Genomic DNA, 57,671 nt, shown 5'->3' on the forward strand with positions numbered 1-57,671 from the left:
AGGCGTGCCCAAGACCTTGATTTACCGCATTTTACGCAAAGGTGAAGTGCGCGTGAACAAAGGCCGAATCAAAGCGGAGTACAAGCTCAAAGCCGGGGATGTGGTGCGTATCCCGCCAGTGCGTCTGCCGGACGCCAAAATCTTGCCTGACGCCAGTGAACAGCTGAAAACCCTGCTGGCTGAATCCATCCTGTTTGAAAACAATGGCCTGATAATCCTTAACAAGCCTTCCGGGCTGGCCGTGCACGGTGGCAGCGGTATTAATTTGGGGTTGATTGAGGTGCTGCGCCAAATGCGTCCGGAAGATCGCCACCTGGAGCTGGTGCATCGATTGGATCGAGATACGTCTGGCTGCATCATGATCGCCAAAAAGCGCAGCATGTTGCGTTATCTGCACCAACAGCTGCGTGATGGCCACATCCAGAAGTATTATCACGCGCTGGTCGAGGGCCGTTGGCCCAATCGTTGCAAGGAAGTAAGCGCCCCGTTGAGAAAAAATGAAATCAGCAGTGGCGAGCGTATCGTGAAGGTGGATCCAGAAGGGAAAGCGTCGCTAACCCATTTTAAAGTGTTACGGCGCTATGTCGGCGCCACACTGGTTGAGGCAAAGCCCATCACCGGGCGTACCCATCAGATACGGGTACATGCCCAATATCAAGGGCATGGGTTGGTGGGCGATCCCAAGTACGGAAACGATGACTTTAATAAAGCGATGAAAGCCAAAGGCTTTAATCGGTTGTTTTTGCACGCGGCGGCCCTGTCTCTTTTGCTGCCCGATGAAACCAGAAAAATACGGGTTGAGGCGCCACTGGATGAACGTTTGGCTAAACCTCTGGCCCAGCTGACCCCCGCAGACCAGGCGGGTGAGTAAACCATCAAGGCAGGGGTTAAGGGCAGGGGTGGGTATGTTTTTTATCTTTGATTGGGACGGTACGCTCTGTGATTCCACGGCCAACATAGTCCGCTGCATGCACCGGGCGGCCAGCACTCACAATTTGCCGGCCCTGGACGATGCACAGGTGCAGAACATCATTGGTTTGGGCTTGCCGGAGGCTATACAGGCGTTGTACCCGGAACTGGAACCGCAGGGAGTTGAAAGTATGCGAGCTGCATATGCGGAACATTTTGTGTCAGCGGACAGTCAGCCTTCGACAATGTTCAGCAATGCAGAGCTCACGTTGGAGCGCTTGTTGAACAATGGCCACCAGATTGCCGTGGCGACCGGAAAAAGTCGTGCGGGGCTGGATCGAGTGCTGGCGTCGGTTGGCATGCTGGATGTTTTTCATGCCACTCGCTGTTCCGATGAAACGGCGTCCAAGCCCCATCCGCTGATGTTGCATGAACTCTTGGCTGAAATGAAGGTGCCGACGGAAGAGGCCATCATGATTGGGGATACTGAGTTTGATATGGAAATGGCTCGGCGCGCCGACATGCCGCGTATTGCCGTTGACTATGGTGCCCATCATATCTCACGCCTAAAACCTTACGAGCCCATCCTCTGTGCCTCGGACATTAGCGACATACTTGCGTTGGCGTGAGGTGCGAGGCAATACTTGGTCCTTTTGGTAATGTGTGAGGCAATACGACCCCCTTTTGCTGTGAACACTTCCCAATTACAGGGAAAGCGGGCGCAGTTCGACGATCTCTTCCGCGTGTCGCAGCCATAACGTATTAAATTCCTCCAGCAGCGATTTTGCTTCGGGGGCCGCGTCGGTATTGCAAAACCCTTGAAATTCCCCCTCCTGATGCTGAAGCAGTAGCTGGCGTTGATCCACAATCACATAACCCTGATGCTCACTGTGTGGCGGGGTCGTGAGGCGGCGTATGTTGACCTTGCTGGTGAGCCTTTTTTGCAGCGCGAGCAGCGGATGGTGCCGGCCAAACAAGGGCTTGGGATCTTTGATCAGGATGCGGACTTCCGCCTGACGGTGGGCTCGTGCGAGGCCGCTAAGTGCAGCACACACATCGGCATTGGCGAACAGCAACGGGTCCAGCTGTTGCGTCAGAATCTCCACATGACGGCGGCCCTGGGTCAACATCTGTTGCAGATGTTTGGCGAAGGCCTCAGGGCCCTGCAGCAGGGTGAGGGTTTCGCAGTTTTCTGAGGGTATTTCCCTGGACGATGATTGGCGGGTGTGGGGGGTGGTGTTTTCCGGTTTCATCGGGACTCCGCTGCGGTCAAATTCGAGGTCAAGAATCGATAGGTAGAAGCATGCCACGGTTGCCGCAACAGGTCACTCTGAAGGCAGAAAAAGCCTGAGGAGATTAACGCTCTGCCCAGGCGCTAAGCATTCAAGCTTCGCCGACAAACACCTGTTGATTGGCGAGCAGCAAATCCACAATCTGCTGATCACTGTTGGTTTGAATGGCGCCTGACAAGGCGGCTCCCGTGAACACGCTGCAATCGCTCAGCAGGTGCGCCAGCGCGGGGCTGGTTTGGTAGCTGTCGCCATCAACAAACAGAGTCGCTTGCTCATCCGCGGAGTGGGTGAAGGCAAAGCGCGATGCGGGGTCGCGGATCAGGGTGTCTTCATCGCTCCATTCGGGGATGTCGTCTGCAAACAGCTCGTCCGGCAGCAATCTGTCCTCGGTGTCATACTTGGGTGTCGTCATGTGACGTCCGAACCAGGCTTCTATGTTGGCGGGGGTAATGGCCTGTTGCCAAAGTTGCTGAATCTGTTGCAGCGCAGCTTGAGAGATTTCTCCGGTATGGGCTTGTGGGGAAAAAGCCGGGTCCTGAAAGCGGTCGTCTTCCGTCAAGTTGGACAGGTGCTCTTGCAGCAGTTCTTCCAGAATTTCTGCCTGGCTGGGCGCGCGGAACCCGATTGAGTAGGTGATGCAGTCATCGCCGACAGCTTTGCCCCAGTGAGCGACTTGTGGAGGCAAATACAGCATGTCCCCCGGCTCCAGCAGAAAGGAAGCCCGCTCCTCAAATTCAGTGAGTATGTGCAGGTCGGTGTCGTCCCGCTTGGGGGACTGGCTGTTGCAAAGTTGACCAACTTGCCAGTGGCGCTGCCCTCCAGCCTGGAGCAAAAAGACGTCATATTGATCGTAATGAGGGCCCACGCTGCCGCCGTTGGTGGCGTAGCTGATCATAATGTCATCGAGTCGCCAGCTGGGAATAAACCGAAATTGATCCAGCAGATCGGCAACTTCGGGAACAAAGTGGTCGGCCGCCTGTATCAGCAGGGTCCACTTGTCCTTGGGGAGTGTCGAAAACTCATCCTCATGGAAGGGGCCTTGGCGCAATTCCCACGGCGATGTGCCGTTCTCCAGGATGATGCGAGACTCGATCTCTTCTTCCAGCGCCAGGCCGGCCAGTTCGTCAGGGCTGATCGGGCTTTGGTAGTTGGGCAGTGCCTGCTTGATCAGAAGGGGTTTTTGTTGCCAATAATCACGAATAAAGTCTTCGGTACTGATGTTACCCAATTGGGTGAGTGGCGACTTCATGGGCACCCCTGAGTGTGAATGCGAGAGCGGGAGGGAAAGAAGGCACCAGTCCCGCCAAGGTGGCGGGGCCGGTGTTTGGCCCTGCGTTTTGAGGGCCTGAGGCTTAAATGTCCTTCGCTTGTGCGATGGCGTTGCCAATATAGTTGGCAGGGGTCAGGTCGCGCATCACCTGTTTGGCTTCTTCCGGGATTTCCAGTGTTTCCACGAATGCGGCCAGCACTTCGCGGTTGATGGTCTGGCCGCGGGTCAGCGCTTTCAGTTTTTCGTAAGGCTCTGGCACATCGTAACGCCGCATGATGGTCTGAATCGGCTCGGCGAGAACTTCCCAGCTGTTGTCCAGATCCTGAGCCAGGCGCTCGCGATTGATCTCCAGCTTGCCGATGCCTTTCAGGACTGAGGCGTAGGCGATGCCGCAGTAACCAAAACCAACGCCCATGTTGCGCAGCACGGTGGAGTCGGTCAGGTCGCGCTGCCAGCGAGAGATCGGCAGTTTGGTGGCCAGATGGCCAAAGACGGCGTTGGCGATGCCCAGATTACCTTCGGAGTTTTCGAAGTCGATGGGGTTAACCTTGTGCGGCATGGTGGATGAGCCCACTTCCCCGGCAACGGTTTTTTGCTTGAAGTACCCCAGGGATATGTAGCCCCAGACATCGCGGTTAAAATCAATCAGGATTGTGTTGAAGCGCGCAATGGCGTCAAACAGCTCAGCGATGTAGTCGTGTGGCTCAATCTGGGTGGTGTATGGGTTCCAGCTCAGACCGAGACTTTCCACAAAGGATTCAGCGTTGGCTTGCCAGTCGATCGCGGGGTAGGCAGACAGGTGGGCGTTGTAGTTGCCAACGGCGCCGTTGATTTTACCCAGCAGCTCCACCTTTTCAATTTGTGCCAGCTGGCGGCGCAAGCGGGCAACCACGTTCGCCATTTCTTTGCCGACAGTGGTCGGCGAGGCGGTTTGGCCGTGGGTGCGAGACAGCATGGGGTCGGCCGCATAATCTGTGGCCATGGCGGCAATCGCGTCAATGATTTTTTGAGCCTGTGGCAGTAGCACGCTGTTACGACCATCGCGCAGCATGAGGGCATGCGACAGGTTGTTAATGTCTTCCGAGGTGCAGGCAAAGTGGACAAATTCGGTGACTTTTTCCAGCTCAGCGTTACCGGCGAATTGCTCTTTGATAAAGTATTCCACGGCTTTCACGTCGTGGTTGGTGGTGCTTTCAATAGTTTTGATGCGGGTGGCGTGCTCTTCGTTAAAATTGGACACGATACCGTCGAGAATGGCATTGGCTTCGTCGCTGAACGGCGGTACTTCACTGATGCCGTCGTGCCTGGCCAGCTGCTGTAGCCAGCGGATTTCAACTTCAACTCGGCAGCGAATCAAGCCGAATTCACTGAAAATGTTACGGTAGTCGGCAGTTTTGCTGCCATAACGGCCGTCGATAGGGGATACAGCGGTCAGTGCGGAGAGGTCCATAGTCATCAAAACCATTTGTCTGTCAGATGGGGGAAGGGGTTTACGTACTCAGAAAATGTACACCCTAAAGATTGTGCTAGGTTTCCGGGTGCAAAGTTTCAACGTACAAGGTTTCAGGGGCGGCATCATACCGGAAAATGCCGCGCTCGGCTTTATTATCTGGGGCTTATTGTGCTGCTTATTAGATTCAACTTATAAGCTCACTGCCACTTATAGGCAGGAGCTTAATGGCGCGGCGGCATGACAGGGGGTCAGTTGAGTTGTTTCAACAGCTGATCGGCACACTGGGACAGCTTTTTGCGCTGTAATACCACTTGAAAGCGGGTGCCGCCGACCTGGCGCCACAAGGTGGCTGAACGGATGCCAGCCAGCAATAAGGCCCGCACCTGATTGGCGACCCGGGTTTGTTGGAGATAGCTGAAATCCCCCATAACCTGTATGCGGAACTTGAACGTGCTGATGGTATCGCCATAGAGGCCGCCGAGCCCCGACAGTACGTTCTCATGGGTGATGTCAAAATGTTCCGCTTGCCGCTGGCTCTGTTCCAGGCGTTTACCGATTACTTCGAGCATATCCTTGCGCCCCATCATCTTTTTTTGCAGGTGCAGTATGCCCAGTACATACCGCAGGGTATCCGGATAGTCGCGATTCTGATGATGGTGCAGCAGATCACTCATGATTTTGAGGCCCAGTTCCACGTGGTTGATGTGTCCGCCATAGACATCGAGTGTAGATTGGGGGTTTTGCACAAACAGCGTTTGTAGCGAGGCCCTTTGTGCATCGGCCGGGACGTAGCCGGTTTTTGCCAGTTGTTCTACCAGGCCTGCCGCTTGAAACACACCGGCCATGGCGAGAGTGATGTCATTCCAGTTTTTGCTCAAAGGTAAATCCCTGTTAAATCTTCGGTTGAATATGGTGTTGGGGGCTGGATCGCTGTCGTCAAGAGGGGCGCGTGTCAGTGTGCTCGCTCAATGACGGCACCGCCCAGACAGACGTCACCCTGGTAAAACACCACGGATTGTCCCGGCGTGACGGCTCGCTGCGGTTCGTCAAAGGTGACGCTCAGGCGACCACCATCTTTCAATGTGACCTCGCAAGCCTGGTCTGGCTGTCGATATCGGGTTTTGGCCATACAGCGGAAAGACTGACCGCCAGGTGCGCCATTGATCCAGTGGCTTTGCCCGGCATCGAGAGCGGGGCTGAACAGCATGGGGTGGTTTGTCCCCTGAACGGCAATCAATTGATTGGTCTCCAGGTTTTTGCCTGCCACGTACCAGGGGGCATCGCTGGCGTTTTTCAGACCGCCAATACCCAACCCCTGGCGCTGGCCAATGGTGTGGTACATCAAGCCACTGTGCCTGCCGATCACCCTGCCTTTGTCATCGACAATGTCGCCCGGCTGAGCCGGCAAGTATTGCTGCAGGAAGTCTTTAAAGCGCCTTTCGCCGATAAAGCAGATGCCGGTGCTGTCTTTTTTGTTGTGGGTAATCAGGTCGTGCTCTTCAGCCAGCTGGCGAACCACCGTCTTATCCAGCTCCCCCACTGGGAAAAGAGATTTGGAAAACTCTTCTTCACCGACTGCGTGAAGAAAGTAGCTTTGGTCTTTGTTGTTATCCAGGCCTTTTAGGAGTTGGGTATGACGCGCGCCGGAACTGTCGTCAGTGTCGCCTCTGCGCACATAGTGGCCCGTCGCGATCAGGTCCGCGCCGAGGACCTCGGCGTATTCCAGAAAAACCTTAAATTTGATTTCCCGATTGCAGAGAATGTCGGGGTTGGGGGTGCGGCCAGCCTGATATTCTTCAAGAAAGTGCTCAAAGACGTTATCCCAGTATTCGGCTGCAAAGTTGGCGGTGTGAAGTTTGATGCCGAGCTTGATGCAGACGGCTTCGGCATCGGCCAAATCGTCTTTGGCCGAGCAGTATTCAGTGCCGTCGTCCTCATCCCAGTTCTTCATGAACAGGCCTTCTACCTGATAACCCTGCTCCAGTAGCAGCAGGGCCGAAACGGAAGAGTCAACGCCGCCAGACATGCCGACGATAACTTTTGTCCCGGAATGGTTGTTTGGGGGCGGTGCTGTCTGTGAATTGTGCTGCTGGGTAGTCAAAGAAAATTCCTAAATCGGGCTTGTGGTCATGTTTTATAGTGTGGCCATCGTGACACGGGGTCGAGCCGTCGCTCTAGCGATCTGAGTTGCTCGACCGGGGCCGGGGGCTATCCGGCCGGTGCCACCGTTTCAGTACACATGACCGGGGTTGAATTCTGTAAAAGATCAATTACGCGCCACTGAGTTCGACTTTGCAGACCAGTGGCGAGTGGTCAGAACTGGAGATGGTATCAATAATTTCCATTTCAAGCAGGTTTAAACGACGAATGTAGATGTGGTCGAGATAGCGTTTGGTTCTCGGGGCGTGCCGGGGCAGGCACCGGCTAAAGCCTTTGTCGCCCAAAATATCATCCAAAAGCTTCAGTTGAGTCAGGGTGAAGGTATTAAAGTCGCCACAAAAGACGGCCGGAAGCTCATCATAGGGCGCACAATACGTCAGAATGTGTTCCAGTTCCCCTCGAAATTGCGTCCGGCGTTTAAAGAGCAGCATATGCAAATTGATCAGCAGCAGCGTTTGGCCGCAGGCCATGGGCATAAAGCTGATCAGTGTGGTTTTGGGGGTGTTGGTGACAGGCTCTCGGCTCAGGCTGTGCATGGCTTGGGAGTGGCGGTCAAACAGGTAGTGACTGGCCGTGAGTACGCCTTCGGTGAAGCCGTCTGGGCGATGGTAGCTGATGCCGTAATTGTGGTTCAGGCTGTGCATTTCTTTGGGTAAATAGAGTTCTTCTTCGGATAAAACTTCCTGCAGGCAGGCGATGTCGGATCTTTGTGAAAGGTCGCAGAGGTCGCGATCAAAGATCTCCCCCCCGTGGCGTTTAAAAATGTTCCAGACCACCAGGGTGAATGTTGAGGGCAATAATTCGCCTTCATCCTTGTGCTTTTGCACCAGCCGGGATTCCGGAACGGTGGCTTTTCGGACCTGTAAAAAGCTTTTTACGTGCCGCTTCATGATGGCGTGTTGATACCTCTGTTTTCGGAGAGTGACCCTTTTTCCGAGGTTGGCTCGTCTTTCATGTTAATTATGGCTACGCCGACCCCCTCAGCGGATCGGGCTCTGCTCATAAAGAATGTCCAGAGGGTAGGATATCCCCATGCGATAGTCATCAATGACCTTTTTGACAATGGGGCTGCGCAGCTGATCTTCGATCATGAGAATCTCTTCATAGTCTAGCCATACTGCTTCCAGAATGCCTTCATCCAGTGGGGCATCGGCCACCTGGGAGAGGGGTTCGGCAATCAGGGTCGAGCGCAGATAACTGATGCCGTTGGGCGCGTGGTAGGTTGAAAGCCCGGCAAAGCGGGTTGGCAATATGTTCCAGCCGGTTTCTTCCAGGGTTTCCCGGATGGCCGCCTGGACAACAGACTCCCCGTTTTCAATGTGGCCTGCAGGCTGGTTATAGACGATCTTGCCGTCTCGTTGTTCCCGAACCAGCAGGTATTTCTGGTTGCGCTCGACGATGGTGGCAACCGTGGCGTGGGGTCGATTTTGATCCATTGTGGAATTGTTCATGGCATCGCTTGTCGGTTGTGGTGGGCAGGGTGGTTTTGTAGTTTTACAACAAAACGCCGTGGTTATCTGGTTCTTCTGTCGGGCCGGCTGTTGCCGGGTTTGCGTTTCTGGCGGGCGGCCCTTGCTTTGGGCGGCTGCTGTTTCTGGGCTGTGGGTGGCTTGCCCTTGTCGGTCGCGGGGGCGGTGACGGTTTCAGTGCGATACTCTCCCGGCTTGAGATTGCCCAGTTTCCAGCTTCCTATCGCGGCCCGGATGAGTCGCAGGGTGGGGTGTCCAATGGCTGCGGTCATTCGCCTGACCTGGCGATTTCGGCCTTCGGTAATGGTGATTTCCAGCCACTGAGTGGGGATGCTTTGGCGCTCCCGAATGGGGGGGGTCCGCGCCCACAGATTTGGGGGTGTCTCTATGGCTTTGACCTTGGCAGGGCGGGTGAGCCCATCTTTAAGGGTGACGCCTTGAGCCAGTTCTTGCAGGGATCCTGCGGTGGGAATACCTTCTACCTGGGCCCAGTAAGTCTTCGGCTGCTTGTGCTTCGGATCGCTGATGCGGTGCTGCAGCAAACCGTTATCGGTGAGTAGCATGAGCCCTTCGGAGTCGTAGTCAAGACGGCCTGCGGGGTAAAAGCCGGTGTGCTCTGGAAGGTAGTGCTTGAGCGTGGTTCGGCCATCGCTGTCGCTGAATTGACTGAGGACCTGAAAGGGTTTGTTTAGCAGAATAATGCGGCTCATAAGGGTGATTGATTCTTATCTGTGATGTAATTTTACTACCTAAATACACGGGTATTTGATATGATGCGCTCCGAAAAATGAGGAGCCGAGCAGATCACAAGTCATTCGGTTATGGCTCATTGGAAGCGATACAATCAGTTGTACAGACGTAATGGGAGATACAATGTCTAAAGATACACCCAAGATTATCTACACTCTGACCGATGAGGCTCCAGCACTGGCGACCTACTCACTGTTGCCCATCGTACAGGCTTTTGCCAACAAGGCCGATATTAAAGTCGAAACCCGGGACATTTCCCTGGCGGCCCGGATCCTGGCAAATCTTTCAGACTTTCTTCCAGACGACAAAAAAGTAAGCGATGACCTTGCTGAACTGGGTGATCTGGCTGAAACCCCGGCTGCCAACATTGTTAAGCTCCCAAATATCAGTGCTTCTGTTCCTCAGCTGAATGCAGCGATCAAAGAATTACAGAGTCAAGGCTATTCTCTTCCTGATTATCCGGATGAGCCTGCCAATGACAAAGAAGTCAAAATCAAGGCGCTTTACGACCAGGTCAAAGGCAGTGCCGTGAACCCGGTTCTGCGTGAGGGCAACTCGGATCGCCGTGCGGCAGCGTCCGTGAAGGCTTACGCCAAAAAGAACAGCCATCGTATGGGCGTCTGGTCTCCAGACTCAAAATCTCATGTTGCGCACATGACCTATGGCGATTTCTACGGCAGCGAGACCTCTACCGTCGTTGAAAAGAAAGGCAATGTTGTCATCAAATACATTGGCGATGATGGAAAAATTACCATCCTGCGCAAGAAGACCCCGGTTTTGGCGGGGGAGGTGATTGACTCTGCCGTGATGAACGTTCGCGCCTTGAATAATTTCTATGAGCGTGAAATCGAAGACGCGAAGCAGCAGGAAGTGCTGTTCTCACTGCACCTGAAAGCCACCATGATGAAAGTGTCTGATCCCATCATGTTTGGTCATGCGGTTCGTCAATTCTACAAGCCAGTCTTTGAAAAGCACGGCAAAATCTTCGATAACCTCGGTGTCGATGTCAGCAACGGTATTGGTGATGTTTACGCCAAAATCGGTGAGTTGCGCGAAAGCAAGCAAGAAGAAATTAAGGCGGACATCGCGGCCTGTTATAAGAAGCGTCCTGAAATGGCGATGGTTAATTCCGACAAAGGGATTACCAACCTGCACGTGCCCAGTGACATCATTGTCGATGCCTCTATGCCGGCTATGATTCGCGATTCCGGTATGATGTGGGGGCCAGATGGCCAGCTGCACGATACCAAAGCCGTGATCCCGGATCGCTGTTACGCCGGTATTTATCAGGCTGTGATCGAAGATTGTAAGCTTAACGGTGCTTACGATCCCAAAACGATGGGCAGTGTGTCCAACGTAGGTTTGATGGCTAAGAAAGCTGAAGAGTACGGTTCACACAACAAAACCTTCCTCTCTCCGGGGCTGGGTCGAATTCAGGTGATTGACGAAGACAATCAGGTTCTGCTGGAGCAGGATGTGGAGCCGGGTGATATCTTCCGCATGTGCAAAGTGAAGGATGCACCGATTCGCGATTGGGTTAAACTGGCTGTTAACCGTGCACGCACAAGCAAGACCCCGGCCGTTTTCTGGCTGGACAGAAACCGTGCTCACGACCGCGAATTGATTAAGAAAGTCGAAGTGTACCTGCAGGAGCACGACACTCAGGACTTGCAGATCTATATCATGTCACCGGTCGAGGCGACCAAGTTCTCCATTGAGCGCATCCGCCGCGGTGAGGACACGATCTCCGTAACCGGTAACGTTCTGCGGGATTACCTGACGGATTTGTACCCCATCCTTGAGTTGGGCACCAGTGCCAAAATGCTGTCGATCGTCCCGCTGATGAATGGCGGCGGCCTGTTCGAAACGGGTGCGGGTGGTTCTGCGCCGAAGCATGTTCAGCAGTTTGTGTCCGAGGGGCATTTGCGCTGGGACTCTCTGGGAGAATTCCTTGCACTGTCTGAGTCTCTGACTCATTTGGCTCAAACCTTTGATATGCCAAAAGCCAAGGTCCTGGCCGATACTCTGGACAAGGCCAATGGACTTTTCCTGGACAATAACAAGTCACCTTCACGTAAAGTGAGAGAGCTGGATAACCGCGGCAGTCACTTCTATCTGGCCATGTACTGGGCTCAGGCTTTGGCTGAGCAAAATGATGACCTGGAATTGAAGGCGTTGTTCGGACCTTTGGCCCAGGAACTGACCGCCAATGAAATGACCATCGTGGATGAGTTGAATCAGGCCCAGGGAAGTGAGGTTGATCTGGGGGGGTATTACCGCTTTGATGGTGATAAGGCGTCTCACGCCATGCGCCCCAGCGAAACGTTCAATAATGCCCTTAAGCTGGTTCTGTCCTAAAGCGATGGTATCCAGTCTGCCTGAATAATCGTTCAGGCGACCGCCCGGGCCAGTATTCCTCTGACCGGTGCCTTTAAAAGCCCCAGCATATTTGCTGGGGCTTTTTTGTGTGTCTCTTCTCTGTCTCGATGCTCTGAAGCCAAATAGTTGTTGGTGGATTCTGCGCTGCCCCGGCTTGTTATTGGTCGCAGACGACTATAATCAGGGTATGCAAAGTACCGGCTGCAATCAGGGGCAATGGCCCACAGTGTCAGCTGTCCACTCAGAACTAACATCCCCCCATGGAGCAGAGCTATGGCGTATCAGCATATTCAGATCCCCACATCCGGTGAAAAGATCAAGGTAAACCAGGATATGTCGCTGGATGTCCCCGATCACCCCATCATTCCGTTTATTGAGGGGGATGGGATCGGTGTGGACATCACGCCAGTGATGAAAGATGTGACAGATGCCGCGGTGGCAAAAGCCTACGGGGGCCGTAAAAAAATTGCCTGGATGGAGGTGTATTGCGGTGAAAAAGCGGCTGATAAATATGAGGGGGACTGGTTTCCGGCGGAAACCCTCGAGGCCATCAAGGAATACATTGTGGGCATTAAGGGGCCGTTAACCACGCCGGTGGGTGGTGGTTTTCGATCACTGAATGTGGCTTTGCGACAGGAGATGGATCTCTATGTGTGTCAGCGCCCGGTACGTTGGTTTACCGGAGTGCCTTCGCCGGTGAAGGAACCGGACAAAACCAATATGGTGATTTTTCGCGAAAACTCGGAAGATATTTACGCGGGCATTGAGTATAAGGCCGGGACACCCGAGGCCAGCAAGGTGATCGATTTTCTGACCGGAGAAATGGGGGTCACTAAAATTCGGTTTCCCGAAAATTGTGGTATCGGCATCAAGCCCGTATCCGAGGAGGGGACTAAACGGTTGGTTCGCAAAGCTATTCAATACACGATTGATCAGGATTTGCCCTCTCTGACCCTTGTCCACAAGGGCAATATCATGAAATTTACTGAGGGAGCCTTTTGCGATTGGGGCTATGAGTTGGCGCGTGAGGAGTTTGGGGCTCAGCCCATTGACGGCGGTCCCTGGTGTTCGATGAAAAACCCCAACACCGGCAAAGAAATCATCGTTAAAGACGTAATTGCTGACGCCATGCTGCAGCAGGTATTGCTCCGACCCGCTGAATACAGCGTTATTGCGACCTTAAACCTCAATGGCGATTACCTGTCAGATGCATTAGCAGCACAAGTCGGAGGCATTGGCATCGCCCCGGGGGCCAACTTGTCGGATGAGGTGGCTCTGTTCGAAGCAACGCATGGGACGGCCCCCAAATACGCCGGCCAGGATAAGGTAAACCCGGGGTCCTTGATCTTGTCCGCTGAAATGATGCTGCGCCACCTGGGGTGGGGTGAAGCTGCTGACCTTATTGTCAAAGCGATGGAGGGCGCGATCGGCGCCAAGACGGTAACCTATGACTTTGAGCGCCTGATGGATGACGCGGAGCTGAAATCGTGTTCCGAATTTGGGGCAGAAATGATCAAGCATATGGGGTGATGGCTTCAGGCCGGCACACTAAGAGCTCAACGGGCATAAGGGGGCTGAGTCAGCCGCGGGCGCCTTTTGGGGGAGCCTGTGATATTGTCTGTTTGAGCGGATTGAGAGTGCGCCCTGTGAATTTGGGGCGAGAGAAGCCTTGGCGCGATTGTGCGGTCACGCCTATGATGCCTATACAGCTCGCCAAATTGCGCCCTCTGTACTTGTATAGGTCTACGGACTGTATGAAGGCTACGCCGGATGGTAAAGGTGGCTAGTTTATCGCTTCGGCTTTAGGGGTGTCGGCCACATTGGTTGGTGGCGGGCCAATCGCATCACCGGATGAGCCTTTGCTGGCATTCAGTTTGTTGGGGAGTTGTATGTTGCGAGCGTGAAGACCTTTGGCGCCCTGAGTGATCTCAAATGACACCGACTGACCGGCCTTGAGGGTTTTATAGCCTTCCATTTCAATCGCTGAGTAATGAGCAAAGAGGTCCTCTCCCCCCTCATCAGGCAAAATGAAGCCATATCCTTTCGCGTTATTGAACCACTTAACCGTACCTGTTGGCATAGTAGATCCCTTGATTTATACCCATGGTGGCAGTTGCGTCGACAAGTATTATTATTTTAAACAGCGGTGGTTTACGCCATTACTGTGCCTCGATAAAGGCACCTGAGCGCATGTTACTACCCGACTGATAACGGTATACTTTGAACTTCCTTGACACGTTCTCAACCCTTATATCGGACAAGTTTTTTTAAGTCAAGTGAAAAAATCAATCAAAACGCTGGCAAAGCGGCCAGCTTGTTGCATATTTGAGCGCCTAGGGCGAGGCTTTTAATGGGTAATCTTGAGAAACATAAACTAAGATTAAATAAGGATGACCACGACGACGAATACGCCGATGATATGGGGGTAGCGGTTCAGGAGTCCGAACCCCAGTTGAAGCGGCCTTCGATGTACAAAGTGGTGCTTCTCAACGATGACTATACTCCAATGGAGTTTGTTGTTGAGACACTGGAAGTGTTTTTTAGTATGAACAGGGAGCAGGCCACGAATGTGATGCTTACGGTCCATACCCAAGGGAAAGCGGTGTGCGGAGTCTTTACTCGTGATATCGCTGAAACTAAAGCGGCACAAGTGAATCAATATGCCAAAGAAAACGAGCATCCGCTGTTGTGTGAAATTGAAGCGGTTGAAGACGATGAATAGACCCTGTCTGTTCTGGAATTGTTGCTTTAGAGGTGATAGCCAATGCTGAGCAAAGATTTAGAAGTGACCTTAAATCTTGCCTTTAAGGGCGCGCGTTCAAAGCGCCATGAGTTTATGACGGTCGAGCACCTGTTGCTGGCCCTCATTGATAACGACTCGGCTGCGAGTGTGTTAAGGGCCTGTGGTGCTGATTTAAACATTCTGCGCAAAGATTTAATTGAGTTTGTGGATTCAACAACGCCACTCATTCCTGAGAACGACACCGAGCGAGAGACCCAGCCGACACTGGGCTTTCAGCGGGTGCTTCAGAGAGCGGTGTTTCATGTTCAGTCATCGGGTAAAAAGGAAGTCACCGGTGCGAATGTTCTGGTGGCGATCTTCAGTGAGCAGGAGAGCCAGGCGGTCTATTATCTGAAGCAGCAGAGCGTGGCTCGCATCGATGTGGTCAACTTTATCACTCACGGGATCTCCAAGGTGTCCGGTCACGACGACCATCATGAAGACCCGTCTCAGGATATCAGTGATGAAACCAGCATTGGCGGTGACTCTCCATCCCAAAGTCCGCTGGAATCCTACTCGACCAATCTCAACGAAGAGGCCATGTTAGGGCGCATTGATCCACTGATTGGGCGTCAGGATGAAGTTGAGCGGGTCAGCCAGATTTTGACTCGCCGACGCAAGAATAACCCCTTGCTGGTGGGGGAGTCGGGTGTCGGTAAAACGGCTATCGCTGAAGGTTTGGCCAAGCGTATCGTGGATGGCGAAGTGCCAGAGATTTTGCAGGACAGCGTTGTGTATTCCCTGGATCTGGGCTCCTTGCTCGCTGGTACCAAGTATCGCGGTGACTTTGAGAAGCGCTTTAAGGGCTTGTTGGCGGAACTGAAAAAGCAGGATCATGCCATTTTGTTCATTGATGAGATTCACACCATCATCGGTGCCGGGGCAGCGTCTGGAGGCGTAATGGACGCGTCGAACCTGTTGAAGCCGCTGTTGACGTCAGGTGATATCCGCTGCGTGGGGTCCACTACTTTTCAGGAATATCGCGGTATTTTTGAAAAGGATCGTGCACTTTCCCGCCGTTTTCAAAAAGTGGATGTCAGTGAGCCCAATGCCGAGGATACCTATTTAATTCTCAAGGGGTTGAAGAGCCGTTTTGAGGAGCATCACAATTTACGTTATACCGATACAGCCTTAAAAGCGGCGGCGGATTTGTCCGAGCGTTACATCCCTGATCGGTTTATGCCGGATAAAGCCATCGATGTCATTGATGAGGCGGGTGCCTATCAGCAATTACTGCCGCCGTCGAAGCGCAAGAAGGTGATTGGGGTGCAGGACATTGAGGCGGTTGTGGCCAAGATTGCGAGAATTCCGCCAAAGAGCGTTTCCTCATCGGACCGCGATCAGCTGCGGCATCTGGATGAAAATCTGAAGATGACCGTGTTTGGCCAGGATGAAGCCATTGATGCGCTTTCGACTTCGATCAAGCTGTCCCGAGCTGGCCTGAATGTGGCGGACAAGCCTATTGGTTCCTTCCTTTTTGCGGGGCCAACCGGTGTGGGTAAAACCGAGCTGTGCAAACAGCTGGCGACCACCATGGGTGTGGAATTGATCCGTTTTGATATGTCCGAATACATGGAGCGCCACACCGTATCCCGTTTGATCGGTGCGCCACCCGGATATGTTGGGTTTGACCAGGGCGGGCTGTTAACCGACTCTGTCACCAAGCACCCGCACAGCGTGGTGTTGCTTGACGAAATCGAGAAAGCCCATCCGGAGGTCTTTAACTTATTGTTGCAGGTGATGGATCATGGCACCTTGACGGACAATAATGGCCGCAAGGCGGATTTTCGTAACGTCATTCTGATTATGACCACGAACGCCGGTGCTGAGGAAATGAGTCGTGCATCCATCGGTTTCAAGCGCCAGGATCACACCTCAGACGGCATGGAGATCATCAAGAAAATGTTCACTCCAGAGTTTAGAAACCGGTTGGACTCCATTATCCAGTTTGGTTCATTGAGTCTGGATGTGATCAAAACCGTGGTCGACAAGTTCCTGGTTCAACTGCAGTCCCAGCTGGATGACAAGCGTGTGACTTTGGAGGTCAGTGACGAGGCTAGAGAGTGGTTGGCGATTCATGGGTATGACGAAAAAATGGGCGCGCGTCCCATGGCTCGATTGATCCAGGAAAAGCTCAAAAAACCTTTGGCTGAAGAGGTGCTGTTTGGTGATCTGTCCACCAACGGGGGTGTTGTTGAGGTTGTTGTCGAAGACGATGACCTGGCCTTGAAGGTGGAGGTTACAGCGACGGCTTGAGGTGATGATACCTTGAGGCTTAATCCCGGAAATTCGGTGGTTGAGCCTCAGGGGCAGGACGCCGACACTGAAATGTCGGCGGTCACTGCGTGTGACATCGTGGCATCGAATATTTTTGCTGGGCTCCCACTTTTAAGCGACAGGCAGGAAAACCCTCAGGCACACAAAAGGTTGCGTGTCGAAGAGGGTAACTGGGAGTGTCTGGATGTGGATAGCAGATGCCTGTCAGCATCCGGGTACAAGCAGAAACTTATCGGGCGCGGTAAGTGATGCGGCCTTTGCTGAGATCGTAAGGTGTTAATTCCACCTTAACTTTATCGCCAGTCAGAATGCGGATGTAGTTCTTACGCATTTTACCTGAGATGTGGGCGATCACGACGTGGCCGTTTTCCAGCTTTACTTTAAACGTGGTGTTTGGCAGGGTGTCTACGACTTCCCCTTCCATTTCAAAATTATCTTCTTTTGCCATTCGGCAATGTCCTCAATTACGATGAAATCTGGTGCCCGGATTTGAGCAGGCGTGAATTGTGCCTGAAAACACTTCCATAGCCAAGGGCTGGGGCGATATAAAGCTTCAGGGACGAATTAATTTAACCGCACCCAGCGCTTATCAACCAGCAGTTCCAGTGGTCGGTACTGGGTTTTGTAGTTCATTTTGTCACATTTTTTAATCCAGTAGCCCAAGTACAGGCTGTCCAGGTTGAGGCTTTTCGCAAGCTCAATTTGCCAGAGGATGGCGAAGGCCCCGAGGCTGCGGCGCTCTTCCTGAGGGTCAAAAAAGGTATAAACGGCGGAGTAGCCGTTGTCCATCCGGTCACAGACGGCCACCGCCAACAATCTACCCTGATGCCTGAATTCCAGGTACTCGGTTACGCCCCATTCGCGGGTCAAAAAACCGGTGTATTGTTCCCTGGAGGGTGGGTACATATCGCCGTCGGAATGACGTTGCTCAATATAGTTGGCATAGAGGGCGTAATGCTCGGGGGTGTCTATGTCCAAACTGCTGGAGACCAGTAAATCGGCGTTGCGGTTCCAGCAGCGCCTTTGCTTGCGGTCTTTGATGAATTCTTTGACCGGAACCCGGGCCGCCAGACAGGCGTTACAGTGTTGGCAGTGAGGCCGATAAAGGTGTTTGCCGCTGCGTCTGAAGCCGTTCTCGGAAAGAGCACTGTAGAGGCTGGCGTCCACTTTGAAGTTGGGGTCCACAAATACGGTGGTGGCTTCTTCGTCCGGTAGGTAGCTGCAGCCGTGTGGGTGGGTTGCAAACAAGCGAATATTAGCTAAATCGGTCATGCCAGAGCCTTCGTGGGCAAGGAGATTAAGCGAAAGAGGTGCCCAATGCGGTGGGCCACTGAGCCCTCAGTGCAGTGTTACTAACGTTGTCACAAATGGAGCTGATGTTGTCACTAGTATGATTACTAATATAGTGTAACAGGTAATTTTCGAATGTTTCGCGGTCTATTTCTTTTGCCCCCAAACTGGCAAGGTGGCCAGTGTGAACCTGGCAGTCGATCAACCGAAAATCCAGTTTTTCCAGCGCTTTAATCAACGTAATAAAACCGTATTTGGAGGCGTTGCTGGTGCGGCTGAACATCGATTCACCAAAAAACACTTTTCCCAGGGCAACCCCGTAGAGACCGCCAACCAAAGTTTGACCCTCCCAAACTTCTACCGAGTGAGCGTACCCCAGCTGATGAAGTTGGCAGTAGGCATTCACAATGTCTTCAGTGATCCAGGTTCCGTCCTGTTGCTCTCGCGGTTGTGCGCAGGCGTTAACCACCTGTGCGAAGGCGGTATCTGTGGTGACTCGAAAAGCCGATTTGCGCAGTAATTTGGCCATGCTTTTGGAGACATGGAGCTCTGCGGGTATCAGGATAAGGCGTGGCGAAGGGCTCCACCAAAGTATGGGTTGTGTTTCGTCATACCAAGGGAAGATGCCGCGCTGATAGGCTGTTATCAGTCGCTCGGGGCTCAGGTCTCCTCCGGCCGCCAAAAGTCCGTTAGGGTCTTTTAGTGCGTGACTGGTGGGGGGGAAGTCGATGGTACTGCTGGATAACCAGGGTAGATGGCTCATACGCGGGCTAATGGATTCATCCTGAAAGTGAACAAGCTGAAGATGCCCGGTACCGGTGAGTGGCGGGGCTGATTGTACGTGTGCTCACGGCTGGACAAGGAGGGCATCATGTTAGTAAGGGGTTCTGTTTGGACTCCACAAACAGTTAAGCAGCTGGACAACCGAATTTCACGGTTGGGCAGCTGCCGAACTCTTACCGTGTGGTGTTACTGATTGTCCAGAAACTTCTCGGCATCCAGTGCCGCCATACAGCCGGCGCCTGCGGAGGTAATGGCCTGGCGGTAAACATGATCGCCCACATCACCGGCAGCAAAGACGCCCGGTACGCTGGTGGCGGTGGCATCACCGTTCAGACCACTTTTGATGGTGATGTAACCGTCTTTCATGTCGAGCTGGCCAGCAAAGATATCGGTGTTTGGCTTGTGACCAATGGCAATAAATACGCCGGCGACATCAATCTCTTGAATGCTGTCATCTTTCATGCTGCGCAGGCGCAAACCCGTGACGCCCGATTCATCGCCTGTGACCTCGTCCAGGGTGTGATCCCAGATGATGTTGACGTTGCCGTTTTTGGCTTTTTCGAGAATTTTATCTTGTAAAATCTTCTCGGAACGGAGTGTGTCGCGACGGTGAATCAAGGTGACTTCGGCAGCAATATTGGACAGGTAGAGCGCTTCTTCCACGGCAGTGTTGCCGCCGCCGACAACGGCTACCTTTTGATTGCGGTAGAAAAAGCCGTCACAGGTTGCACAAGCGCTTACGCCTTTGCCCATATAGGCCTCTTCCGAGGGGAGTCCCAAGTACTGAGCCGACGCACCGGTGGCAATCACCAGGGCGTCACAGGTGTAGGTATTACTGCCTTTCAGGGTGAAAGGTCGCTGCGACAGGTCGGCTTCATGGATGTGGTCGAAAATGATTTCGGTGTCGAAACGCTCAGCATGTTGCTGCATCTGTACCATCAGGTCAGGGCCCTGAAGATCGGCCGGGCCACCGGGCCAGTTTTCTACTTCTGTGGTGGTGGTCAGCTGACCACCTTGTTGCATACCCGTGATAACAACAGGTTTCAGGTTGGCTCGGGCCGCGTAAACAGCGGCTGTGTAGCCCGCCGGGCCTGAACCCAGAATGATGATCTGATGATGCTGAGCGTCACTCATGGTGGTTTCCTAATAAATAGTCAAATCAAAAAGTGGGCTAATGATAGGGAAATCTTGACAGGAGAACTAGTAGCCATGGGCAATTAAGTCCATTGGCTGCGTCTATGTCCGGCCTAAGCGACAGGGTTTTCCGCAGGTTGTCGTCATAGCGCTCCAAACGGATGAATTTTGCTCCACTGAGGGGTGGGGTTGCCCGGTGATAGACAGCGAAAAAGCCGCAGCCGACTCATGCTTCGAAGAATTTGGGGCTGATCAGGGGGGCAGTGTCGACCACCAGACAAATAAGGAATAAAAAGCCGGTCAACAAGGGACAAATTCGGCAGGAATGATAGAATGATCGCAATATTAATAACTTAGCGTCAATATTAACAAATTGTTGGAGGTTGTCGGGCGTTCAGGTGCCCGTGATCCGCGTGACTGGTTGGGCCAAAGTCAGGCCGATAATCTGAAGCCGCTAAGCAAATGTCAGGTTACAAGCTGAACACAAACGTCTCCTACAAAACAAGTGTCAACACTGGGTGAATCATTGAAATCCTCTAACAACACAGCAGTCCAGAAGAACGATTCCACACGGGCCGTGCCTTTACGCATTGTGAAAGAAGGCGCGCTGATCGGCTTGGTGGCACTGTGCCTCTACATTTTGATGGCGCTGGTGACTTACTCGCCAACCGATCCCGGTTGGTCCCGAACCGCCACCGGTGACAGTTTACAAAATGCCGGTGGGGTCTTTGGGGCCTGGCTGGGTGATGTGTTTTATTCCTTGTTTGGTTACATGGCGTTTTTGTTTCCGGTGTTAATTGCCTATCGAGCATGGCTGGTCTTCCGGGATCGAACGCACCCGGTGCCCTTTGATCTGGTGGTCGCGGGGTTACGTTTCGTGGGGTTCATCCTAGTGATGTTGTCTGCCACGGCACTGGCTTCGATGTACTATGGCACGGGTTCATCCGAATTGCCTTTTTCCAATGGCGGCATTCTTGGTTCCAGTGTCGCGGCCGGGGTTGAGGCGGCATTCAGTTATACCGGTGGCACCTTACTGCTGCTGGCGGTATTCCTGTTTGGGATGACGGTTTTTACGGATTTGTCCTGGCTGGGATTGATGGACAATATAGGCCGGTTGACGCTATCGGGTTTGGAAAACCTGGGGGCTCGCTGGCGTAAGTCCAGACAAGAGCGAGCTGAGAAACAGAAAGTGGCAAAAGTGCAAACGGAGCGTCGTATTGCCGTTGAGCGCCAGGTCGAAAAACAGAAGGTGCGGATTCCTCCGACGATTACGGAGCCGGTTAAAAAAGCCAAGCCAAGCCCACGACTGGAAAAGGAAAAACAGACTTCACTGTTCGATACGCAGGTGGTGGGTGAGCTGCCGCCGATCAGTTTGTTGGACCCTGCGGATAAAGCCAGCGGCAAGGGGTATTCCAAAGAATCCCTGGAGGCAATGTCACGGCTGCTGGAATTAAAGTTGAAAGATTTTAATGTGGAGGCCGAGGTCGTTTCCGTTTTGCCCGGACCGGTGGTTACCCGCTTTGAGTTGCAGCCTGCAGCGGGGGTCAAGGCGAGTCGTATTACTAACTTGGCCAAAGATCTGGCACGTTCGCTGGCGGTTATCAGTGTGCGAGTGGTTGAGGTTATCCCGGGCAAATCGGTGGTAGGGATTGAGATTCCCAACGAGCACAGGGAAATGGTCCGACTCAGTGAGGTCCTGTCATCGGAGGTTTATGACAGTTCCAGGTCGGTGCTGACCATGGCTCTGGGGCATGACATTGAAGGGCAGCCAATTGTGGCTGACCTGGCTAAAATGCCCCACTTGCTGGTCGCCGGGACTACAGGTTCCGGTAAGTCGGTGGGCGTGAACGTGATGCTGTTGAGTTTACTGTACAAGTCCACGCCGAAGGAGGTCCGACTGATTCTGGTTGACCCCAAAATGTTGGAGCTGTCTATTTATGAGGGCATTCCCCATCTGTTGACACCCGTCATTACCGACATGAAAGACGCCGCCAACGGCTTGCGTTGGAGTGTTGGCGAAATGGAGCGTCGCTATAAATTGATGGCGGCGATGGGGGTTCGAAACCTTGCCGGTTTTAACCGCAAAGTCGAAGAAGCGAACAAAAAAGGTGAGCCGATTCCCGATCCATTGTGGGTGCCTGAAGATCACTTTGAAGCGGGCTCAGTAGAAGCTACCGCGCCGAATTTGGAAACCCTGCCCGCGATTGTCATTGTGATCGACGAATTTGCTGACATGATGATGATTGTCGGCAAAAAGGTGGAACAACTGATTGCGCGCATCGCTCAAAAAGCCCGTGCGGCGGGGATCCACTTAATACTGGCAACACAGCGCCCTTCAGTGGATGTAATCACCGGCTTGATTAAAGCCAACGTACCGACACGTATTGCCTTTCAGGTGTCCTCCAAAATTGATTCGCGTACTATTCTTGATCAGGGGGGGGCAGAACAGCTACTGGGGCATGGCGACATGCTGTACCTGCCTCCAGGTACCAGTGTCCCATTGCGAGTACACGGTGCCTTTGTGGATGATCACGAAGTCCACAAAGTGGTAGAAGACTGGAAGCGTCGCGGGGAACCCGATTATCTGGAGGGCGTCATCGATGAAAGCACCAACAGCATTCCGGTCCCTGGTCTGGCCTCTGAGGGGGGAGAAGAGGGCGGCAATGACGAGTCTGACCCGTTATACGATGAAGCGGTGGCGTTTGTCTGCAAAACCCGCAAGGCATCTATCTCCTCTGTACAGCGAAAATTGCGGGTGGGTTATAACCGCGCGGCCCGGTTGATCGAAACTATGGAGGCGGCAGGTGTTGTCAGCGAAATGGGGACCAATGGCAATCGCGAGGTTTTGGCCCCCCCGGGTCCAGAGCATTAATGGTTTGTTCATGAGCAGGGCCTTATGCTTGTGACCTGATCGAAAATCACAGAGATTTATGGATCAGGATGAGTTTAGGAGTGTTCATTTGGCGCTCCTTACAGTTTTCAATGCTATTTTTCGCATTTCCTTCAGGGTTTGATTGTATGAAAAATATAAGGATGTTGGCTCTTACCGTATTGACCGTTTGGTGGGGGGCATGTGCGTCGAATGCTTTTGCCGCGTCTGCGGCAGAGAAGCTAACCGAACAGCTTGCGCCATTGACCGCGATTACTGGCCGCTTTACGCAAATTCAGAAAGATGCTGAAGGCGACGTGTTCTCACGTTCCAGTGGCACGTTTACCATGCAGCGCCCAGGTATGCTGCGCTGGGAGACGCTGGAACCTTTCCCTCAATTACTGGTGACCGACGGCAATAAAATCTGGCTCTACGATGAAGATCTGGAGCAGGTCACCATCAGCTCAGTGGATGAGCAATTGAATCAGACGCCTGCGATTATTTTTTCCGGTGAACTGAAGCAGATCAAACAGCAATTTGATGTTTACACTAAGGACGGAGCCCGTTTTAGCCTGAAACCCAAAGGGTCGGGAGAAGTGTATCAGCGATTGGATATTGAGTTTGAAAACAACCTGATTAAGCGCATGATGATTCTCGATGGGTTTGGCCAAACGACTGAATTTGCCTTGACGGATGTGACTGCTACAGCCGTAAAACCACTCAGTCACTTTCAATTTCAAGCGCCGCAAGGCACTGACGTTCTGGTACACGAGTGATTCCGCAAACTATTTTTGAGCATGATTGACGGCAGGCATGAACGATTTATTTGCAAAAGAATTGTATCAGCCGCTGGCCGCTCGCATGCGACCGAGGCACCCTGACGAATACATCGGCCAGGATCACTTGTTCTCGCCGGGTAAGCCTCTGCGGGAATCCATTGTGCGCAAGCAATTGCACTCTATGGTGTTGTGGGGGCCACCGGGGGTGGGCAAAACCTCGATGGCAAAGATGATCGCTGAAATCAGTGATGCCCATTTTGAAAGTATTTCTGCGGTGTTGGCCGGTGTTAAGGATATCCGCACTGCTGTTGCCACTGCGCAGCAATTGCAACAGCAGTCGGGTCAAAAAACCATCTTGTTCGTGGATGAGGTACATCGCTTCAATAAAGCCCAGCAGGATGCGTTTTTACCTTATGTTGAAGATGGCACGGTTATTTTCATAGGCGCCACCACGGAAAACCCCTCGTTTTCGTTGAATAATGCTTTGCTGTCGCGCTCGCGTGTCTATGTTTTACGGGCGCTGGAACATCCGCATTTGATGCAGATGTTGCGTCAGGCATTGACTGATTCTGACCGGGGATTAGGGGCAGAGCCTTTTTCCATTGAGGATGATTTGCTCAGTACCCTGGCACACGCCGCTGACGGTGATGGTCGCAAAGCACTCAATTTGCTGGAAGTGGCCAGCGACTTGGTGGATGAGATTGACGGGGCTAAAGTCATTACCGAGTCGGTGGTGCAAGAGATCCTTGCCAACGACGTGCGGCGCTTTGATAAAGGCGGTGATGTCTTTTATGAGCAGATTTCGGCACTGCACAAATCCGTGCGTGGCTCCTCTGCCGATGGGGCTCTCTACTGGTTTGCCAGAATGATCGATGGTGGCTGTGATCCCCTCTACATTGCTCGACGCGTGGTGCGTATGGCGAGTGAAGAGGTGGGCAATGCCGATCCCCGCGCCTTGCAGATATGCTTGAATGCCTGGGAAACCCAAGAGCGGCTTGGCAGCCCAGAAGGGGAGTTGGCCATCGCACAGGCGTTAGTCTATCTGGCGGCAGCCCCCAAAAGTAATGCGGTATATAAGGCTTTCAACGAGGCTATGGCAGATGTAAAATCCCAGCCCAGCCACGAAGTTCCGATTCATCTACGGAATGCGCCGACTAAATTGATGAAATCACTGGATTATGGCGCTGAGTATCGCTATGCCCACGATGAACCTGGTGCCTATGCGGCCGGCGAGTGCTATTTTCCACAGGAGCTGGAACCGCGCAATTACTATCGCCCCGTGGATCGAGGGTTGGAGCAGAAAATTGGCGAGAAGCTGCGTTATTTGGAAGAGTGTGATAAAGCGAGTCGCTGGAAGCGTTACCACGAGTAAATCGGCTCAACAAGCCTGAAGGGATGACAATGACTTGGTTAGCAGTCGCAATTGGTGGTGCCATAGGGGCAATGGGTCGCTTTGCGGTGACCGCCTATACTTTTCCTTTGTTAGCGAATCGCTTTCCTCTGGGAACCTTGACTGTCAACGTGCTGGGCTCACTGTTGATGGGTGTGTGTTATGTCCTGATTATTGAAAAAAGTGTGTTGTCCCCTGAGTGGCGTAACCTTTTGATGACTGGTTTTTTGGGGGCGTTTACCACTTTTTCCACCTTCGCTCTTGATGCCGTGACCCTCTGGCAAAATGGTCACGGACAGTTAGCCTTGATTTATATTGCCATCAGTGTTTGTGCCTGTGTGTTAGCGGTAGCCGTGGGCATTGAATGTACATTACGACTCGTTTAATTGGTTAGAACTATGCTTGACCCCAAATTTATACGCACCAACCCCGAAGAAATCGCCAACGCCTTAATCAAAAAAGGTTTCACTCTGGACGTGGCGTCGCTGATTTCGCTGGAGGAAGAGCGCAAAGCGATCCAGGTGAAAACGGAAAGCCTGCAGCAGGAGCGTAATACCCGTTCCAAAGGCATTGGTCAGGCGAAAGCGAAGGGCGAGGACATTGCGCCACTGCTGAAAGAAGTGGATGACCTGAAACAACAGCTTGCCGATGCCGAGGCACAGTTAAACACCATCCAGCTGCAGATGGACACGATCCTCAGCGGTGTACCCAATGTTCCTGCCGATGATGTGCCCGAAGGCACGGATGAAGATGACAACGTTGAAATCCGGCGTTGGGGTGAGCCCAGAACATTTGACTTCGAAGTGAAGGACCATGTCGATCTGGGGGCTTCTCTGGGAGGGCTGGATTTCGATACCGCGTCTAAAATCACCGGTTCTCGCTTTGCCGTGATGCAGGGCGGCGTAGCCAGGCTGCATCGTGCCCTGACGCAGTTCATGTTGAACACCCACACCGGGGATCACGGTTATGAAGAGGTCTATGTGCCTTATGTGGTCAATCGTGATTCTTTGTACGGTACCGGGCAGCTGCCAAAATTTGAAGACGACCTGTTCAAACTGGACGATGAGCGCGAATTTTACTTGATCCCGACGGCCGAAGTGCCGGTGACGAATATTCTGCGCAACGAAATTGTGCGGGATGAAGCGCGGTTGCCGATAAAATACGTGTGTCACACGCCGTGTTTCCGCTCCGAGGCTGGCAGCCACGGTCGTGACACGCGCGGCATGATTCGTCAGCATCAGTTTGAGAAGGTTGAACTGGTACAGTTTGTTAAACCTGAAGATTCGGATGCCGCTTTGGAACAGCTCACCGGTCACGCCGAAGCCATCTTGCAGGCCCTTGGGTTGCCTTACCGCACGGTTATATTGTGCGGTGGGGACTTGGGGTTCTCCGCGGCGAAAACCTTCGACATTGAAGTTTGGGTGCCCTCTCAGGACAAGTACCGGGAAATCTCTTCCTGCAGTACCTTCAGGGATTTTCAGGCTCGCCGGATGAAGGCGCGCTTCAAAAATGCCGAAACCGGTAAAACTGAATTGCTGCACACCCTCAACGGCTCCGGTTTGGCGGTGGGGCGCACCTTGATCGCTGTGCTGGAAAATTACCAACAGGCTGACGGCAGCGTTATTATTCCCGACGTCCTCAAGCCCTACATGGGTGGGATTGAGACGATCGGTTAATCCGGTTTATTGCTGATCACAGAGCCAAGAGACCCGTCAATGGAGTACTTTCCGCTATTTCTCAAGCTTACCGGCCGTTCCTGCCTGGTCATTGGCGGCGGCAGTATTGCTTTCCGAAAAGTCTCCTGGTTGCTGCGTTCCGGGGCAGTGGTGCATGTGCTGGCGCCTGACATCTGCCAGCCGCTGCAAGAGCTGGCCAACACCAGTGTCTTGAAGGCCTCGGGGGAGTGTGACAAACCAAGCCAGGTGTTTCTTAACCTCTGCCCGAAAGACCGTTTCACCCGCAGAGCTTTGGCCGAACTCCCGTTAAATCAACACTTTCTGGTGGTGGCCGCGACCAGTGATGAAAAGGTCAATCAGCATATAGCCACCCGATGTCAGGCGTTGGATGTCCATTGCAACGTGGCCAGTCACTCTTCATTGGGGGACACCATTTTGCCTGCGATCATTGATCGCTCGCCGGTCGTGTTGGCCTTGCACAGCGGGGCCAAATCGCCCACGGTGACTCGTTACCTGAAGCGACAGCTGGAGGCCTTTGTGCCTCAGAAAATCAATGTGTTGGTCGACTGGGCGGAAAATTGGCGCAGCAAAGTGAAAAAGCGCCTGCCGGCGAGCGGTATGCGTCAACGCCTTTGGGACAGGGTGTTATCGGGTATGGCGGCCGAACATCTCTATGACGGTCAGGCGGCATGCGCCGACAAATTGATGCAAGACCACCTGGCCGAAGCTGAAACCGGGCACCTACACGGGGAAGTTTTTTTGGTGGGAGCCGGTCCCGGTGACCCTGAACTTTTGACGCTTAAAGCGCTACGCCTGATTCAGCAGGCGGACGTAGTACTGTACGATCGTCTCGTTTCCGAGCCCATCTTACAGCTGCTGCCGGCAAGCTGTGAACGCATCTATGTCGGTAAGCGTCAGGCAGACCACGCAGTGCCGCAGGTGGAAATCAACCAAAGGCTGGTGGACCTGGCCAAGCAGGGGCGCAATGTGTTGCGCCTCAAAGGTGGGGATCCATTTATTTTTGGACGCGGCGGGGAGGAGATCGAGCTGCTGGCGGCTTCCGGGGTTTCATTCCAGGTGGTGCCGGGTATTACCGCCGCCTCAGGCTGCTCCAGTTATGCGGGCATACCCTTGACGCACCGGGATTATTCTCAGTCTGTGCGTTTCATTACGGGCCACCTGAAAAACAATCAGGTGAATTTACCCTGGCCTGAATTGGCGATGGCGAATCAGACCCTTGTGTTTTACATGGGGTTGACGGGGCTGGAACAAATTTGCCAGTCCTTAATTCTACACGGACGGGCAAAAACCACACCCGCCGCTATTGTGGAAAAAGGCACCACCCCCCAGCAACGGGTGATTTCAGCCACACTGGAAACTCTGGCGACTACTGTCGCTCAACAAAAGGTTTCAGCACCCACGTTGCTGATCATTGGTGAAGTGGTTCAATTGCAATCCCAGCTGGCGTGGTTTAATCGCTGAGTACCGAGCCTGAACCGCTGTGCCAGAGCCCAGAAGCGCTGTGTCAGAACCAAAGCCCCAGAGCGATGTTGCGCTCAGGCATCGAAGCCCTGCATTGCCCGCCTTCAATCAGCCTATAATTCAAAGCTATTACCCCGATATAAACTATTGACCTTCTCAATGGTCTACATTCCTTTCTGGATGAATTAAAATGCACCGCAATTCTTGCTGTGCTTCTTTTCAATCCGGCTTTACCGTCAATGGACTTTGAGAGGCGTGTTTCTAACCGCCTCGCAAGAGTTGTTGAAGGGCGCCTGTGTTGCCTGAAAAGAGCGTTTTGGCCACTCAATCAATTAGGGGACTGTTGTGTCAGGATACGATTATGATCTGTTTGTTATTGGAGCCGGTTCCGGCGGGGTAAGGGCCAGCCGTATGGCTTCCGGCTTTGGCGCGAAAGTCGCAGTGGCGGAAGATACGTACCTGGGCGGCACCTGTGTCAATGTCGGTTGCGTTCCGAAAAAGCTGTTTGTTTATGGCTCCCACGTCTCTGAAGACATTGAAGCGGCTGCTGGCTACGGGTGGACCGTGCCTCAACCGGAATTCGACTGGCCGACCCTGCGCGATAACAAAACCAAAGAAATTCAGCGTCTGAATGGTATCTACGGCACTATTTTAGCCAATGCCGGTGTTGAGTTGATTGAAGGGCGAGCAACCATTGTCGACGCGCACACGGTGGCCGTTAACGGTACACAGTATTCGGCAGAGCGTATTTTGGTCGCGACTGGAGGATGGCCCACAATTCCTGAAATCCCCGGTGCGGAGCACATCATCAGTTCCAATGAAGCCTTTTACCTGGAAGATTTTCCCCGTCGTTTGCTGGTAATGGGTGGCGGTTATATTGCGGTGGAATTTGCCGGTATCTTTAACGGCCTGGGCGCCGCGACAGAGCTGATCTATCGAGGGCCGCTGTTTCTCCGCGGTTTTGATCGGGAAGTACGCGAATTCACCGCCAATGAAATCGCTCAGAAAGGCGTTAAATTGACGTTTGACACCAATATCGAGAGTGTCCAACGCCTTGATAGTGGTGAGTTCAAAGTCTTGCTGACCGACGGTTCTGAGCGTGTGGTGGACTGTGTTATGGCCGCAACGGGTCGCGCGCCGAAAATTGAAGGTTTGGGGCTGGAGAATACGGCTGTCAAAATCAACGATAACGGGACTTTGGCCGTTAATGACGATTACCAGACCGACGAACCCAGTATTTATGCCATAGGCGATGTCATCGGCCGCATGGAGTTGACCCCGGTAGCTCTGGCAGAGGGCATGGCCCTGGCCAAAACCCTGTACAACAACCAGCCGACTCAAGTGGACTACGATAACATTGCCACCGCTGTTTTCTGTCAGCCCAATATTGCCACGGTAGGCCTGACCGAGGAGCAGGCGGTAGAGCGCGGTTTGCGTTTGCGTATCTACACCACCAGCTTTAAGCACATGAAGCACACCTTGTCGGGTTTGGCAGAGCGCACTTTCATGAAGTTATTGGTTGAAGATGAAAGTGACAAAATTATCGGCTGCCACATGGTGGGGCAGGACGCTGGCGAAATCATTCAGGGCATCGCCATTGCGATCAAGGCCGGAGCAACCAAAACCGATTTTGATGGCACGATTGGTATCCACCCCACGGCAGCTGAAGAGTTTGTGACGATGCGGGATGTCACCAGAACCGCAGGCTAGTACGGGGACTGTAATTCAAGTGCGAGAACGATGACCGAAAGCCCGCTGGCTGTCATCCTGTTTCGGCTCTCAACGCCCGGGCTTTCACCAAAGCTCGGGCGTTGTCGTTTGAAGCCAGTTTTAATGGATTTGCGGGTTAGGGCTGAAATCCCGCCCTGAGTGAAACCTACTGTCTATACTGCAATAACTGGTTCGATATTTTCACTCACCAACGTCGTGCGGGGTTGTTATGTTTAAGGCATTAGCAGAGTTTTATTTGGCCTTATATCGTTCACACACATGGGAGCCCGCATGGATGTATTTACGATCGCCAGACGAATACCATTTTCATCGGCGCCGGTTCACGCAAAAATACCGCAATAAGCAAAAAGTGGTGCGCAGCTTGTGGTTTAGTATGTCGCTGGTGGTGCTGGCATTTCCGATGCCGCACGTGGCGGTTTTTGTGGCCCTGTTCACCACCTTCCTGTCGTTTTGCATTTTGGATGAAACGGAGTGAAGGCAGCGGCGAGTAGACCGTAGCCAGTAGCCAGTAGACCGTAGACAGAAAAAGATTAACGTTGGTGTCATCAACGGCCACTCAAGCAGGGGTCAGTCTCTTCTTAATTTGTCGTTCACCGCAATGGGGTTGGGGTAGTTGAAGATGACGATGTAACTGGAGACGAGGAAGGTGATGATGGCGGTAGCCTGAATCAACACCGACGCCTTTTCGCCAATGAGCGCCGCGTTTGAGGCGACAAACACGATCAGCAGTGAAAACTCACTGATTTGTCCCAATCGAAAGCCGATATCCCACGCTAATGCCGGGGTTTCACTTTGGCGCCCCAATAGAAACCGGAACGCCAGTGGCTTGATGATCAGGATGGCGGCGGCCAACACGATACTCGCCAGCAGCACATCTGAGAGCAGCCCCAAATCAAATCGCGCCCCCAGCGAAAAGAAGAACAAAATCAAAAAGAAGTCGCGCAAGGGTTTCAGGCTGATGGCTATGTATTGGGCGATTGGGCTGGTGGCAAGGCTGATGCCCGCAATAAACGCACCAATTTCAGGGGACAACCCAGCCAGTTCAGCCAGTTCGGCCAAGCCGAGGCACCAGCCAATCGCGAGTAGAAAAATGTACTCGTGGAAGCGATCAAATTTGTGTATCAATTTCAGTAAGACATAGCGGACAAACAGATAGGCGAAGGTCGACAGCAGGGGCAGGGTGATCAGGGTAAAACCCAGCTTTGAAAGTTGAACTTCACCAACATCGCCACTGTAGAGAATCATCAGACAGATGATGGCAATAAAGTCCTGCAACAGAAGCAACCCTACCATCAGCTCACCGGTGTGCCGGTGGTGCAGGACGGTGGTGGGAAGCAGTTTGATGCCAATGATGGTGCTGGAAAACATCATCGCCATGCCGATGATCAAGTTTTCGGTGTGAGTAAACCCAAACAGGTGCCCGATGAGGTAGCCAGTTAGAGCAAACAGCGCGGAGCTGATGAGGCCGATGATGGTGGCTTTTTTCAGAACGCTGAACAGGGCTTTGGGCTGCATGTCCAGGCCGAGTAAAAACAACAGAAAAATGATGCCGATGTGTGACATCTCGGTGACCAGGGTCAAATTGGTGATTAAACCCATGCCGTAGGGGCCGAGCAGGGCGCCCAAAGCGATGTAGGCAACAAGCAGCGGCTGGCGGGTGTAAAGCGCCACTGAGGCGATGAGCGCAGCCCCGGCAAAGATCAAAACAAAGGACTGAAAAAGCGATTCGTGCATGTCCCTGCAACTGTCTGAAGAAGGTATAGCGTAGTTTTACCGCAAAAAAACTGAAATTACGAGAGCGATTGCTCAATCGAGGGGGAGATGGGAAAACAAAAACGCCTCCGGAAGGAGGCGTTAGGAGCTTCAGGCCTGCCCAGGCACTGTGTCAGTGCGACGGGGGGCTGTTACGCGCGACGGCGGAACAGGGGCAGCTTCTGATCGACGGCCGCCTGATAGGTTTCGCTGAAATCATTCAGAGAGGCCATTGCGGCGTCGAGGTCAACTCCTTCACCCAGTTCAAAACTGTTAAACCCACAGCGCTTGAGGAAGAACAGCTGGTCGCGAATGATATGCCCAATTGCGCGCAGTTCACCTTCATAACCGTAGCGTTCGCGCAACAAGCGCGCGGCGCTGAAGCCACGACCGTCCATAAAACCTGGAAAATTGACGGCAACGAGCCCAAACCCCTGGGCATCGCCAGCCAGTTCCTCGGCCAGTTCGTCGCTGTTCAACCAGACGCCGAGTGACGCTTTACGGCTCTCCAGCTGTTCTTTCTGTGCGTTCCAGACTACCAGCGGCACAATGACACTACCGGCAGGTACAGTGGTTGTTTCAGGGCTGTCGGTAGCTTCAAGAAGCTCCCAGCTGTTGTCGGTGATGACGTTGTCTTTAATCAGCTTTGACATAAACCTGCTCCTTAAATGGTGCCAGACCGATGCGGTTGTAAGTATCGATAAACTGCTCGCCTTCTACACGCTTGGAGACGTAAACATCAATCAGCGTCTGAATCACGGCAGGCATGTCTTCGGCACCAAAGGCCGGGCCCAGAACTTTGCCCAGGCTGGTTTCTGTGCCCGCGTTGCCGCCGAGCTGAACCTGATAAAACTCCTCGCCTTTCTTATCCACGCCGAGGACACCAATATGGCCGACATGGTGGTGACCACAGGCATTCATGCAGCCGGAGATGTTCAGGTCAATGTCACCCAGGTCGTAGAGGTAATCAAGGTCATCAAACTGACGCTGGATGGACTCGGCAATGGGCAGGGATTTGGCGTTTGCCAAAGAGCAGAAATCACCACCAGGGCAGCAAATCAAGTCGGTCAAGGTGCCAATGTTGGGTGTGGCAAAGCCCAGCGGTTTGGCCGCTTGCCAGAATGCAAACAGTTGGTCCTTGCGAATGTCGCCCAGCACGATGTTTTGTTCGTGGGTGGTGCGAGCTTCGCCGAAGCTGAACTGGTCCGCCAAATCGGCGATCGCTTCCAGTTGGCGGTCGGTGATGTCGCCAGGCGCTACACCGGTTGGTTTAAGTGACAAGGTGACAGCGGCATAGCCGGCCACACGGTGATCGCGGACGTTGCGGGTCAGCCATTTGCCAAAAGCCGGTGTCTCAGTGCTCTGCTGTTGCAGGAGAGCCTGGGCGGCGGCGTCATCCAGAGTCTCGTAGGCGGGCTCAGGGAAGGCGGCGCTGGCGCGTTGGATTTCTTCAGGGGTGAGTGTAGTGGGCCCGTCTTTCAGGTGGGCAAACTCAGCGTTTACCTTGTCAGCAAACTTGTCGGCCCCCATGGCCTTCACCAGAATCTTGATGCGGGCTTTGTATTTGTTGTCGCGACGGCCCAGCTGGTTGTAAATGCGCACAATGGCTTCCAGATAAGACAAAATGTGCTTTTCTGGCAGGAATTCGTTAATCACGGAACCAATGACCGGGGTGCGGCCCAAACCACCCCCGACCAGGACTTTAAAGCCCACTTCACCGGCGTCGTTCTTAACCACTTCCAAGCCGATGTCATGCACTTGTACAGCGGCTCGGTCACTGGCTGCGCCGGTGACGGCAATTTTGAATTTGCGTGGTAGAAAGGCGAACTCGGGGTGAAAGGTGGACCACTGACGGATGATTTCGCAGTAGGGGCGTGGGTCTACGATTTCATCGCTGCTGATGCCCGCAAACTGATCGGAGGTGACGTTGCGTATGCAGCTGCCACTGGACTGTGTAGCGTGCATTTCAACGTCAGCAAGTTCGGCGAGAATATCCGGTACTTCGGCAAGTTCTGGCCAGTTGAACTGAATGTTTTGACGAGTACTGACGTGGCAGTAGCCTTTGTCGTAATGACGGGCAATGTGTGCCAGTTTACGCAGCTGAGTCGTGTTCAGCATGCCGTAAGGAACGTTGACCCGCAACATTGGGGCCAGACGCTGGATATACAAACCATTCTGCAGTCGTAAAGGAAGAAACTCTTCATCCTTTAATTCACCGGCTAAATAGCGCTCGGTCTGACCGCGAAATTGAGCAACACGCTCACGCACGATCTTTTGATCATACTCGTCATATTGGTACATTGAGAAGTACACCTAGTATTTGTAAGGTTAATTACGCGACTTGCCTGAATGTGGACTTACTTGTTGCGTCAGTTTCTACAGAACTTACTGCCCGTTCACGAGGGTAAGTTACGAGGTAAAGTCGAGGCGCGAAGAATACACCAAATCAGGGTGTTTCGCGATAGGCCGAACGGGGCTCTCAATGGGGTGATAAGTAACAGGGAAAGTTACCTCTTATTCGTAAGGCTTTGATCTATCCAGCAAATCTAGACGATATGTGAATAACTTGATTTTTTCTCTTGATAGACAGATTTCTTCTATGCCTATAATCCATCAAGCTATGCAGTCTTAGCTTTCCACATTCATACGTTTCTCACTTAATGGAGAAGAATAATAATGCACGATGAATTAGAAATGCAGGAACCTGGTGATAGCACCGCTGACGCGATTGCCGCAATTGCCTTAATTGCCATCTTTGTTTCAACTTGTATCTTCTGGATCAGTGGACAATAAGCCTTTAACTCAAAAAAGGAGCCTTTCGGCTCCTTTTTTAATGTTTCCACAGACCACTGCCCAGCCAGCCGGTTCTTAACCTCCACCCGCCGAGTTTAGGCTTCACAATCGCCTTAAATGATCGCCCTCGAAAGCTTTGTGCGCCGTCAAATATTGACCAATCAATAATTTTTAACGAAACTATGATCTCTAAACCCATTGAGATACCTAGAGGAATCATGCCCTTTTTACTACACAACAGTTACACCTTCTGGATTTCACGGTTAGCCAGTACCATGCAGGAACGCTTCAATAAAGAACTGGAAACACTGGATGTCACCTGGCCACAATGGATGGTGATGAACGTGTTAACCCATGAATTAGCCAATACCCCGGCCCATATTGCGGAACAGATTGGTGTCGATCGTTCGGCCGTCACCCGACTGGTCGACCGGCTGGAGAAGAAAGGCTTGGTGACTCGGGAACACGATGGTTTGGATCGCCGTTCGGTGAAAGTTCACATCACCGGCCCGGGAAAAATGATGGTACAGCACCTCGATGAGGCTGCGGCCAGGCATCAGGAGATTTTTCTGCAGGAGCTACACCCGACGGAATATCGAGCGCTCAAAGGCAATATTCAGAAACTTTTGCGGGCAGGGGGAATCGAATCAACGTCATTGTGGCGTCATGTTTGAGGGCGATTTGAGGCTATAGAAACGCATTGCCCAGCCTGAAATTTCTTATGAGTAATTCCGGTATTGGTAATCGCTCTTTTGGCTTAGGCGACAGCAAAAAGGATCGCTCACTTGTGTTTGCGCAACACTTGCCCTTGTTTGGGACCGCCACCGCTTGATGCGTCACGATAACAACTACTGCGTGCTGAGTACGCCCTGGACAATGCTGTACACCGTAAGGACAAACAAGGCCGTAAAGATGACACCCGCGGCAATAAACACCCAGATGTTGCCGTGCTTGAAGTCCCTTTCCTGGGCCTGTTTGCTTTGTACCCCGAACGCTGCTGCAACGGTGCTCAACACAACAGCCCAAAAGCCGGGTTTAGGAGAATCGGCCATAGTGATGGGTTCTCTGTGGCGTGGTTAGGGTCTTGATAAGATTATTGTTGAACTCCGTTCAAGAGTAACAGGAACAAAGAGTAAAAGACCAGACCTGCCGGCAGTGAAGACCCGGTCCTTGGTGTGGGTACCTTCTACCGCGTTTTGCTGCAGCGTTCTTGAAAGGCCGCGTTAATAGGCCTCGGCTACTTGAGCCTGGGTTTGCAGGTGAATGCCTTTGCTGGTGAGGGTCTCCCGAGCCTGCTTGTAGTCCCACAGACCGATTCTCAAGCGGTAGTAACACATCTTTCTCGAGTCGCCTTTCTGATCGTTACAGCTGGAGCGTAGTTCTCGGTAATGGTTAACGATTTCTATTGCTAGTGACGTTTCTGCGTCCATTTGATGGCCGCCGGTTGGCTTTTCATCGGCCCGGGCGGTGGTGTTGAAGGTCAGCGTCCAGCAGCTGAAACAGGCTAGTGTGAGCAGTCGGGCGGTGACGGGGAGATTAAGGGAGTTCATAGCGACGTTCCTGAGCATTTAACAGGAATATACGCGTCAAACATGACAGTTAGGTGAAGTCGTTAATGTCAGCCAATAACATCGGGTGACCCGTTTCAGGCGAGGGCACGTGCCCTACCGTCCTTAAAAGGGCCGGTAGAGCACGTATTACCGGGAGGTCAGTCTTCGTATCCCAGAATGGGCTGTAACCAGCGCTCCAGGGTTGGCATGTCCATGCCTTTGCGCGCTGACAGGGATTCCACCTGATCTTTCTGGATCTTGCCGACCGGGAAGTAGTAGGACTCGGGGTGCGAGAAGTACCATCCTGACACGGCAGCCGCAGGGTGCATGGCGTAGTGTTCCGTCAGCTCAACGCCGATTTTGTTTTTCGCGTCCAGCAGTTCAAACAGAGAAGCTTTTTCAGTGTGGTCCGGACAAGCGGGGTAGCCTGGGGCAGGACGAATGCCCTGGTACTTTTCCTTAATTAGGGACTCGTTGTCCAGCTGCTCCTCGGGAATGTACCCCCAGAACTCTTTACGAACCCGCTGGTGCATACGTTCTGCCAGAGACTCCGCCAGACGATCCGCCAGGGCTTTTACCATGATGCTGCTGTAATCATCCTGCTGTTCTTCGTACTCTTTGGCCAGCTGATCGGCGCCGATACCGGCGGTTACCACAAACCCACCGATGTAGTCGGGCTTGCCGCTGTCTTTAGGCGCAACAAAGTCGGCCAGAGACGTGTTCGGTTTGGTGTTGCCCGGCTTTTGTACCTGCTGGCGGATATGGTGCAGCGTGGACAGCTGTTCAGTCCGCTTGTCGTCAGCAAACACCGCGATATCATCATGATTGACGGTGTTGGCTGGCCAGAAACCAATGACGGCTTTGGCGGTCAGCAACTTTTCATCCACAATGCGTTTCAGCATGGCCTGAGCGTCGGCAAACAGCGTCTTTGCCGCTTCCCCAACCACTTCGTCATCGAAGATGCGGGGGTATTTGCCCACCAGATCCCAGGTAATGAAGAAAGGTGTCCAGTCGATGGTCTCGATCAGTTCTTCCAGCGGGTAGTCTTCAAACACCTTGGTACCGGTAAAGCTTGGGGTGGGTGGGGTGTAGTGCTCCCAGTCCAGTTTCAGCCCGCGGCTGATCGCTTCCGGGTAGGTGCGCACGGTTCCCCGGGCTTTGCGGCCTGCGTTGCGCTCACGCACCACCTCGTATTCCGCCTTGGTTTCGGCAACAAACGCATCGCGTTGTTCGTCACTGAGCAATTTACTGGCGACACCCACTGCGCGGGAGGCGTCTGCCACGTAAGTAACCTGGTTCAGTTTCAGTTGAGGCTCGATTTTAACGGCGGTGTGTGCTTTTGAGGTGGTGGCGCCACCAATCAACAGAGGCTTGTTGATGCCTTGGCGTTCCATTTCTTTGGCCACAGTGACCATCTCATCCAGTGACGGAGTGATCAGGCCGGACAAGCCAATGATGTCGCAGTTTTGTTCCTGGGCCACCTGCAAGATTTTCTCACAGGGGACCATCACGCCAAGGTCGATGACCTCGTAGTTATTACACTGCAGCACCACGCCGACGATGTTTTTACCAATATCGTGGACATCGCCTTTTACCGTGGCCATGAGGATCTTGCCGTTGGGTTTGGTGGCTTCGGTTTTCTCAGCTTCAATGAACGGGTTGAGATAGGCCACAGCCTGTTTCATCACCCGGGCCGATTTCACCACCTGTGGCAGGAACATTTTACCGGCACCAAACAAGTCGCCGACCACGTTCATACCGTCCATCAACGGACCTTCGATGACATCCAGGGGCCGGGTAGAGGCGAGGCGAGCGGCTTCGGTATCTTCGACGATGTACGTGGAGATGCCTTTGACCAGGGCGTGCTCCATGCGCTTGTTGACGTCCCAGCTGCGCCACTCCAGGTCTTCTTTTTTCTCACCGGTGCTGCCATCGCCACGAAACTTGTCCGCAATTGCCAGCAGGGCTTCGGTGCCTTCGCTGTTGCGGTTGAGAATCACGTCTTCCACACAGTCTTTTAATTCTTTAGGCAGGTCGTCGTACACCGCCAGCTGACCGGCGTTGACGATGCCCATGTTCAGTCCCGCCTGAATGGCGTGGTAGAGAAACACCGAGTGGATGGCTTCACGAACCGGGTTGTTACCGCGGAATGAAAAGGAGACGTTGGAAACCCCACCGGAGATTCCTGCGTGGGGCAGGTTCTGCTTGATCCAGCGGCAGGCTTCAATGAAGTCCACCGCGTAGTTGTTGTGTTCTTCGATGCCGGTGGCTACGGCAAAAATATTCGGATCAAAAATGATGTCAGCAGGGTTGAAGCCGACCTTGTCCACCAGCACCCGATAGGAGCGTTCACAGATTTCAGTCTTGCGCTGCAGGGTATCCGCTTGTCCGGTTTCATCAAAAGCCATCACCACCACGGCTGCCCCGTAGCGCTGGCACAGGCGTGCGCGCTCAATAAACTCGGCTTCGCCTTCTTTCAAGCTGATGGAGTTAACAATCGATTTTCCCTGAATGCATTTCAGGCCGGCTTCGATGACTTCCCATTTCGATGAATCCACCATGATGGGGACGCGGCATATGTCCGGCTCACCCGCAATCAGGTTGAGGAACCTGACGATGGCCGCTTCAGCGTCCAGCATGCCTTCGTCCATGTTGATGTCGATGACCTGAGCCCCGTTTTCCACCTGCTCTAAAGCCACTTCAAGAGCTGCGTCGTAATCGCCTTCGACAATCAGGCGTTTAAACTTGGCCGAACCGGTGACATTGCAGCGCTCGCCGACGTTGACGAAAAGTGAGTCGGCGGTGATGTTGAACGGCTCCAGGCCAGACAGGCGACAGGCGGGCTCGATGGCGGGGATAGGGCGCGGCTGGTGTTTGGCCATTTCGTCGGCTATGGCTTTAATATGGCCAGGGGTGGTGCCGCAGCAACCGCCGATGATGTTCACCAGACCGCTTTCCGCAAACTCTTTCACGACAGCGATCATTTGCTCTGGCGTTTCGTCGTACTCCCCAAATTCGTTGGGCAGCCCGGCGTTAGGGTGAGCTGACACGTAGCATTCGGCGACTCTTGAGAGCTCCTGAACATATTGGCGCAACTCTTTGGCCCCCAAGGCACAATTTAGGCCAATCGATAAGGGTTTGGCGTGCGCCAGGGAATTGTAAAAGGCTTCGGTGGTTTGGCCGGAAAGGGTGCGGCCGGAGGCGTCCGTGATGGTGCCGGAAATCATAATGGGCAATTCGAAGCCGACACGCTCGAAGTATTCCTGCACCGCGAAAATGGCGGCCTTGGCGTTGAGGGTATCGAAAATGGTTTCGATCAGAATCAGGTCGGCGCCACCTTTGACCAGACCATCCACCGATTCCAGGTAGTTCTCCACCAGCTGGTCAAAAGTCACATTGCGGGCACCGGGGTCGTTCACGTCCGGTGAGATGGAACAGGTGCGACTGGTTGGCCCAACAACACCGGCCACAAAGCGGGGCTTGTCGGGGTTGCGAGCGGTCATTTCATCAGCGGCCTCGCGGGCGAGCCGGGTGGCGGCGACGTTGATCTCATGGGCCAGGGATTCCATCTCGTAATCCGCCATGGAGATGCGCGTGCTGTTAAAGGTGTTGGTCTCAATAATGTCCGCACCAGCCTCCATGTAGGCGGTGTGCATTTCTTTAATCAGCTTGGGCTGCGTAATGGACAGCAGATCATTGTTGCCGGCGATGTCCATATGGTAGTCCGCAAAACGCTCGCCACGGTAGTCACTTTCGCCCAGCTGGTAGCTCTGGATCATCGTGCCCATGCCTCCATCGAGAATCAGAATGCGATTCTTAATGGCGGCGTATAGGGCAGTGAGTCGAGTGTTGCGATCAGACATCTTTAAAACCTTGTAATTAGATAAACCTGTCAGGGAAGATACAGACTGGGGTTGGCTAAAAACCGCTCAAGCTGACGCGGGAACGGCCCAAACCCAATCTATATCAAAATATTTTGATGTAGATCGGCATTCTAGCAGGATTCAAGCTGGGAACCCAATCCGGAAATAGAAGTTTAGGTAAGTTGGGCCGCTTGTCCGGCTGATTTTGCGAACGCGCCATTTTTGTTGAGAGCACTTATCATCCGCAGTGAGAGTGATTATCAATTGGCAGAGGTTTATAAAGCCTTACTATTTATGCTGTTTATATCGGACGGAAATTTCCGTAAAATACCTGAGTCAATTAGTGAGGTTTAGGTTTGATGGTTAATGTAACGATTACAGATTCGGCACAGGAATATTTGGCGGAGCTGCTCAGCAAGCAAGACTGCGAAGGCATCGCCATCCGTATGTTTGTCGCTAATCCGGGTACGCCTCAGGCTGAAACCTGTATTGCCTATTGCCGTCCTGGAGAAGAGCAGGAAGGTGATGTAAAGCTGGATCTGGCAATGATCGGCGCCTATTTTGAAGAGCGCAGCCTGCCTTTTCTGGAAGACGCGAAAGTGGATTACTCCCCGGATCGTATGGGGGGGCAGTTAACCATCCGCGCGCCTAATTCTAAAATGCCACAGGTTACGGATGACAGTCCCATTGAAGACCGCATCAATTACGTGCTGTTCAATGAAGTGAATCCGGGGCTCGCCGCCCACGGCGGGGAGGTGTCTCTGGTGGAATACACAGAAGATCACTTTGCCGTGCTCAAATTCGGCGGCGGCTGTCAGGGCTGCAGTGCTGTGGATATCACCCTCAAAGAAGGTGTGGAAAAAACCTTGATCGAAAAGATTCCGGGGTTGAAAGGGGTCCGCGATACGACCGACCACAGCGATACGTCAAACGCATATGCCTAAGAGCCGTATTACTCCTGTCGTTGGAGTCAGCCAGCAGCTCTTGTGAGGACAAAAAAGCCGCAATTCGCGGCTTTTTTATGTCTGGCAATCCGGAAAACTGTGCTAGTTTTTTACCCTGATAAAACCAATAACTGACAGGGATTCCCATGACCTACGCCACGCTGGATTACCAACTTGAAGATGGCATCCTCACCATCACTTTAAATAGACCCGAATTCATGAACGCCTTCACCGTGACCATGGCCAATGAGCTGATTGCAGCCATCAATCGCGCCAGTAATGACGACGAGGTCAGGGTGATTGTGTTCACCGGTGCGGGGAAGGCGTTCTGTGCAGGCATGGACTTGAGGGCGGAGGGCAATGTCTTTGGCCTCAATGGGGAGCTGCAACCGACCATGGCAGACCTTGAGGCCCATTTTGATGACCCGGAGTATGTTTCCGGGGTTCGTGATACCGGTGGTCGTGTGACCCTGGCTCTCTACGACTGTGCCAAGCCGGTGATCGCCGCTATCAATGGCGCGGCGGTGGGCATTGGCGCCACGATGACCCTGGCTATGGATATTCGTCTGGCCTCTACTGAAGCCCGAATTGGTTTTGTTTTCAATAAGATAGGGATTGTTCCTGAAGCGTGTTCAAGCTGGTTTTTGCCGCGTGTTGTGGGCATTTCGCGGGCGTTGGAATGGACTTACAGTGGCGAAATACTCAGCGCAGAAAAAGCCAAGGCCGGGGGCTTGCTCAAAGACATCTATGCACCGGAGGCGCTGATGGATGAAGCCTACAAAATTGCCCGCCAGATCGCCGAAAATACCTCACCGGTAGCCATCGCCATGACCCGTCAGATGATGTACCGCAACTCTGCCATGCCACACCCCCGGGATGCCCACAAAGTGGATTCTCTGGCAGTGTTTTACGCCTGTCAGAAAGACGGAAAAGAGGGGGTTGCGTCCTTTCTGGAAAAGCGCAAGCCACAGTTTACCCAGACGGCACCCGCGGATTTGCCGCCGTTCTACCCCTGGTGGGACTGAGTTTAGCTCTTGCGGGACGGAGTTTACTTCTGGTACGACTGGCTATACTTTCGGCGAAACTGGGCCGGCTTTCGGCGGGACTAGCTATACTTCCGGCATGGCCAGGTGCACTGGAACTGGTGGGGCTAGGCGGGGGGCGTGAGAGGCTGGCTGCCGTGGCGGTCTCTAAGAAGGCTTCGAGCTTATTCTCGGGGACCCAAAAAAAACGGCAGCCCAAGGGCTGCCAGTTTTTTAATGTCGCAGTGTTAATGCGTGGCATTAACGACGTTGTTTCAGCGGCTCGGCAATCTTCTCGGCCATGTCTTTCAACGACTTTTCGCTGGTTTCCCAATCGATGCAAGCATCCGTCACGGAAACACCGTAGATCAGGTCGTTGAGGTTGCTGGAGATTTTTTGATTACCCGGGCCAATGTTGCTTTCCACCATGATGCCAATGATGGATTTGTTGCCTTCCAAAATCTGGTTGGCGATGTTTTCCATCACCAGAGGCTGAAGCTCGTGGTTCTTGTTGGAGTTGGCGTGGCTGCAATCCACCATGATGTTGGTGGACAAGCCGGCTTTTTCCAGCTCCTGTTCACACAGCGCGATGCTGACAGAATCGTAGTTTGGCTTGCCGGCACCACCACGCAAGACCACATGACCGTAGGCGTTGCCTTTGGTGTGGGTGATCGCCACCTGGCCATTGTTATTGATACCCAGGAAGCGGTGTGGGCTGGATACCGACTCCAGCGCATTGATGGCGACAGTCAGGCCGCCATCGGTGCCGTTTTTAAAGCCCACGGCGGAAGACAGGCCGCTGGCCATTTCGCGGTGAGTCTGGGATTCGGTGGTGCGCGCGCCAATGGCGGACCAGGAAATCAGATCCTGAATGTACTGGGGTGAAATCGGGTCCAGGGCTTCAGTCGCCGTTGGCAGGCCGATTTCGGCAATGTCCAGGAGCAACTTGCGACCGATGTGCAGGCCTTCTTCAATTTTGAAGGAGTCATCCAGGTAAGGGTCGTTGATCAGGCCTTTCCAGCCCACAGTGGTGCGGGGCTTTTCAAAATAGACACGCATGACCACAAACAGAGAATCTTTGACGGCATCGGCCAGTACTTTGAGGCGCTTGGCATAATCCAATGCTGCGTCAACGTCGTGGATGGAGCAGGGACCGATCACGACCATCAATCGGTGGTCTTTGCCTTCAAGAATATTGCGAACGGTCTCGCGGCCTTCAGTCACCACCTGGCGTGCTTTGTCGCTCAGTGGTAACTCACTTTTTATAGCGGCAGGAGATATTAGGATCTCTTGCGAGACGATGTTCAGGTCGTCTACAGCGAACTCTGTCATTGAACTACCCAATACGGTTGTTATCAGTAAGCCGGCTATTCTACTGAAAAACGACCGGAATAGTGAAATTTAATCCCGGCTTTTGGTGAGTTACGCCGTTTTTGCGGCCCTGAATGCCCCTGCGAGGGGCAATTTTCATAGGACCTCTTCAAAATGAGCCAGCAGGGGGAAATACAGGGCGGTTTTGACGACAAGCGGTTTGCCGTCATCGCCACGGTCTGCTGCGGCCATGGTGTGGGGCGTAAACAGCTGCTGGTAGCGCCTCAGTTGCGGACGGTAGAGATCCGTTTCATCCGCCAGAAACTCGGTCAGTGGCTGTCCGCTGGCAGGCTCACTGGATTTGTAATCAATGATCCAGCGAATACCTTGATCGACAAAGGTCCGATCGATAATGGAATTTTGGGCGCTGCCGAGCCTCGCGGAGGCGTTGTCAGCGCTGGGGCCGGGAGCGGACCAAAAGCTTTGTTCGCAGGCGGATTGTTGATGTTGGCCATTCAGAATCCAGCGTCCCGCTGGATCGGCCAGCATTCGGTGCAACCCCAATTCTATCCGGTTGAGGGCCTCGTTGAGGGGTGAGCCGCTTAACCCCAACTGACGCAACTGGCTGCGCCAATAGGGTTGCTGAAGGCGGATGCGGTCGCTGTTCCAGGCCTCGACACCGTCGTGAACGATTTGCCCGAGGGTACGGTGAAGAACCGTGCCGGTGTAGCGTGCGGCGCGGTGGCGCAGGTACTCATCAGTGACGGTGTTATTGTCATCGTCGAATTCACGCCCGCGGTAAGCGGCGAGCAGGCTTGAGGGCACCAGGGCCGGGCGCTGCCAATCGGGTTTGAGGCGGCGAATCATGGCAATAGGCTGTGGTTTTGGGGCAGATTCTTCGCTATCCCCGACGAGGGAAAGCAGGGCGCTGTCTTTAACCGCTGGCCACAAAGGTGCCAGTAAGGAACCCGCCGCCGGGGCTTTGGGGGCTTCTGTTTTGGCGTCAAAGTTCAGGTTGGCAATCAGGTGCAGGTGTTTAATCGCACGTGTACACCCAACATAGAGCAAGCGGGTGGCTTCCAGAGTGCTTTTGACTTTCTGTTCCTGGCGCAGAAACTGATACAGCGGGTCGTCATCGTCACCGGTGGCGGACAGCGGGCCTAACAGCAATTGTTTTTCGTGGTGCTTGTTGATTCGTTCCTGCCACAGAATCAGCTGCTTTTCATCACTGCGCTGGGTTTTATCCAGCCCGGGAATGATGACCGTTTCAAACTCGAGGCCTTTGGACTTGTGGATGGTCATGACCTGAATTCGCGGGTCGGCGTCTGCCGCCGGACGCGCATAGAGCTGTTTGACGGACCGGGAAAACTCATCCCATTGCAGGACTTTACCGCCCTCATCAAATTTGTCGAGCAGACTGAAAAAGTCCTGCGCACTGGTCAGGTCAATGCTGTCCGGGACGCAGGCGGGTCCGCCCAGAGCGACCCAAAGCCCCTCGATCCAGAGGCGCAAGCTTTTACGGCGGCGGTTGTTCCACGCGGTTCTGATTTGCGGCACGGCCCGTCCCAGAATCTGCTTACCCTCCTTGCTCAGCCCCTGCACCTTTTGATAGTCAAGAAGGTTGCTCAGAACCGCTGGAAACGCGGGCTGATCCGGTGCTTTATGATGCTGTACCAGCTTCAGTAAATCGCTGTTATCCAGCCCAATGACGGGGCTGCGCAAGATTGCGATCCAGGCATTGCGATCGGAGGGATCCAGCAGCGCGCGGGTCAAACTGAGAAGGTCCACAATGGCCATGCGGCTGGAAAGGGGGTCGATATCCGTGGCTTGCCAGCGCAGCCCTGCAGCTTGCAGGGTGTGGATGATCTCCTTCAGGTGGGGGCGGTTTCTCACCAGGATGGCCACCCGGTCGGTGTCGTTGGTGCTGAGTGTTTCGCGGACCAGTTGCACCACTTTGGCGGCTTCGTCTTTGCGATCAGGAGCCTCCATAAACACATGGGTTTTCACCGCAGGATCCGCCATGGCCGGTTTGAATCCCACTGAGGGGGCGTAGGTGACCGCACCTCGTGAGATGTCATCGGCTTCCGGAAAGGCGTTTGCAAAGGCCGTGTTGACCCAGTCCACTACCCCCGACTGGGAGCGAAAATTGACGGTCAGTTCCAGCGGGGTGAGCTTGATGTCGCCAATGCCGTTGTTGCGCGCGTCCAGGAAAATACCCACGTTGGCGTCGCGGAAGCCGTAACAGGATTGCATGCCGTCACCGACAATAAACAGTGTGCGGCCATCCCCAGGCTGCCAGCCGGCGGTGAGTCTTTCCAGCAGCTGCAGTTGGGGGCTGGCAGTGTCCTGAAATTCATCCACCAGGATGTGCTGGATCTGGTAATCAAGCAGTAAGCTCAAATCGCTGGGCGCGTCCTCGTCTCCGAGCGCCATCAGTGCACCCTGGGTGATTTCGCTGAAATCCGTCGCGTTTAAGGCTCGAAACGCCAGTTTTAACTGGATAACCGCGTAGGGCATGATGCGGGTGAGACCGTCCAGCATACGCCATTGCTGATGCGGGTAATGCGTGGGGGGTAAAATACGAATCAGCTGTAACAGGTCCAGCAGTTTCTTCTCGTCGCCCAGTTGACCGAGCAGTTGCGCCATGGCGTCTTTCTTTTGTTTGGCGGCAGCCTTACTCTCTTTGTCGGTCCCGGCCGGGAACCCAAAGTTTTTGTTGAGCCCCTTGATGGCGCGCCAATCACCGCCTTTGGTCAGTAAAAATTCAACCAGGCTGTGCCAGTCGCCCAGCGCCTCTGGGCGGCAAGGGGGCAGTTCGACGATGCCGGCCAATTGACAAATCAACGACTCGGGCTTGTCTTCCAGGCTGTTGGTGCCTGCATAATCGGCCAGCAGGCACAGGTCACTGGCATGGGGCAGCAGCAGATCGGTGGTTTCCTCAAGGGTCTCGACCACCAGTTCGTGCAACACATTTTCCAGATATTCGCGGGCATCGCGGGCGCTGAGCAGCGGCAGCAACCACTGGTCGCGCTTGCCCAGCAGGCTGATTAACAGGTTGGTCACGGCCTCGATGTTGTTGTCGAGGTGAGCGAACAATTCTTTCAGGTCGTGCTGCAGCTGACCTTCCTGCTCCAGCGCCGCCAGTGTTTGTTCAACCGCTTGCCGGTAGACCACTTGTGGGTGTTCGAGCATTTGGCTGGAGCCACCGATGCCGCTGGTGATGGGGTTGTACTGGGTGAGTGAGCGGCACAGGCCGTCGATGGTTTGCACCCGCAGGCGGTTGGGATTTTTCAATAACTGCCAATGCTGATGTTGATCGCGTTCAATGACCTTTTGAGCGAGGTCCCAGGTGAGCTGCTCATGGGGCTCGGTTGGGCGCGGGTGTTGCGAGGCATAGTGAATGGCGTCGGTGATGCGTTCTTGCATTTCCGCGGCGGCTTTGCGGGTAAAGGTAATGCAAACCACTTCTTCCGGGTTATCGCACAGCGGCAGCAGTGTGAGCACCCGCTGGGTCAACAAGCCGGTTTTTCCCGAGCCGGCAGGAGCGGTTACGGCAAAGGAATCGCGGGGGTTTAGCGCCTCGGTGCGAGCGAGATGATCTTGTGGCTGCATCAGTGCTGTCCTCCCTGCGCGTAGAGCGATTCACGAACGAAATCTTCTTCCTGCCAACGCAGAATGGGGCCTAGATCTTCGTAAAACCGTTTCAGTGATGGGCTCTTAAAATCCAGCGAGCAGTCACCCTGTAAAAAAGTAGTCGCCAGCATTTCCAGCTGTTGTTGCCAGTATTCTCGTATCAACTGCCAGTCGGTGGGCAACTCCAGAGCGTCGGCCTTGTCCGCTGACAGAATGCCCGGGTGCTCAGCGGATAATCCACCCAGCCCCTTGATGGCAATGTCTTTGGCATTGACCTGGGCGAACACGACGGCGTTGATGTCAGTGGCTTGATCCTTCAGGTAGCACAGGCAATACAGGGGCAGCTGAGGCTCGTCCGGGCGCTCGCCGCCCCAGCTTTTGGGGTTGGGAGAACCGGTTTTGTAATCGATAAGAATGAGCTCGCCGTCCTTGAGCTTGTCCATTCGGTCCAGTCGCAAGGTCAGGGGGAGGCCGGCAAAATTCGCAGTCATGGCTTCTTCGTTGGCAACGACCGTAAACGCAGGGCGCTGTTTTTCCAGCTCCAGCCAGCGCAGAATGAGCTGGCTCTGGCGGGTTTGCTCCAGTGCCACGTAGTTTTCTCCAAAAAAGTCCGGTTCGCGCTTACGGAATCGGTGGAGATGTTCTTGCACGCGGCTGCTCACCAGACTCTTTAGATCATCGTCCGACTGTGTCAATAAGGTGTCCTGATCAACCAAAACTTTCCAGATATCAGACAGAGCGTCGTGCAGAATTTGACCGCGCTGCATGGGGGTAAAGCCCAGCGCCGGCGGGTCGCTCCGCTGGGCTCCCAGCCGATGAAGAGCGAAGGCCGCAGAGGGCGATATGGCCTGGTTTTTCAGAATTTGACTGCCGCCGCGAAGGTGTGCCAGTTCTTCAGGGGTCACGGCTGGCCCCGCGCCGGTATTCACCCATTCCAGTTGTTGGTGATTGACGATCTGTTGAATGTAGTCAGGCCAGCCGGTGGTCATGGAACCGCACAGATTTTGTAAGGCAGTGTCGCCAGAGCCGGCGGCCAGGTCGTTGGCGCTGGTGATGTCTTTGACCAGAGCGCTGGGCTGCAAGGGCGTATCTGAGTCAAAGCAGGGGTAACTGAACACCACGTGCTGTGCACAGTGCAGATAACCCTGGGTGAGACGCTCGGCGAACGCCAACTCCCGGTCGGCATCGGCGTGGGGCATGCCTTGTTGCCGCTGAAGGTTCAGCGGCAATAACGGGTTGGGCTCCGGCGCGGGGGGCCAGCTCTGTTGGCTCATGCCCAAGACCCAGCAGTGAGAGAATTGCAAGCCTGCCCCTTCCAGGATTCCCAAAATTTGCACCGGAGACTCGGGGGTCTGGGCTTGAAAGTGCTCACTGCCGGCCAGTTGGGTCAACAGGTTGAGGGCTTCATCACAGGTGAGCAGTTTCCCGGTGGTTTCGAGCTGACAGAATTTTTCCTGCAATTGATACCACTGATTGACCTGTTGGTATTCGTTGCTGTCCAGCCGTCGGCTGCCAGGCCAGCCGAGATGTCGCAATTGCGCTTCAAACAACTCGAGCCACTGGCCAGGTGAGAGCAGCTTGGGGCGCTGGCGACGCAGGGATTCAATGTGTTGCAGCGTTTGGTCCAGCCATTGCCAGACGGCCGCTGACTGGTCGCTGGCAGAGGGAGGCTCAGTTATGCCCGGGACGGGTCTTGAGGGCGCGGCCAGTTCTTCCGCGTTGACTGTCTGGCGATGGCAGATTTGCCTTAATTGGCTGGTTTTGATTCTGGCGCGCTGCAATTTTTTAAGTTGCTGTGCCAAGGCTTCACTTTCGCCCAGGTGGTCCGCAATGCTCCAAAAGGGAGACGTGAGCAAGTCTATGAGATTTTCGGTGTTGATTCGGTAGAGGTTGAGCTGCAGCAGCGCCAGGGTATCGTGAACCAGAGGCACGCCGCCCAAAGGGACACCCGCTGAAAAGTTGAAGGGCAGGGTGTAGCGGGCAGATTCTGGCAAGGCAAACTGGGGCTCTAACACTTCCACAAAAACCTGTTCGACGGTGTGGCGAATTTGGCCCAGGTTTGGGGCAATGATGCCGATAGACGCGCTGGGGTTGTCGGCGAGAATGGTTTGCGCCCAACAGGCTGCCGCTCGAATTTCATCCAGCTGGCTGGGGCAGCCAAGTAGCTGATGGGATCTGAGCCCGGGGCTATCGTCAGAAGTGTCAAATGTCGCCTGCTGCAATACCTGTGCGGAAACCGCATCGAACAGCGATTGGCTTAAGGGCGGTATGTCGTCAAAGCCCAACAGCAGGAGCTTGGGTTCCTGTGGTATTACTCCGCCATGGTAGCAGGCCATGATGTGCTGTTGGACCTGTTCCGGGGTACACAATTGGTGCTGGGTGAGGGCGGCTTCGAATTGACGGATCCAGCGTCGCAGAGGGTTTGCCTCTGCTTCAGGGGGCGCAGAATCGGCCTCGGCGGGCTGTTCAGGTGTTGGGTCAGATATTGTCGTTGGTGCTTGTGTCGGCAACAGGGTTCCGTCGCCGGATAGGGCTGTGCTGTCGAGATTCCATCGCTGCAGGGTGCGGTAAGCGGCTTGAGCATCACTGGCCAGCCGGTGAGGATTAATCAATTCTGCGCCCACCGCATCGCTCTGGATGATCTCCAGCCAGAGGCGCTGGAGCACAAACTCCGAGGCGGGGCTGGCGGGGGTTTCAAGACCGGCTCGATCCAGCAGTAACTGGTATTGTTCCGCTAACCACTCACTGAGCGAATACACTCTGGGAGATTCCCAGGCGTGTGTGCCGAGTTGCTGATGATGCTGGTTGTAGCTTTCGATCAATTTGTTCTTGAGCCTGCTGTTGGGGGTCAGGATTAAAACCCTGTCATCGATTGATTTCAGCAGTGGTTGAATGTTGAACAAGCTGATAGGCATGTGAGCAAAGAGGTCCGTCCGGTGAGAAAGACGAAATCATCGCACAGCCAGGCAGGAGTGTCACTGCAATAGCAGGGGGCATGCAGGTTTGGCGTTTGAACAGGGCTGCTGACCATCAAGGTTTAAAATCAGTGCCAGCTTAAGGTTCAACTTAAGCGTCATCTCGAAGTCTAAAATAAGGGCCATAACCCTTGGCTCAGATTCTTCCGCAGCGATATAGACGCTTATTCTGCGGGGATCAGGTCGGCGATACTGCGCAGGTAATCTTCTTTTTCTCGCTGAAACAGGTTCCTGCCGCCAATCTGAAACGCCTTGTGCAGATGCGTTCGGGCTGATGTTTTTTCGCCCATGTGGTACAGGCACTGACCAAGCCGGAGGTGTATGAAGGGGTTGTCGCGGGTTTGCGGGCAGTGATTGGCTGAGCGAAGAGCTTCGCAACCGGGAATGTACTGCTTGAGACTGAAGTAACTGTCGCCAATCCCTGTCAGCAACCAGCCAGCTTCTGGAAAATCCGTTTGAGGCTTGGGCAGCAGTACCCAACCTTGATAGAATAGACGCAATGCTTCTCTGTACTTGCCATGGTCATAGGCTTCATACGCTTCGGCACAGAGCTCTCGTATTCGGTCGGTGGTCTCTTGGGGCAGCTCGTTCATGTTACAAACAATTTCATCAATGAGTGGATTGATAATAGCGATCTAATTCGACAAAAACAAAGCTCAGTGAGCTTAAAAGCGAGATTGCAGACAATTTCAGCCGGGGCAAGCCTTCGATGAAGACCTGTTCGGCACGGCACTGGTCGTGAATCAAACACAAATGTCTCGATAAAACGCCTCTTTAAAAAGGAATCTATTTGGCCCGGTTGAAGGTAATTTGATCAACATTGGCTAAACAACGGAAACGCTGCATGACCATTGAAACCCTGTACACCCCCTCATTCCAGTGGGCTTTGATTTCTGCCTTGTTCACGCTGGTGCTTATGGGATTGATCCTGTTGAGGCAATCTAAATTATATAGCAAAAAAATTGAATTGCTGAAGGAGATATCTCGTCAAAATGTGACTGAATTGACCTTGTCTCAGCAACGTCTGGAGCAGTTGACCCTTGGGGAGCAGCAAAATCAAGAACATCTCAAATTGCTGCAGCAACAGTTGCAGCTTCAGCAGGTGGATCTGTCGGAAAAAACGAGTCGTCTGGCAGTGCTGGAGAACGTTGCGCAGGAACAGCAATCTCTAAAAGAGATGCTCCACGCCCGTGAGAATCAATTGCGACAGCTTCTAGCCGATCACCAGAGTCTGCAGGCGAAAAGCCTGGCAGAAAAAAACAGCCTTGAGGAAAAGCTCATCCTTCTCAAAGAGGCCCGTGAACAACTGAATAATGAGTTTAGGTTACTGGCCAATAAAATCTTTGATGACAAGCAACAGCGTTTTAATGAGCAGAGTCAGCAGGCTTTATCGGCCAGTGTCAATCCCCTCAAAGAACAAATAGAGGCCTTCCGTAAAAAAGTTGAGGATGCCTACGATAAAGAAAACTCTGAGCGCAGTAAGTTAGTCGGTCAGCTGACCGAGCTGCAAAAACAAACCCGACAAATTGGTGAGGATGCCATCAACCTGACCAATGCGCTTAAAGGTGACAACAAGACCCAGGGTAATTGGGGGGAGGTCATTCTCGAGCGTTTGCTGGAAGAATCGGGCTTGCACAAAGGGCGTGAATACGAGGTTCAGGTGGGGTTGAAAGATGAAGTTGGGCGTCGCCGTAACCCTGACGTTATTATTCGCTTGCCTGAAGGTAAAGACATTGTCATCGACTCCAAGGTGTCACTGATTCACTATGAACAATCAGCCTCAGCCAGCGATGACAATGAACGGCAAAAGGCCATAACGCAGCACGTGGCATCGGTTCGCACCCACATTCAGCAATTAAGTGCCAAGTCCTACGACAAATTGGAAGGCATTCGCAGCCTGGATTTTGTGTTTCTGTTCATTCCGGTTGAGGCTGCATTCATGGCGGCTCTTCAAGCTGATCAACGGCTGTTTCAGGAGGCTTACAGTAAGCACATTATTCTGGTGAGTCCCACCACCTTGTTGGCCAGTTTACGTACCGTGGAAAACATCTGGCGTTACGAAAAACAGAATCGCAACGCCGAAGAAATTGCCCGTCAGGCGGGGGGGCTGCACGATCAATTTGTGTTGTTGTTTGAGGCCTTTGAGGAGGTCGGCAAGCAAATCGATAAAGCCGGGGAATCTTATGACCTGGCCCACAAACGTCTGGTGTCGGGGCGCGGTAATCTCATGCGGCGGGTCGAGAGCCTGAGATTGTTGGGCGCCAAAACCAAAAAACAGCTGCCGACAAATTCATTGGGCACGACCGACGCTGAGTCGCTGTTAGCGGATCAGATCGATGCCGAATAATTCCACGGTACGTTCAAGCTGTAGTGCCAGTATGACGCTACAGCCACACCACAGCGCACGCTGGTCGATAGGGTTGGCATATCCAATTAGGCTAAAAGTATGTTTGTAGAAGTTCTGCTGTTTACCCTGTCGGTAACCGCCCCCATTTTTTTATGGCTGCTGTTAGGCGGTGTGCTCAAAGTGCTTGGGCTGTTGAACGAGCAGTGGATCAGCCGGGGATCCTGGTTTGTGTTTTATGTCAGTTTGCCTGTGCTTATGTTCACCAGCATGGTACGCAAGCCCATTGCGGAAGTGTTTGAGCCAACGTTATTGATTGTCTGCCTGATTTGTACCTTCAGTATATTGGCGCTTTCACGCTGGTGGTCGACCGCGTCAAGGCTGACGCCCGAAGACGCTACCGTGATGCAACAGGGGGCCTTGCGGGGTAACTTGGGGATTATTGGTATATTGCTTTGTCTTCACGCTTACGGCGACGGCGTGCTGACCCAGGTGTCGTTGTTGATGGCAATGATGACGATTGTCTATAACGTTGTCAGTGTGTATATCTTTGTAGATGGCCTGAATGAAGGCAGGTTAAACCTGAAACTGCTGTTCGTCAGCTTGATGAAAAACCCCTTGATCGTCGCGATTCTGGCCAGCCTGCCGGTGGCGTTTGCGAGTGTTCGGATCCCGCCGGAGGTGTTTCAGTGGACCGATGGTTTTGTCACCGTCACTTTGCCCATTGCCCTGATCTGTATCGGCGGTACCCTCAGTTATCGCAGCGTCAAGAATGATGTGAAGCTGTTGCTGAAAACCGCATCGCTGAAATTGGTGTTAATGCCGGTCATTGGTATCCTGCTGGTGCTGCTGATGGGGGTTCAAGGACAGCCGTTGGGGGTGGTGTTCTTGCTGATGGCCAGTCCCACCGCGGCGGCCAGTTTTGTGATGACCAAAGCCTACGGAGGCAATGCAGCACTGGCGGCGAACATTGTCGTGTTCACGACGCTGGGCTCACTGCTGACCATCAGCCTGGGCGTATTTGTATTAACCTATCTGCAGTTAATGTAATGTGAGCTTGTCGGGCCCATGCAGGTTAAAGATTTTGAATAAAACCCTTGGAGAACATAGTTGTAATGTCTACCCAATCCCCATATCTCGCTCTGGCCCTTATCGCAGCGGCCAGCATTGTGTTTGCGCTGGCGGCAGTGGCCGTCTACTACCGGTTGAAGCTGCGTACGATGCAACAACACCAGCAAGCGCAACTGGAACAACTGAAAAAGCAGGGCCAGCAGCAGCGTGGCCGCATCAATAAGAGCATTCAGATCATCGCCCAGGGGCTGCTTGATGACCAGCTAAGCCTGACCGAAGGCTCCATTCGAATCAAGGTATTGCTCGATGGACTGGCTGTAGAGGAGGGGGTCCAGGAAGAGTTTGCCGCCTTTTATCATCTGGCGGCAGCAACAGATCACATCCCCATTCTGGAGGCCTGGAAGGCGCTGAACACCAGAAAAAAACTGGAGTTTGATCAGCAGCGCCAACAGCTGGAAAGCGATCACCGTGAATTTGTGATCGATGCCGCACAACGCATTCTGGGTAAGCAATTCTAACCCTTTGATTTATTTACAGGGGGCGTTTGGTCAGCAGCGCGCCACATTCAACGTGGTGCGTGTATGGAAACTGATCAAACAGGGCAAACTTTTCAATCTGGTGGCTCTGAGTGATCGATTGCAGATCTCGAGCCAGGGTCTCCGGGTTACAGGAGACGTAGAGAATGTTCTCAAAACCTTTGACCACTGCCGTGGTGTGTTCGTCCAGGCCGGCCCGTGGGGGGTCGACAAAAATGGTCGAAAATTGATAGCTGTCCAGATCAATCTCTTTCAGGCGACGAAAAGAGCGCACTTTGTCCATGGCCTGTGAAAACTCTTCGCTGGACATGCGAACAATATCGACATTTTCCACCCCGTTGGTGTGCAAGTTGAATAGCGCCGAATTCACCGAGGTTTTGGAGATTTCCGTGGCCAGCACCTTGTCAAACGCCTCGGCCAGCGGCACGGTAAAGTTGCCGTTGCCACAATACAGTTCCAACAGGTCGCCGGTGAGAGGTGCGGCCGCGCTCAGGGCCCAACCCAGCATGCTTTCACACACCCTGGCGTTAGGTTGGGTAAAGCCGGTTTCCACCTGCTGGTAATGGTACTCTTTGCCGTTGACGGCGAGTGTTTCTATGACAAAGTCCTGACCGATCACCCGTTTCTGTTTGCGGCTGCGACCTATGACATGAACCCCCAGGTCGGAGGCCAATTGTGTCGCTTTTGCTTCCCATTCATCGGTGAGGGGGCGGTGGTAAATCAGGGAAATGACGGCCTGATGACTCAGTGTGGTCAGAAACTCCACCTGAAACAGGCGTTTTGACAGGAGTTCATCGGCATTGATGGCGGCCAGTAATTTCGGCATCAAGGCATTGATCAGCAGACTGCCTACCGGGAATTCATCAATGATGAAGGGCTTTTTATATTCCCCGGGCTCATACATGGCGTAGTGTGCCCGACCCTCTTCGTGCCAGATCTTGAACTCCGCACGCATCCGATAGTGGCTCTGGGGGGAGGGAAAGACTTCCAGCTCAGGCAGGTCAAATGCCTTGAACTGCTCACTGATCCGTTGGGTTTTGTCTTCCAGCTGCTGCTGGTATTGATCCGGGTAAACGCTATTGATGGCCATGGGGCTGTCTGAAACCAAGTCGATGAGTGATAAAGGGCGGGCATTATACTGACTAAGGGCCCTCGATACGAGATTGCGGTTGGCAAGCCCCAAGCATTTGGCTTTAGGCCAGAGCCTCTGCAACAGGGCTTCCGCCCTCAAACCGGTCAGGCTTCAAGCTCTTCCACTGAAAAAGCCATGAAATCCGGTCTTTTGTGGGTTTTTGCCAAATTCCAGGTTCATGGCATAGGTTTATTTGACCCTGGGAAATGGGCTACAATTTCATCCTTTTATACGAATGAGACATAAAAATGAAGTCAGTTGAGTTGAACTTGGCAATGAGAGAGGGAATGAGACGCCTGGCCTCTGGTGTGTGTGTCGTTACTGCCAAAGGCAAGGATGGCAGTCCTTATGCGATGACTGCGACATCGGTGACTTCACTGTCTGATTCGCCGCCCTCCTTGTTAGTGTGTATCAATAAGAGCGCACGCATGTTTGAAGCGATCGACCAGGGCAGCGACTTCTGTATTAATCTACTCGCGTATGGGCAGGACGAAATTTCCAATCGCTGTGCCAGTGGCGATCAGGGGGTTGGGCGTTTTGATGTGGGGGCCTGGTCGATGGACAAGTCTCTGCCTTATCTCAGCGATGGCTTGGCCGCGTTCTTCTGCCGCCAGGATCGTGCCATTGATTACGGCACCCACCGAATCGTCATAGGTAACATTGAAGAAGTACTGGTCAATGACGACGACAGCATAAACCCTTTGTTATACCTCAACGGGGGGTATCACAAGCTTGGTTAAACAGGCGGTCAAGCGGAATCTGGCGTTGGTGGTCGACGCCATTTTGTCATTAGCGTGCGCTCTTGCGCGGCAGCACTGATCAAGAAACGATGCATCCACCCCGTTGAAAATCAAGACTCTCACGTTGAGAATCCTGTTCAAACCCCTGTTTCGGCCTTTGCAGCAGCGCGTTTGTGGCGCGACGATGATGGCCGTTTAACTCCTCCCCGATGTTCACTGTCAGCCTCCAGAGCCCGATGGATTTCCGGCCCTGGATGTCGGTCGTGAAAGTTTCTTTTCTATTTAAAAATCAACCTATTTCGCATTTTTATAAGACGATTTTGAATTCAAGAAAGCCTCTTTTTGGCGCGAAAAGCTATATAAAAGCAATTCACGTTTGTGGAATTCGCTAGGAAATCGCGGCTTTACGATTAGCACTTGCTCACTAGAACAGTTTTTCCGCTGATTCGCCGGGGTTGGCGGGATCTCCCTTCGAGTCATCGCTGCAGCAACAGCTTCTATACTTGAAGTTGATCGACTCACAGGCAATGGAAATAGCGGAGCTGGTTGACTATGTTGCGAATTCTTAAGTGGAGCTTGGGCGTTACCGGTGTACTGTTACTGGGTGCCTTGGGGGTTATGGCGTACTACTTGTACAATGTTGTCCCGTCACTTCACGAACCACCAGAGCACATTCTTGAGCGCACGCCTTTGGGGTCCGAGGTCTACTCCCCCCATGAGGCGTATAAAGGACCACACCCTTCTTTGATGCAGCGTCCTGAAGATACTTTTACCTATCCAATAAAAATTGGTGAAGTAGGCCCGGTAGATCCATTATTTGCCGGGGAAAAGACCTACCCATTCTGGTGCGGTAAGAATAAAGTCACTGAGCAACAGCCCATGGTGGATAACTACGATGGCTTTGGCGTTCCCGTGTTTTCAGTGGATGCAGATGGTGTAAAAGGACAGGAGATCGTTGGTTACAGTAAGGACTGCCTGCACTCAACGGGTGTCGCTTATTACTATCACAGCAAGGAGCATGGCCGCTTCCAGCCGCTGACAGAAGACACACCCGAGTTCGATATTGATACGTTTGTGTACGAAGGCGTGACACGGGATTTCGTTGTGCGTTTGGAGACGGGCACCATCAACCGCTATTTCTATGCCATCGCCGCTCTGAGAGGGGAGGGTGAAACTCTGGAGCGCCCGTTGGGCAATTTGTGGAACCGGCGGTTAATTTATCAATTCAGGGGTGGTGTTGGCATTGGCAAGCGGCAGGGCAATTTGAAACCGAGCGATGTCTTAAAGCGCCGTAAATCCCAGTTGCGCGAAGGTTATGCCGTGGTCTATTCGTCCGCCAATCAAACCAGCAATCACTACAATATGTGGTTGGCGGAAGACACGGCCTTACGGGTTAAAAAACAATTTGTCAGCGAATATGGGGAACCTCTCTATACCGTGGGAATTGGCGGTTCCGGTGGTGCGATACAGCAATACCTGATCGCACAGAACAACCCGGACGTACTGGATGGCATTATTCCCCTGTATTCATACCCGGACATGGTGACACAAACCACTTACGTGCTGGATTGTGAGCCGCTGGAATATTATTTTGATGTGCAAGACAGTCAAAACCCCCGGTGGGCAGACTGGTCTCAGCGGGTGTTGGTCGAAGGCTTGAGTTCAACGTCAGCAGACCTCAACTATTTTCAGGCCATGACGTCAGCCGCAAGGGTTCTCAAAGGCGAGCCGGAAGGCGTTTCACAGAAACTCAATGGCAGCAGCGAGTGTGTCAAATCGTGGCGCGGGTTAACGCCGCTGGTACACAACCCAAATTTTGTTCATTTTGCGAAAAACTTCAGCCAAACGGTGCAAGAGCAAACCCGCTGGACCCACTGGGAGGATTTATACCAGTTTTATGGGCGGGATCAGCAGGGCTATGCGCAGAGTACCTGGGACAATGTCGGCATCCAGTACGGCTTGAAAAGTTTGGTTGAAGGCAAAATTAGCGTCGAGGAATTTCTCGACATCAATGCCCAGGTTGGCGGATGGACATCACCAGACAAGATGAAGGACGAGAAATTCTGGTTTTTGCAGGGCAATGTTTTGCCCGTCGAGTTATCCGTGTGGAGCCACCAAAACCTGGAGCTG

Annotated in this window: 46 protein-coding genes (2 of these 46 cut by a window edge); 22 read left to right on the forward strand and 24 right to left on the reverse strand. The window is 53.3% G+C overall.

Annotated elements, in window-relative coordinates; all coding sequences use genetic code 11:
- Both rluC and G8770_RS06945 read left to right on the forward strand, forming a co-directional pair.
- A protein-coding gene (rluC, locus tag G8770_RS06940; protein WP_167183884.1) for a 23S rRNA pseudouridine(955/2504/2580) synthase RluC crosses the window boundary here: on the forward strand, positions 1-871 show its 3' portion. 125 nt of this gene lie to the left of the window's left edge; only the last 871 of its 996 coding nucleotides appear in the window; the start codon falls outside the window, past its left edge; its stop codon occupies positions 869-871.
- Between the two features lie 34 nt (positions 872-905).
- Positions 906-1,538, forward strand: coding sequence for an HAD family hydrolase (locus G8770_RS06945; protein WP_167183887.1), 633 nt, complete (start codon positions 906-908; stop codon positions 1,536-1,538).
- Positions 1,539-1,613: 75 nt separating this feature from the next.
- Here the strand turns inward: G8770_RS06945 and G8770_RS06950 are convergent, their stop codons facing one another.
- The 8 genes from G8770_RS06950 to G8770_RS06985 all read right to left on the reverse strand — a co-directional run bounded on the left by G8770_RS06950 (position 1,614) and on the right by G8770_RS06985 (position 9,263).
- Positions 1,614-2,162: a DUF7931 domain-containing protein gene (locus G8770_RS06950; protein ID WP_167183890.1), complete on the reverse strand. Its 549-nt coding sequence runs from the start codon at positions 2,160-2,162 to the stop codon at positions 1,614-1,616.
- Between the two features lie 130 nt (positions 2,163-2,292).
- Entirely contained in the window at positions 2,293-3,450 is a 1,158-nt protein-coding gene (locus G8770_RS06955) for a cupin domain-containing protein (RefSeq protein WP_167183894.1), read from the reverse strand.
- Between the two features lie 103 nt (positions 3,451-3,553).
- Entirely contained in the window at positions 3,554-4,921 is a 1,368-nt protein-coding gene (gene purB / locus G8770_RS06960; RefSeq protein WP_167183896.1) for an adenylosuccinate lyase, read from the reverse strand.
- A gap of 251 nt (positions 4,922-5,172) precedes the next feature.
- A complete protein-coding gene (gene hflD / locus G8770_RS06965; RefSeq protein ID WP_167183899.1) occupies positions 5,173-5,802 on the reverse strand; it encodes a high frequency lysogenization protein HflD in 630 nt (209 codons plus the stop codon).
- A 74-nt stretch (positions 5,803-5,876) separates the two neighbouring features.
- Positions 5,877-7,025, reverse strand: coding sequence for a tRNA 2-thiouridine(34) synthase MnmA (gene mnmA, locus G8770_RS06970; RefSeq protein WP_425050063.1), 1,149 nt, complete (start codon positions 7,023-7,025; stop codon positions 5,877-5,879).
- A 169-nt stretch (positions 7,026-7,194) separates the two neighbouring features.
- Positions 7,195-7,974, reverse strand: coding sequence for an endonuclease/exonuclease/phosphatase family protein (locus G8770_RS06975; protein WP_167183902.1), 780 nt, complete (start codon positions 7,972-7,974; stop codon positions 7,195-7,197).
- A gap of 90 nt (positions 7,975-8,064) precedes the next feature.
- Complete coding sequence (locus G8770_RS06980) at positions 8,065-8,535, reverse strand: NUDIX hydrolase (RefSeq protein ID WP_243760316.1); 471 nt, start codon at positions 8,533-8,535, stop codon at positions 8,065-8,067.
- A gap of 62 nt (positions 8,536-8,597) precedes the next feature.
- Positions 8,598-9,263, reverse strand: coding sequence for a pseudouridine synthase (locus tag G8770_RS06985; protein WP_167183905.1), 666 nt, complete (start codon positions 9,261-9,263; stop codon positions 8,598-8,600).
- Between the two features lie 163 nt (positions 9,264-9,426).
- On the opposite strand from G8770_RS06985, the gene G8770_RS06990 reads away from it, so the two are divergent.
- The gene (locus G8770_RS06990; RefSeq protein WP_167183908.1) at positions 9,427-11,661 is read left to right on the forward strand and encodes an NADP-dependent isocitrate dehydrogenase; all 2,235 of its coding nucleotides are present in this window, start codon (positions 9,427-9,429) and stop codon (positions 11,659-11,661) included.
- A 294-nt stretch (positions 11,662-11,955) separates the two neighbouring features.
- Positions 11,956-13,212 carry an NADP-dependent isocitrate dehydrogenase gene (icd, locus tag G8770_RS06995; RefSeq protein ID WP_167183911.1) on the forward strand — a complete coding sequence of 419 codons (1,257 nt, stop codon included), beginning with the start codon at positions 11,956-11,958 and terminating at the stop codon, positions 13,210-13,212.
- A 253-nt stretch (positions 13,213-13,465) separates the two neighbouring features.
- Here the strand turns inward: icd and cspD are convergent, their stop codons facing one another.
- A complete protein-coding gene (gene cspD, locus G8770_RS24355; protein WP_167183914.1) occupies positions 13,466-13,762 on the reverse strand; it encodes a cold shock domain-containing protein CspD in 297 nt (98 codons plus the stop codon).
- 270 nt (positions 13,763-14,032) lie between these two features.
- Between cspD and clpS the strand changes: the two genes are divergently transcribed.
- Together clpS and clpA are read left to right on the forward strand one after the other, a co-directional pair.
- Positions 14,033-14,404 (forward strand): ATP-dependent Clp protease adapter ClpS, encoded by a 372-nt coding sequence (gene clpS, locus G8770_RS07005; protein WP_167183917.1) that lies wholly within the window; start codon positions 14,033-14,035, stop codon positions 14,402-14,404.
- Positions 14,405-14,446: 42 nt separating this feature from the next.
- The gene (gene clpA / locus G8770_RS07010) at positions 14,447-16,720 is read left to right on the forward strand and encodes an ATP-dependent Clp protease ATP-binding subunit ClpA (RefSeq protein WP_167183920.1); all 2,274 of its coding nucleotides are present in this window, start codon (positions 14,447-14,449) and stop codon (positions 16,718-16,720) included.
- 250 nt (positions 16,721-16,970) lie between these two features.
- Here clpA and infA read toward each other — a convergent pair whose 3' ends face one another.
- The 4 genes from infA to trxB form a co-directional block, all read right to left on the reverse strand.
- Positions 16,971-17,189, reverse strand: a complete 219-nt coding sequence (gene infA / locus G8770_RS07015; protein ID WP_167183922.1) for a translation initiation factor IF-1 — start codon at positions 17,187-17,189, stop codon at positions 16,971-16,973.
- Positions 17,190-17,305: 116 nt separating this feature from the next.
- Positions 17,306-18,013: an arginyltransferase gene (locus tag G8770_RS07020; protein WP_167183925.1), complete on the reverse strand. Its 708-nt coding sequence runs from the start codon at positions 18,011-18,013 to the stop codon at positions 17,306-17,308.
- 25 nt (positions 18,014-18,038) lie between these two features.
- Complete coding sequence (gene aat, locus G8770_RS07025; protein WP_167183928.1) at positions 18,039-18,794, reverse strand: leucyl/phenylalanyl-tRNA--protein transferase; 756 nt, start codon at positions 18,792-18,794, stop codon at positions 18,039-18,041.
- Positions 18,795-19,000: 206 nt separating this feature from the next.
- Positions 19,001-19,948, reverse strand: a complete 948-nt coding sequence (trxB, locus tag G8770_RS07030) for a thioredoxin-disulfide reductase (RefSeq protein ID WP_167183931.1) — start codon at positions 19,946-19,948, stop codon at positions 19,001-19,003.
- Positions 19,949-20,474: 526 nt separating this feature from the next.
- Between trxB and G8770_RS07035 the strand changes: the two genes are divergently transcribed.
- From G8770_RS07035 to G8770_RS07070, 8 genes are all read left to right on the forward strand, one after another.
- The gene (locus tag G8770_RS07035; protein ID WP_279537114.1) at positions 20,475-22,820 is read left to right on the forward strand and encodes a DNA translocase FtsK; all 2,346 of its coding nucleotides are present in this window, start codon (positions 20,475-20,477) and stop codon (positions 22,818-22,820) included.
- Between the two features lie 146 nt (positions 22,821-22,966).
- Complete coding sequence (lolA, locus tag G8770_RS07040) at positions 22,967-23,593, forward strand: outer membrane lipoprotein periplasmic chaperone LolA (RefSeq protein WP_167183934.1); 627 nt, start codon at positions 22,967-22,969, stop codon at positions 23,591-23,593.
- 37 nt (positions 23,594-23,630) lie between these two features.
- Positions 23,631-24,968 (forward strand): replication-associated recombination protein A, encoded by a 1,338-nt coding sequence (locus G8770_RS07045; protein ID WP_167183937.1) that lies wholly within the window; start codon positions 23,631-23,633, stop codon positions 24,966-24,968.
- Positions 24,969-24,997: 29 nt separating this feature from the next.
- Entirely contained in the window at positions 24,998-25,372 is a 375-nt protein-coding gene (crcB, locus tag G8770_RS07050) for a fluoride efflux transporter CrcB (RefSeq protein WP_167183940.1), read from the forward strand.
- Positions 25,373-25,384: 12 nt separating this feature from the next.
- Entirely contained in the window at positions 25,385-26,662 is a 1,278-nt protein-coding gene (gene serS / locus G8770_RS07055) for a serine--tRNA ligase (protein WP_167183943.1), read from the forward strand.
- Between the two features lie 39 nt (positions 26,663-26,701).
- Entirely contained in the window at positions 26,702-28,144 is a 1,443-nt protein-coding gene (cysG, locus tag G8770_RS07060) for a siroheme synthase CysG (protein WP_167183946.1), read from the forward strand.
- A 345-nt stretch (positions 28,145-28,489) separates the two neighbouring features.
- A complete protein-coding gene (gene gorA, locus G8770_RS07065; RefSeq protein WP_167183949.1) occupies positions 28,490-29,854 on the forward strand; it encodes a glutathione-disulfide reductase in 1,365 nt (454 codons plus the stop codon).
- Between the two features lie 295 nt (positions 29,855-30,149).
- Positions 30,150-30,350: a hypothetical protein gene (locus tag G8770_RS07070; RefSeq protein ID WP_167183952.1), complete on the forward strand. Its 201-nt coding sequence runs from the start codon at positions 30,150-30,152 to the stop codon at positions 30,348-30,350.
- A gap of 92 nt (positions 30,351-30,442) precedes the next feature.
- Here the strand turns inward: G8770_RS07070 and G8770_RS07075 are convergent, their stop codons facing one another.
- The 3 genes from G8770_RS07075 to G8770_RS07085 all read right to left on the reverse strand — a co-directional run bounded on the left by G8770_RS07075 (position 30,443) and on the right by G8770_RS07085 (position 33,928).
- On the reverse strand, positions 30,443-31,609 hold the full coding sequence (locus G8770_RS07075; RefSeq protein ID WP_167183954.1) for a cation:proton antiporter: 1,167 nt from the start codon (positions 31,607-31,609) through the stop codon (positions 30,443-30,445).
- Between the two features lie 170 nt (positions 31,610-31,779).
- Complete coding sequence (locus G8770_RS07080) at positions 31,780-32,280, reverse strand: DUF934 domain-containing protein (protein ID WP_167183957.1); 501 nt, start codon at positions 32,278-32,280, stop codon at positions 31,780-31,782.
- The gene (locus G8770_RS07085; protein WP_167183960.1) at positions 32,264-33,928 is read right to left on the reverse strand and encodes a nitrite/sulfite reductase; all 1,665 of its coding nucleotides are present in this window, start codon (positions 33,926-33,928) and stop codon (positions 32,264-32,266) included. The genes G8770_RS07080 and G8770_RS07085 overlap by 17 nt, the downstream gene beginning before the upstream one ends.
- A 710-nt stretch (positions 33,929-34,638) precedes the next feature.
- Between G8770_RS07085 and G8770_RS07090 the strand changes: the two genes are divergently transcribed.
- Positions 34,639-35,094 (forward strand): MarR family winged helix-turn-helix transcriptional regulator, encoded by a 456-nt coding sequence (locus tag G8770_RS07090; protein ID WP_167183963.1) that lies wholly within the window; start codon positions 34,639-34,641, stop codon positions 35,092-35,094.
- Positions 35,095-35,268: 174 nt separating this feature from the next.
- Here the strand turns inward: G8770_RS07090 and G8770_RS07095 are convergent, their stop codons facing one another.
- The 3 genes from G8770_RS07095 to metH form a co-directional block, all read right to left on the reverse strand.
- Positions 35,269-35,472, reverse strand: a complete 204-nt coding sequence (locus tag G8770_RS07095; protein WP_167183966.1) for a DUF2970 domain-containing protein — start codon at positions 35,470-35,472, stop codon at positions 35,269-35,271.
- Between the two features lie 171 nt (positions 35,473-35,643).
- Positions 35,644-35,970 carry a hypothetical protein gene (locus G8770_RS07100; RefSeq protein WP_167183969.1) on the reverse strand — a complete coding sequence of 109 codons (327 nt, stop codon included), beginning with the start codon at positions 35,968-35,970 and terminating at the stop codon, positions 35,644-35,646.
- A gap of 158 nt (positions 35,971-36,128) precedes the next feature.
- The gene (gene metH / locus G8770_RS07105; RefSeq protein ID WP_167183972.1) at positions 36,129-39,833 is read right to left on the reverse strand and encodes a methionine synthase; all 3,705 of its coding nucleotides are present in this window, start codon (positions 39,831-39,833) and stop codon (positions 36,129-36,131) included.
- Positions 39,834-40,192: 359 nt separating this feature from the next.
- Between metH and nfuA the strand changes: the two genes are divergently transcribed.
- The gene (nfuA, locus tag G8770_RS07110) at positions 40,193-40,777 is read left to right on the forward strand and encodes a Fe-S biogenesis protein NfuA (RefSeq protein ID WP_167183975.1); all 585 of its coding nucleotides are present in this window, start codon (positions 40,193-40,195) and stop codon (positions 40,775-40,777) included.
- Between the two features lie 146 nt (positions 40,778-40,923).
- The gene (locus G8770_RS07115; protein WP_167183978.1) at positions 40,924-41,802 is read left to right on the forward strand and encodes a crotonase/enoyl-CoA hydratase family protein; all 879 of its coding nucleotides are present in this window, start codon (positions 40,924-40,926) and stop codon (positions 41,800-41,802) included.
- A gap of 258 nt (positions 41,803-42,060) precedes the next feature.
- Here G8770_RS07115 and G8770_RS07120 read toward each other — a convergent pair whose 3' ends face one another.
- The 4 genes from G8770_RS07120 to G8770_RS07135 all read right to left on the reverse strand — a co-directional run bounded on the left by G8770_RS07120 (position 42,061) and on the right by G8770_RS07135 (position 50,311).
- Positions 42,061-43,131 (reverse strand): 3-deoxy-7-phosphoheptulonate synthase, encoded by a 1,071-nt coding sequence (locus tag G8770_RS07120; protein WP_167183980.1) that lies wholly within the window; start codon positions 43,129-43,131, stop codon positions 42,061-42,063.
- Positions 43,132-43,266: 135 nt separating this feature from the next.
- Positions 43,267-46,722 (reverse strand): UvrD-helicase domain-containing protein, encoded by a 3,456-nt coding sequence (locus G8770_RS07125; protein ID WP_167183983.1) that lies wholly within the window; start codon positions 46,720-46,722, stop codon positions 43,267-43,269.
- Positions 46,722-49,658 (reverse strand): PD-(D/E)XK nuclease family protein, encoded by a 2,937-nt coding sequence (locus G8770_RS07130; protein ID WP_167183986.1) that lies wholly within the window; start codon positions 49,656-49,658, stop codon positions 46,722-46,724. Before G8770_RS07130 ends, G8770_RS07125 begins: the two co-directional genes overlap by 1 nt.
- A gap of 224 nt (positions 49,659-49,882) precedes the next feature.
- A complete protein-coding gene (locus G8770_RS07135) occupies positions 49,883-50,311 on the reverse strand; it encodes a tetratricopeptide repeat protein (RefSeq protein ID WP_167183989.1) in 429 nt (142 codons plus the stop codon).
- Between the two features lie 251 nt (positions 50,312-50,562).
- On the opposite strand from G8770_RS07135, the gene G8770_RS07140 reads away from it, so the two are divergent.
- The 3 genes from G8770_RS07140 to G8770_RS07150 all read left to right on the forward strand — a co-directional run bounded on the left by G8770_RS07140 (position 50,563) and on the right by G8770_RS07150 (position 53,651).
- Positions 50,563-52,065 carry a DNA recombination protein RmuC gene (locus G8770_RS07140; protein WP_243760317.1) on the forward strand — a complete coding sequence of 501 codons (1,503 nt, stop codon included), beginning with the start codon at positions 50,563-50,565 and terminating at the stop codon, positions 52,063-52,065.
- Positions 52,066-52,164: 99 nt separating this feature from the next.
- Positions 52,165-53,112: an AEC family transporter gene (locus G8770_RS07145; protein WP_167183993.1), complete on the forward strand. Its 948-nt coding sequence runs from the start codon at positions 52,165-52,167 to the stop codon at positions 53,110-53,112.
- Positions 53,113-53,177: 65 nt separating this feature from the next.
- Entirely contained in the window at positions 53,178-53,651 is a 474-nt protein-coding gene (locus tag G8770_RS07150) for a DUF2489 domain-containing protein (RefSeq protein ID WP_167183995.1), read from the forward strand.
- Positions 53,652-53,664: 13 nt separating this feature from the next.
- Here G8770_RS07150 and trmA read toward each other — a convergent pair whose 3' ends face one another.
- Positions 53,665-54,759, reverse strand: a complete 1,095-nt coding sequence (gene trmA, locus G8770_RS07155; RefSeq protein ID WP_167183998.1) for a tRNA (uridine(54)-C5)-methyltransferase TrmA — start codon at positions 54,757-54,759, stop codon at positions 53,665-53,667.
- Positions 54,760-55,088: 329 nt separating this feature from the next.
- Between trmA and G8770_RS07160 the strand changes: the two genes are divergently transcribed.
- Entirely contained in the window at positions 55,089-55,541 is a 453-nt protein-coding gene (locus G8770_RS07160; protein WP_208022105.1) for a flavin reductase family protein, read from the forward strand.
- A 552-nt stretch (positions 55,542-56,093) separates the two neighbouring features.
- Positions 56,094-57,671 carry the 5' portion of a DUF6351 family protein gene (locus G8770_RS07165; RefSeq protein ID WP_167184004.1) on the forward strand. It continues 822 nt past the right edge of the window, so the window shows 1,578 of its 2,400 coding nt (coding positions 1-1,578); it begins with the start codon at positions 56,094-56,096; its stop codon lies beyond the right edge, outside the window.

It is taken from the genome of Pseudomaricurvus hydrocarbonicus, assembly GCF_011602365.1.
In the GTDB taxonomy this organism is placed as follows: domain Bacteria; phylum Pseudomonadota; class Gammaproteobacteria; order Pseudomonadales; family Cellvibrionaceae; genus Pseudomaricurvus; species Pseudomaricurvus hydrocarbonicus.

What these genes read in the sequence shown, in the direction of transcription:
- G8770_RS07125 (WP_167183983.1), bottom strand. Translation starts at nt 46,722, where the DNA reads ATGCAGCCACAAGATCATCTCGCTCGCACCGAGGCGCTAAACCCCCGC.
- metH (WP_167183972.1), bottom strand. Translation starts at nt 39,833, where the DNA reads ATGTCTGATCGCAACACTCGACTCACTGCCCTATACGCCGCCATTAAG.
- G8770_RS07150 (WP_167183995.1), top strand. Translation starts at nt 53,178, where the DNA reads ATGTCTACCCAATCCCCATATCTCGCTCTGGCCCTTATCGCAGCGGCC.
- G8770_RS07115 (WP_167183978.1), top strand. Translation starts at nt 40,924, where the DNA reads ATGACCTACGCCACGCTGGATTACCAACTTGAAGATGGCATCCTCACC.
- G8770_RS07085 (WP_167183960.1), bottom strand. Translation starts at nt 33,928, where the DNA reads ATGTACCAATATGACGAGTATGATCAAAAGATCGTGCGTGAGCGTGTT.
- G8770_RS07070 (WP_167183952.1), top strand. Translation starts at nt 30,150, where the DNA reads ATGTATTTACGATCGCCAGACGAATACCATTTTCATCGGCGCCGGTTC.
- serS (WP_167183943.1), top strand. Translation starts at nt 25,385, where the DNA reads ATGCTTGACCCCAAATTTATACGCACCAACCCCGAAGAAATCGCCAAC.
- G8770_RS06990 (WP_167183908.1), top strand. Translation starts at nt 9,427, where the DNA reads ATGTCTAAAGATACACCCAAGATTATCTACACTCTGACCGATGAGGCT.
- G8770_RS06985 (WP_167183905.1), bottom strand. Translation starts at nt 9,263, where the DNA reads ATGAGCCGCATTATTCTGCTAAACAAACCCTTTCAGGTCCTCAGTCAA.
- lolA (WP_167183934.1), top strand. Translation starts at nt 22,967, where the DNA reads ATGAAAAATATAAGGATGTTGGCTCTTACCGTATTGACCGTTTGGTGG.
- G8770_RS06950 (WP_167183890.1), bottom strand. Translation starts at nt 2,162, where the DNA reads ATGAAACCGGAAAACACCACCCCCCACACCCGCCAATCATCGTCCAGG.
- cysG (WP_167183946.1), top strand. Translation starts at nt 26,702, where the DNA reads ATGGAGTACTTTCCGCTATTTCTCAAGCTTACCGGCCGTTCCTGCCTG.
- purB (WP_167183896.1), bottom strand. Translation starts at nt 4,921, where the DNA reads ATGGACCTCTCCGCACTGACCGCTGTATCCCCTATCGACGGCCGTTAT.
- clpS (WP_167183917.1), top strand. Translation starts at nt 14,033, where the DNA reads ATGGGTAATCTTGAGAAACATAAACTAAGATTAAATAAGGATGACCAC.
- infA (WP_167183922.1), bottom strand. Translation starts at nt 17,189, where the DNA reads ATGGCAAAAGAAGATAATTTTGAAATGGAAGGGGAAGTCGTAGACACC.
- crcB (WP_167183940.1), top strand. Translation starts at nt 24,998, where the DNA reads ATGACTTGGTTAGCAGTCGCAATTGGTGGTGCCATAGGGGCAATGGGT.
- G8770_RS06980 (WP_243760316.1), bottom strand. Translation starts at nt 8,535, where the DNA reads ATGAACAATTCCACAATGGATCAAAATCGACCCCACGCCACGGTTGCC.
- G8770_RS07120 (WP_167183980.1), bottom strand. Translation starts at nt 43,131, where the DNA reads ATGACAGAGTTCGCTGTAGACGACCTGAACATCGTCTCGCAAGAGATC.
- G8770_RS07095 (WP_167183966.1), bottom strand. Translation starts at nt 35,472, where the DNA reads ATGGCCGATTCTCCTAAACCCGGCTTTTGGGCTGTTGTGTTGAGCACC.
- G8770_RS06975 (WP_167183902.1), bottom strand. Translation starts at nt 7,974, where the DNA reads ATGAAGCGGCACGTAAAAAGCTTTTTACAGGTCCGAAAAGCCACCGTT.
- cspD (WP_167183914.1), bottom strand. Translation starts at nt 13,762, where the DNA reads ATGCCAACAGGTACGGTTAAGTGGTTCAATAACGCGAAAGGATATGGC.
- G8770_RS07045 (WP_167183937.1), top strand. Translation starts at nt 23,631, where the DNA reads ATGAACGATTTATTTGCAAAAGAATTGTATCAGCCGCTGGCCGCTCGC.
- G8770_RS06945 (WP_167183887.1), top strand. Translation starts at nt 906, where the DNA reads ATGTTTTTTATCTTTGATTGGGACGGTACGCTCTGTGATTCCACGGCC.
- G8770_RS07145 (WP_167183993.1), top strand. Translation starts at nt 52,165, where the DNA reads ATGTTTGTAGAAGTTCTGCTGTTTACCCTGTCGGTAACCGCCCCCATT.
- G8770_RS07135 (WP_167183989.1), bottom strand. Translation starts at nt 50,311, where the DNA reads ATGAACGAGCTGCCCCAAGAGACCACCGACCGAATACGAGAGCTCTGT.
- G8770_RS07020 (WP_167183925.1), bottom strand. Translation starts at nt 18,013, where the DNA reads ATGACCGATTTAGCTAATATTCGCTTGTTTGCAACCCACCCACACGGC.
- G8770_RS07090 (WP_167183963.1), top strand. Translation starts at nt 34,639, where the DNA reads ATGCCCTTTTTACTACACAACAGTTACACCTTCTGGATTTCACGGTTA.
- G8770_RS07075 (WP_167183954.1), bottom strand. Translation starts at nt 31,609, where the DNA reads ATGCACGAATCGCTTTTTCAGTCCTTTGTTTTGATCTTTGCCGGGGCT.
- G8770_RS07130 (WP_167183986.1), bottom strand. Translation starts at nt 49,658, where the DNA reads ATGCCTATCAGCTTGTTCAACATTCAACCACTGCTGAAATCAATCGAT.
- G8770_RS07140 (WP_243760317.1), top strand. Translation starts at nt 50,563, where the DNA reads ATGACCATTGAAACCCTGTACACCCCCTCATTCCAGTGGGCTTTGATT.
- G8770_RS06955 (WP_167183894.1), bottom strand. Translation starts at nt 3,450, where the DNA reads ATGAAGTCGCCACTCACCCAATTGGGTAACATCAGTACCGAAGACTTT.
- nfuA (WP_167183975.1), top strand. Translation starts at nt 40,193, where the DNA reads ATGGTTAATGTAACGATTACAGATTCGGCACAGGAATATTTGGCGGAG.
- trmA (WP_167183998.1), bottom strand. Translation starts at nt 54,759, where the DNA reads ATGGCCATCAATAGCGTTTACCCGGATCAATACCAGCAGCAGCTGGAA.
- aat (WP_167183928.1), bottom strand. Translation starts at nt 18,794, where the DNA reads ATGAGCCATCTACCCTGGTTATCCAGCAGTACCATCGACTTCCCCCCC.
- G8770_RS07100 (WP_167183969.1), bottom strand. Translation starts at nt 35,970, where the DNA reads ATGAACTCCCTTAATCTCCCCGTCACCGCCCGACTGCTCACACTAGCC.
- icd (WP_167183911.1), top strand. Translation starts at nt 11,956, where the DNA reads ATGGCGTATCAGCATATTCAGATCCCCACATCCGGTGAAAAGATCAAG.
- trxB (WP_167183931.1), bottom strand. Translation starts at nt 19,948, where the DNA reads ATGAGTGACGCTCAGCATCATCAGATCATCATTCTGGGTTCAGGCCCG.
- G8770_RS07080 (WP_167183957.1), bottom strand. Translation starts at nt 32,280, where the DNA reads ATGTCAAAGCTGATTAAAGACAACGTCATCACCGACAACAGCTGGGAG.
- G8770_RS07160 (WP_208022105.1), top strand. Translation starts at nt 55,089, where the DNA reads ATGAGACGCCTGGCCTCTGGTGTGTGTGTCGTTACTGCCAAAGGCAAG.
- clpA (WP_167183920.1), top strand. Translation starts at nt 14,447, where the DNA reads ATGCTGAGCAAAGATTTAGAAGTGACCTTAAATCTTGCCTTTAAGGGC.